Here is a 57,671-nt window from a genome sequence, read left to right on the forward strand (position 1 = left end):
AAAGCATCGATATCTTGATAAAACGGCTCATCGATCGTACGGTCGACAATATCTCCGACACGGCCGCTAAAGCGGTGCAGGACGAGATAATCTTCATATAATTGTTGATATTGGCTTTTGCGGTCCGTGTGGGTGAAAGAGATGACACCGTCGCTATCATATTTGGCGATGTCTGATTGGGCGTCTTCCAAAAGATCACTGATATCTTTTAAGTTGTCGATCATGCCTTTGCCCCATGCGCCAAGGCCGATCAGATCGCCAATGCCTTTCTTGGTCCTTTCCCATTCGGAAGGTATATATTTGACATCCATCCGATTATACCTCCAATTTTGCTATAATCTGTTCCGCAATTTGTTGGTCCACTTCCATCATGGTTAATAAAATGTCCATTACTAACGTTGCTGCACGACTGTAATGATCGTACAAATCCATGATCTTTTCATTCGCTTCATCGTATACAGCCATCGCTTTCATCGCTTTGCCCGCCGTATAGTAATCAAGTCTGCTTAGTTTTTTTATATTGGGAATTGCCGTTTCCTCTAATTCCGAAAGAATTCTGTTCAAATAATTAAAAACAGTCGTGATTTCATCCGGATTGACATCAATGGTGCCGGATCCTCCTCCGCCCATATTCGCGTTAGCCATGCGCTTTTGCCTCCTTATAAGGAAATTCCAATTCGTCAAAGAGCAGTTTCAGAAACCAATATTGGCTTGCATGGTAGTATTTCTTTTGTGGGATATCCACCATAATCAGATTTTGATCTTTCGTAAAAATCATCCACTGCTGATAGAATTTCGGATTGTCAGGCTCCATCGGCCGTTCAGTCATATGAAAGAATTCAAGATTCATAAACATTTTTTCCGGTTCAAAACTTTCTACTTCTCGCCTTTCTTCATGGGTTAGTTCACGCTTTAAAAAAGTTTTTTCAAGCGGCGCCGGTTCTCTTGACATTAACGGAAACTGTTCGCTTAGCAATTTGAGAACAAAAGCTTTGGCCATGATCCTTAATTGGTATAAGTTATTTTCTAGTTCCACCAAAACGATCAGCTTGTCATTTGTTTTCTCGAAGAAAGCAAACATTAAATTATTAATTCGCACATATTTTTCACTTTGAGCATAATGTTCCAGTGCTTGAATGACCAAGGCCCCCGCCTCTGTGATTTTGCCGGCAGAATCTAATATTTGTTTTTCTTTTAAGCGTTCGTGAGCTTCTTTAAAAACTTCTTCTCCCTTTAATTGGTAAATTTGTTTATCCGGGAGGCCGAATATCGTATTGCATCCAAAAGCCGCAGCCAACAAATATAATTCCGATACGTTAAAAGCATCGCGAGCAGCGTTCATAAGTTTCTCACTTCTTTAACTGATGGATCGTTCAAAAAGTCATGGAAATAACTTTCCAAATTATTCAGGGCTTTTGTCTGTTTCGCTGCAGCCTTTTCCATCTCTTGATGATATTTGTGTATAATCTCGAGATAGGTAAGAAATGCGTCTCGTGATTTTCCACTCCACCCCGCCGAGTGAATATAGGAAATTAATTGGCTGCATGTGTTCTTCGTGTTTCTAATCGACTCTTCAAGCGCTTTTGCCGTTTCTTTCGCTTCATTTACTTTGGCACCGTTGATTTTAACGCTTCCCATATAACCGCTCCATCCTTTCTTTCCGTTCTCTTTCCTCTCTTTCCGCTCTCTCCCTCGCTTCTTTAATGGCTAAGTTTTTATAGTAAATGTATCTTTCGTATGCCTTATTTTTGGCGGACACAAGAGAGCTTCTTTTCTGCTTTTCCAGTTGGAAATATTTATTCAGCTTCTGATTGAGTTCTTGCCGCTTAGGTTCAAAGTCGTTTGATGGAATGTCTGAGCTGGATAAATGAGCTGCTGTTCCTACATAGCTTTCGTAGATTCCTTCTGCTTCCGAAACATTTTGATCATAATCCGAAAGTGCATCATGAAGTTTTTCGTAAAGCTTATGGTAATCATCTCTTTTTTTCTCCGTCGCCGTTTTGAACCAATCAAACATGTTCGCTCACTTCCTCCTTTGTACGATATGGCGCGGCGATTTTAATTTTTACCGCTTTTCCATATCGGATATAATAAGCTTCGTAAGGCGGCAGGTTCTTTTCCTTATACGGCCGATTCATCACTTCCAAAATATTTTGGTCGGCAACCCTGCCAATCAACACACCCGTTTTTTGTTTTTTGATCATAGTGGAAATGTCATCATACATTCTTTCAATTCTTCCCGGGATTCCGCCAATAATGAAATAGATTCCAAGTCTTGCTCCCGTTTCCATCAGCTTTGCAAGCGTTGACTGCGACAGCGCCGACATCGTTTCAACGACAAAGGAGGCATCGGTGATTAAAACAACGAGCGGACGGATTTGGTTCTTAAAATCGCGTATGGTCGCTCGCCCGTTTGTTTCCAACTGGATTTGGCGAAATGCGTCTTCCCTTGCCTCGTATAGTTCTTGAATTTTGGCTACTAACAAATCCATCGAAGCTCCATTATCCGCATACAAATTGACATGGTTTTGATACAATTGGAATGCTGCTGCAGCATTATCCAACAAACCGACATCAATATGCTCATTAAGCGAAATGCTGGATAGAAGAGTTAAATACGTTTGTTCCACTGCATCAGCCATTTCTCCTAAAATTAATGTATTTTGGTCTTCAACAACCTGTAGTGCTACAGGCTCTACTTCTTCAAAATCCACCGCAAATGGAATGCCTCCTGACGCCAACATATCTTTTGCCTTCGGATGTTTAATGAATACAGAAAATTCAACCACTTCTGGAACCATTGGAATTGGAGCCGGCGTTTTGCCTTTCCACGCTTCACGCATACCTTTGCTCTCCGTTTGGATTCCCTCAATGATTTGCAGCGTATCTTCGCCTTTTACAGGCAAAGCTGTTTGAAAAGCAGTTGGCTGATCCAATTTGATTAGGCCGCGGCCTGGTATTTCCTCAATCGATAAATCCGTTCTCCCTACAATATTGCGAACTTCTGTAGCATCTATCATAAACAAGGCAATCTGATGTTTAATATTGGCGAGGAGAGGCGCTCTTAACGCGCTTTGCCTTCCTGCGCTGATGGCAAGATGTATACCGACGCTGACGCCTTCCCTTGCAACTTGCGCGACCATATTCTCAAAATCATCCTTATAAGAAGAGTCTAAAACGGAATCATACGTATCGATTATGAGTAGAATCGCCGGAACGTTTTCGCCGATTGCCTTTTCGTACATGCGAATGTTGGCAACTCCGTATTTACTTAATTTCTGCTTGCGCTCCTTCATCTCATTTCGTAAGCGGCGAATAAGCTTAGCCATTTTCACTTCATCATCTGCCATAATGGTGTCGGCGACATGGGGCAAATCTTTCAATGGCAACAAACCGTTAGTTCCTAAATCGATTAAATACATATGAACTCTTTCGGGGTTATACTGTCTGGCAATATCCACTGCCAAAGTCTGCAAAAAGGTTGATTTCCCATAGCCTGGGCTGGAATAAACAGCTAAATGTCCATCCTTCTCCAAATTCAAGGTTAATGGCTTTTGCTCTTGCATTTCCGGCAAATCTAAAAAGCCGATGGTCGCTTCAAGCCCTTGCTTCTCTTGATACCAAGCTTCTGTATATTCTACTTGATGCAGCTCCGTTAAATAGATCTTCTCTTCTAACGGCGGCAGCCACGGTCTTGGCAATTCTTCCACACCGATTTTTTCAGCGTAGGCGTTGATCCAGTCGACGACAGCTTCGAGTTCAGTCGGGACTTTTACTATTTCTTTGCGGTTGGAAAGGCCGCTTAAATCCTGAGAAATCGGCTCATATTGGCCAAGCTCGTTAATCGCGTAAATCGTCGTGTCCAAAAGGTCTTGGTCCTCCTGATCCGGAACATAATTTGCGCCGCTCCATGCGCTTTGAAATAGTTCGTAAATTTCATTGTTGCCGACTTGCAGGTAGGCGCGTCCCGGCAAGGTGATTTCAGCGGCGTCCGGTGTTTTTAAAATTTCCATCGAGTCGCTTGTGTTTTGGACTTTGAGTGCCAGTTTAAATTTCGAGTTGGACCAAATTTGATCGTCGACAACCCCGCTCGGTTTTTGCGTTGCCAATATCAGATGGATGCCGAGCGAACGACCGATGCGGGCGGTCGAGACAAGTTCTTTCATGAAATCCGGCTGCTCCGCTTTCAGTTCGGCAAATTCGTCTGAGATCAGGAATAAATGCGGCATCGGCTCTTTCGCTTCGCTCGTTTTATATAACTTCTGGTATTGGTTGATATGGTTGACGTTATGCTCTCCAAACAAGCGCTGGCGCTTCTTTAGTTCGGCTTTGATCGAGGCAAGCGCGCGCATCGACTGGACACCGTCAAGGTTTGTGATGGTGCCGAGCAGGTGCGGCAGCTTCCGGAACAGATTCGCCATCCCGCCGCCTTTATAGTCGATCAGCAAAAATGCAACTTCATGCGGATGGAAATTAACGGAAAGCGAGAGAATATAAGATTGAATGATTTCAGATTTCCCCGAACCCGTCGTCCCGGCGATCAGCCCGTGCGGTCCGTGCGCTTTTTCATGGAGGTTCAACTGGACAATATCCTCTTTTCCCCGCAGTCCGATCGGTACTGCCAGGCTTTTATATGTTTCGTTTCGTGCCCAGCGTTCTTCAATCCCGAGCTCCTCAACCTTTTCCACGCCGTACATTTCAAGGAAAGTCACGCTTTCCGGAATGGAATTTTTCAAGTTTTGCAGGTGGTTTAAAGGAGCCAAAGCACGGGAAATGTCTTCTTTGTTAAAACCGTCCGGGAAGTGATCTGGAACAAACCGTTTGTTTACCAATTCGCCGTTTTCGATAATGATGTTGCCATAGTGGGCATCGCGTATATCAATCACCGTTTTTACATGCTCAGGCAATGACTGCATGACATCTTCCACAAACACGAGTGAAACACCAAGTTCGATTGGATCTTCATTAAAAAACTCCATGATCGTATGGTCTAAAATCAGCTTTTCATCTGTAATAAAAATGACAAAATGCGGTGAAAAATAGATATTCTCATTTTTGTTCGCTTTCTCATCAATTGTTAATTTTCTTTCTTTTAAAATTTGATAGAGCGAATTGAGAACTTGGTCGCGAGATCGCTCGTGGTATATAAAACCTCTAATATTTAAATCACGCAAACTGGCATGCGGCAGCCAGCGCATCCAAGCCCATTGTTGCTTTTCTTCCTCCGGGAATATCGTCACAAATTGAACATCGTGATAACTGTGAAATAAGGCTGTTTGCATGACGAGCATTTGCAGCTGTTCCAACACAAGACGGCGCTGACCAATATATCCCACTGGCCCATTTAACAAGGACGTTACAATCGGAACATCATGCAATTTTAAAAATTGTGATCGAAGGCTGCGCGCTTCCTCGACCAGTTCATCTTTATCCTGTGTAAATTCTTCCATGCTGAATTCGATGTCAAAGCTGGCATCCACTGTCCCTGTTCCAACGCGATACATTAAAAAGTCATGGTGAAACCTCGTCTTTTCGTAAATCCGCGAGTCCACCCTTAAGGCCATATCACGGATTTGCTCCACACTTGGGTAGTGATAGTTTAAGGCATGGCGCTGTTCTTCACTTGCTTGATACAATTCATGTGTTTTTTGCTTCAAATAATCCCGGTAGCTCTCCTCCCGTTCTTTCATATCCAATCGATATTGCCGCAAGCTTTTCACATAAGAGGTGATGGAAAAAATAACTGTGACAATCGTCATAGACAGCATCACAATTAAATAAATGCCGCTTCGCTGAAAAAAGGAAACGAGTACGAAGGCTGCAATCATGACTAGCGGCGGAACAATGACACGGGCAAGTTGTTCACTCGGTTTGCTTGGCTTGCTGGATGGTTTAGCAATTTTCCGTTTATCTTCCGGAACACGGTAAATAATGCGCGGTGAACGGTGATAATCAGGATAATCCGCGTTATACTTGCTTTGTGCGCTATATAATGGCACCAATTTAGATATATAGGGTTCGGAGGCCAATATCTCCAAACGATCTCTGGTCACTCTGACCATTACACCGGCAAAAAAAAGCTCATCCCCCGCTTCAATCTTCACTTCTTCTCCATCCACAAATGTATAGTTATGATAGACAGTGCCCTGATAGACAGCCATTTGAAAAGAGTCTCCCAATTGATCACGGAACAATACGAAATCAATAGCAGTATTGGGAATCTGCACATCATCATACGTATTTTTGCCAAAGGTAATGTTCAATTTATTGGAAATATCATAGTAGTGCCAATCATTATGCTCCGTAAGGTATATTTCCAGCGGAATATTGTTTATCTGTAATGAAATGGCACCATTTATCAATGATTTATTTTCAACCTTGCATGTTTCACCATCCCAATCCACCCAAATGGTGTCGGATAAACCGCGAAAGGTAATAGTGTCAGACCATTGGCCGCCGATTGATACTCTTTTCGGTTCATGGTCATGTAAATGGCATTTATGCAATTGTTTATCATAACTCACCAGTAATAATCGTTGTGCCATCTCTTTCTCCCTCTCTACATGCAATTAAGAAAGACGCATGCCTTTTTTTCCAGTAAGCGAAATGATTGGGGTACATGAAGCGTAACGTTTAATTCTTTAAAACTAAAAATCAGCTGAACTATTAAAATGATAGCCGCTCATAAATGCAGGCAAGATCCCCTCATTTCGTTTCTTCTGTTTGGTTTTGATCAGGAACCTTTTTCTCCGTTCGATCTGTCTGTGTCCCCTTTGCTTGATCGGTTACTTGTTGTTCTGCAGCTGCCGGCGCGGATCCACCCGTTTCTTCAGTTGGATTGGCTTTCTCCGGATCCGTCACAAACAAAGATTCCAGACCATATTTTTCTCCATACGATTTTAACTTCTCTTCATATTGTTGCACCTGGTTTTGCCGTTCGGTTCCACTTAAGTTTGGATCATTTTTTGCCTTCTCAATTTTTTTAATATAGCCGTACATGATTAACACCGGATCATCGAGATACATCGCTAAATCAAGTGATTTATCCAAATCTCCGCGGCCATTGTAAATCCAATACAATAAGTAGTTAGGATCGCTTTTTAAGCTAATATTATTCATAATGGTGTCTTTTTCTTCATCGCCCAGATTTTCGGATTTAACATATGAATAGGCCAATATATATTTTCCCGAATCTGGCAATTTTTCAGGATTGACACTTTCGAGATCTGAAATGACTTCTGAATAATCCTTGGATAAAAAAGCCCTATGCGCTTCCAAAAGGTGCTGCTGAAACGGCAGCTTAAAAAAGCCGAAGTATACAACAGGAACAGCCAAAATGACTGCAGCTGCGATCATGGCAATGGATAAACGTTTAAATAGCTGAAATCTTTTTTTTGGAACGATTTGCATATTTTTCTCTGTTTCGCGCTTTTCCTTGCGATACTGATTGTGTAAAAATTCAACAAAGTCATCAAAATGATCAATTTCACTGATTTGACGTTCAAACTCGGTATCTTTTGCATTTTTCCATGAACCTGCATATAGTTCATCGAAATTATATTTTTTTGAAAATAGGGCGATACTCAAGCATTTATATTGCAGCAGGAAGGTTTCGTCGTTGATCTCATAGGGGGGTAGCACCTGTCGAATGCCTCTGTAAACCAAAAAAGGTATAAGATTATCGTCAAATATGAGATTATGTGGATGCAGGAAGAACGTAATTCGCGTATCTAAAATTTTTCTGAAACGGGCCAGATTGCACAGCAATCGCAACTTGTCACTTCGCCCCAAGCTTTGAATGGTTTCCCAATGGTTCATATTGGAATCAACTATAAATTGGAAAGTGAGAACCTCTTCCCCGTCCTCCACTTCTACCGGAACAAACTGGTCTGTATTCTCCTTCATCAGAGCCAATTCACGAATATCTTTCACGCGGGTCTGCGATTTTGCCAGTTCTAATTTCCATTGATTGTTTTCAATAAAAAAATGATAAGACACGGAATCCATTTTAATTGTTTTTTCCTTCATGATTTCTGACTCCTTTTCAACGTTACACAGGCTATAATAAAAAGCATGGTTCTTGTTCTATAAAACAAGTAAAATATCTCCATTCGCCACTGGGAACTCGCTAATCTGGTCGTCATCCGCCAGTAAAAGTTCTTTAGTCGGGATTTTTACCGCAAAAAGGGAATAATTAGGGAGTTCGAGCCTTAAAGATTCATTCAAGTTCGACAGCAGCTGTTTTATCGGCTGATGTGCCGGTATCCTCACATCATATCGGCCTTTCCCCCATTTACTAAAATCAACGGTCACATTGATATGCGTTTCAACGGGCATTCCTGATCTCCCCTTTACTCCATTATTTTTCTTATAAGAGCCAAAATTCCGCCGACCAACATAACAGCAAATCCGCTCAGAAATCCAATGGCTATCTGATTTACCCTTTCCTTCTTCTCTGCATGATCCGCAGTGCTTTGGCTAGCGGGAGAAGAATGCTGCGTAAAAAAATGTTGTGAAAATAATGTCTTTTTCGCATCGTAAAAGCTTGTTTTTGCATCGCTCGCCACCGAATCGGCAAAAATTTCTTCTTTTAGATAATTCACTGCATGATCCAGCTCTTTTTGCTTTTTCTGGACCGCAGCCCGAGTTTGTTTTTTAAACAAACCGGGCGCGATTTTTTCCAGTTCAGTTTCACTCTCACTTTGGGATTCTTGTGTTTTTATGTCATCGCTGATACGGTCTACTTGTAAATCAAGCTTCCCACTGTGATCCAAATGTTCATCTGCCAACGAATGTGCAGAAAGCAAAGGCTGGACGCCTATAGCTGCAGCAACTAAAATACTAATTCGGATTAGCTGCTTCATCCCTTGCCTCCTTATTTTGTGTAAACCCATTTATCACAAATAAATGTCCGACAAGACTTAAAAATGCTGTCCCCACTAATATGGTGATGATCAATGGATCGTACTTTGTATCGTCAACAAAACCTAATAGCAGTTTCTCAATATATTGCAGTGGCGACAATTCTTGCAATGTAGATGCTAAAGACTGTTTGTCGAAATTCAGCCCAAGAGTTTCTGTCAACAATACATAAAGGCTTAACATGCCAAGAAGCAAAAACATCCCGATCATTTTAAGCTGTCTTAGCAAATAAGCTCCTGCCAGCACCATGGTGAACATAATCAGGGAGATCAGGCCAATCCATTGAAAATATTTTTCTTGTGGAATATCGATAAAAGAACCTGACAGCAAACCGATGATGATTCCTTCGATAACGCCAATTCCTGCTGTCACCCATGTGATCGGAGTATTTTTCCAAACCAATGTTCTGTTTTCTGAGAAATCATCCTTTATCAATCTTTTTCTTTCAGACGTTGCAATGACGTATGCAGTAAATAAAGCCAAAATAAAACAGATTAACACCAAATAATAAGGGATAAAGGTATCTTTAACTACTTTCACTTCGCTGTTTTTTGTCTGCACCGGATTTGATAGAAAATTCAACAAGTTTTCATTTGGACGGTCGCCTATGCGGCTGTTGGCTAACACTTGTCCAAAGTTATCAGCAAACTCTTGATCCTTCAGCAGCTTATTGGTCAAATCATTTGAAAGCTTTTGAGCCTTTTTCACTAATGTGTCGCCGCTGTTTACAATATTGTCAGCCTGTTTATCAATCGCATCAAAAGTTTTATAGACGCTGTCTGTTGAAATCAATACATTTTCAGATTGATCTGCCAAGGATTGGCTTGTAGCCAGCAATGTTTGAAGTTGATCGTCTAAGGACAGAACAGCGCTTTGTTCTTTATTTTGACCGGCTTGTATCTCACTATTTGCGTTTTGCAGCTTCAAACTGGCTTCCCGCCATGCTTCCAACCGCTGTAATGTATTGGTAATGCCATGATTCAATTCTTCTGCTTGTATCGTCGCTTGTTGGACTAATAAAGCCATTTCGTCAGAATGATTTTGAGTTTTCTGAACTAGCTGCTTATAACCTGCTATCTTATTTTTAAGGTCTTCCGTTTCAGCTCTGACATCCTCAGTTATTTTCCCGGCCATATAGTCGGATATGGCTTCTACAATATCTTGTTTATGGAACAGGTAATAAAGAGAATCCTCTGCAGCCATATCCCCCAAGCTACGTTGTTCCAATCCATTGGCTAAATCGGAAATACTTTTCCCAAAATATAATTCATATAACATCGCTGTTTTTTGATAATCTCTGATACTTTCATTAAGGCTTTTCATGAAAGTATTAGCCGGATCACTTATCAGCTGAGACATTACTTTATGATAGATAACATTGTTAATATCTTCTCTTTCAACAGGAGGTTCATTTGTATTCTCATCATTTGAATCGTCCTGTTTCGATTCGGAATTACTGTTTTCATTCATATTTAGAGCTTCAGGATCAGGCTGTTGCTCTTCTGGCGGCAATGGATCAGATGGATCAGACGGCTCTGGCGCCTCTGTATTTTTATGCTTTTGAATAATCTTCCATTCCCATGCAACAGGCTGAAATAAATCAATTTTCGCATTTTCGTCCTTCAAGCTTATTTTTATGTTGACTGTAATATTTCCTTTTTCAGTGACAGGAAGATCAAATGTAACGTTGTTCTGATCTCCATCCACTTTAAAAACATTTGTTTGCCCATTAGGAAGAGTCAATGTCACTTCATGAATACGAAAAAGTTCAGGAACTGCCGCATTTATATTTTGACTCTCAATATTTCCGCCTAGAATAGCTGCATTGTCTGAAAAAACGGTCCCTGATTCCGTTAAATCCTTTTTCACTTTGTTTATTAAATTTGCTAAAGGAAGCCCCGTACCGTTGGATGGTTGTGGCTGATATTGAAATTCCCGATTAAATTGGTTTGTCACCTTGATAACCGTTTTGATGTCGCTCTTCACCGACTCATCGATGTTTAAATCATCAATTTCTTCCCGTTTTAACGTTTGAAGTTTATCAATTTGGCTTTTAATCGTTTTTTGGACAATTTTATCGGGAGTATCAAATATTTGATTTAACGAAACGTAACTGTTTCCGACACCATCTTTCATTTGTTTTGCCAGTTTTTTCGCAATATTTTCCTCTGTTTCATTTTCTAGCTTTTTCGATAATTCTTGCTCATAGCTGTCTATTGTTTCCAATGTTGATTTTAACGACATCTTCAGCGCTTCAGACTTCAAGAAAATATTTTGGTTCTCCATGGAATTGAAATGGAACTGATTATAAATTGCCTGATTGGTTTCAACCAGTCGGTTAATATTTTGCTGAACGTCTGCAGCGTTTAGACTGCTGTCGAATGCTGTTAGCTGATCTGCAAAACCTTTTGCCAAAGTTTCATGAGCATTTTTCATTTGTTGGAAATCTAAAAAATTTGTTTGATAAGCATTTGTTGCTTTTGCCCCTTCAACAAAGGAGCTCTGGTAATTTTGCAAGATATCCTCCAGACCTTTGAAAGCATCGGTTGATACCTTTGTTTGATCCTTTACTGTCGCAAACTGATTAGTGAAACCAGATAATGGTTGATGAATATCATGATTATATATATTGGTATGATTCCGTTCCTTCCTGACAAGTTCAGCAACATTGTCTTGGGCCTTTTGTAAGTTTCCTATTACACTAGCGAAGTAAACATCAATAATTCGACGATTAAAATCCTCTAAAATTGAACTAGCCGTTTTTTCTGCCCGGGCTTTCATGCTGCTGTTGCCCGATGCATTAATCTTATAGTTTAAAGTGATTTTCTCCGGATTTTTATCATTCATTGATAGTGCTTTTTCTGTAAAATCATTTGGAATGATAATAATCATGTTGTACAAATTGTTTTTAAAGCCGCTTTCAGCAACACCACGGCTGACAATATACCAATCATGTTCATTATCTTTTTCAATACTTTTCACAAATTCATTGCCAAATGCGTATTTTTTGCCATTAAAGGTGCCGCCTTGATCTTCATTTACTAAAGCAACAGTCATTTTTTGCTCATCATCATTTGTACTTTTCGATACTTGGTTTAATGCTAAGTAGGAACTTCCTGAGGAAAGCATGAGCACCAGTCCAAGAAACAAGAAAGAATTGAGCACAAATCTCTTCATTCCATTCACCTCCTTTTATGTGAATGACATACAGATATGTTGGGATGAAAACCAAACATGACAAACATCCTCAAAGGCACTGCCTTCTTGCCAACGCCTCATTTTTCCTTGCACATCCATTCCGAAAATATTTATGTATTATCGAGTAGGAGGGAGCGATTAACTCCCGTCCTCTCACACCACCGTACGTACGGTTCCGTATACGGCGGTTCAATTAAGATAATTGACGCAAGTCTTTATAACTTCCGTGAATAGCTGTTCTCTTTATGCCAGTGGTCACTCCACCCTCCAAGAGATCTCCCACGGGATTCACCGCTTCCTCCCTCAAGTGAGGTACTACGTTTTCTGTGTTCATCATGACTCACTGAATGCCAAGGGCTATTCTCTCTTAATTGTTCGGTCCTTCTTAGTTGTTCTAGACCAACTAATACTATGACCTCTGCTGACTTCTGACTGTTCAGCTATCTATCACTAGATAGGTTACCAAGGTTACTTGGCGTGCCAGCCAGACCTCCCCGGGTAAGAGTGTAATCTTTCCTTCCATCCATCTGCTTCATTTACTCTGTATCACCTTCGGCAGAAAGGGCTTTGTTTTGTCTTGCAAACTCACCCAGTGATACCTAGCCTCATATGAAGTTCGTGTTCCTCAGACCGGAAGTTTGCCGCTCGCTTCCTTCAGATTCCGCGTCACCACGGACACCCTTGCGTTAAGCTAACTGCTACTTCTGCCTTCGCAGCTCGGGACTTTCACCCTATAGATTACACCCATGCCGGGCGCACAAGAAAAAAGCCACACAACATCGTCGCGTGGCTTTTTTGACAACACGGAAGTCGTCCAACCATCTAAGCCTGGTATTAGACATGAAGTCAACGCGGATTGATTATTGAAGCCCAAAATTGCGTGATAGCTGCTCATCATGTTGAGCTACTGCTTCCGCTGTTCTATTCAATTGCGTATTAATATCATGCATAAGCTGGGCAAAGTTTTGCACCTTCGGTTTTAGTTGATTAAATTGATCATCGAATCCTTGGAAAGCACGGCCTTCCCACTCAGCACGAAGTTCATTTTGTAAATTTGTTAAATCTCTTAAAATTTGCTCAATTTGCAAACCAGCTTGCCCATAACGCTGAGCCTTCGCTTTTAGCTCCTCTGGGGTCATTCGAATTTGTCCTGCCAAAATATCCATCTCCTTCAAAATAGTTTTGTGGCATTCGTTTCTTTAAATAATATCGAATGCTTAATAAATATTTTCCTATAAATGTATTTATCAATAGTTGGAAAAACAGTCAAACGCCCGATGAAAGATGTCAAATTTCACACAGTACTTTTTGCCCAAAATTATCTCGAACCTATGATTTTTTCTAAAAACAATTGATGGCATACAATTCCATTTAACCAGTAATTCGGAATTCTAAAATTGGTTATTTGTGGTTTTTATGTTACATTTTATGGTGCATATAACTTATTTTTTGTAAAAAAATCTAGGTAATGGAAATTGTTTATATTGCGCTTTCATAATTGAGGATTTTTTGTTAGGAGGATGCCGATTGTAGTTAAAAATGCTGTCTTTTTTTGAAATTTTGATAACCCTAAGGACCTGTTCTTTGATGCAAACGCGGAAAAGTATGCTTACAACAGTTAATCCCGTATAACATCTAATACCCTTGCCTATATTGGCAAGAAAAAAGGAAGCAATTACCTCTAAATAAGACAATTACTTCCGGGATTTTTCTCCATTTCTACTTTTTTTGGACTAGACCATTGCAAGGCAAGGCTATCAATTTTTTGGATCTTCACTTGGCATTCTCTTTTTAGTTATATTTTTTTCTTACAACAGCAAAACATATACTCCCCATTCCAAGTAAAATAATGCCAATCAGTAGGAAATTAAATTGATTGGTAGCTGTATTGGGCAATTTTTTGCCTTCTAGTTCTTTATTTTCTTCTGCTAACTGTTCAGATTTTGTTGGTTGTCCGATTTTTTCTCCCGGCTGTTCAGGTTCTGCTGGTTGCTCAGGGTCTTCTCCCGGCTGTTCAGGCTCTGCTGGTTGCTCAGGATCTTCTCCCGGCTGTTCAGGCTCTGCTGGTTGCTCAGGATTTTCTCCCGGCTGTTCAGGCTCTGCTGGTTGCTCAGGATTTCCTCCCGGCTGTTCAGGCTCTGCTGGTTGCTCAGGATTTCCTCCCGGCTGTTCAGGCTCTGCTAACAATTCGGCTGTAATAAGCGCAAAATATACAGAGTAAGCAGCAGTTTCCCCATTATTTGAAATCTCTATAGTATACGGTATGGATGGATCAATATCTTTAAAAATATGTGAAGAATCAGCTGCTATTTCCTCACCCGTTTCTTGATTTTGTAAGCTAACTTCGACATTAGCTTTCGGAATGATTTGTAAGCTTAATTGACCATTTTCATCAACAATTAAATGGCTTTTTTCAACAAAATTCGCAAAATCCGCTCCAAAATCTGCTAAACTGAGAACATATGTGCCTGCATCATAGTGTTTCGTTTTTAGAATATTTGTTACTGCTTCTTTCAATGCTTGCGTAGCAGATAAAATTTCCACTCTTGTTGCGGCTAATTTGTTACTAACCTTCTCAGCTTCATTAAGTGACGTTTGAAAAGTATTCACATGCTCCCCATCAGCTTCCAATTTACTTGGATCGATTTTCTTTGCAAGTTCAACGAAATCTTTTAAGTCTTCTTGGATATTGACATTAAAGTTTAAATATACTTCTTTTTCCACACCATCCGTATTATATTTCACATAAGAAATGCCTTTCCAAACATCGTCTCCAGCATCCTTGTGCCTAATGTTTATTTGATAAATATTAGTATCATTTTTCGCTTCTACAAAATACACTTTAGACATAGCACTTGAAAAACCGCCATTTGCAGTATCTGCGGCTTTATAAATTTGTAAAGTTTCTTTTGGTAAATGAACAGGAATATTAGCAACAGTTTGATATGTTCCAAATTGCTTTAATACTGCTGTTGTTTCTTCGCCGAAATCACCTGCATGCTCGGACAGTTCTGCATCATCACCAATAGAGTTTAAAACTCTAAATCTTAAAGGCTCTATCTTAAAGAATTGATCCCTCTTTACAGAATCCATTGCAAATTTTAGACTTTCTATTGCTGCATCAACCTCTGTTTGTGTAGCATTTGGATTATTATAAACGTTTTCAGCGTTGGCAAGCCTTCTTTGAATTTCGGGGACAGCATAGCCATGTTCTCCTTCAGAATAAACATATGGAATCAAAGTCCCTCTAGGATGCACTGTATTAAAGAGGTGTCTTGCCTCCTCAAGCACTTTTTCCAATTCAGATTTATCCGTTTCAACATCAATCGGTAGAGTACTTGTATCTAATTGTAATTGAACATTGTACCAATTATCATATATGCCACCAGGCATACCAGGGACATTTTCCATATGCACATGCATTAAAATATCTAAAGCTTTTGTTACATCCTCCATTTTATAACGAATCACATAATTCCCATTATCTTTTCGTTCTGGCTGAACTTGCTGATACCCATCCATACCAGATATGTTATCACCTGAAATAACAGCCTTTGGCTTACCTGGCAGTCGATAACCAATATAAGGTAAATAATCTTTGTTTACTGCTGTAATTTCATGCTCAAATATTATCGTATCATCTTCTATAATCAATCTTCCTGAATTAGCAACATACAAATAACCATGAGCTGCTGATGTTTCCGCAGTTCCATCTTTTAAATAACGATAATCAACTCCTTCATATGTTCCATTTACTAATCCTGCCCCTTCCGCATGAACATTATGAAATATTGGAAGGATAGGTGATAAAGTCAACAGGAATATTGCAATACCTATCCATAATAACCTACTTTTCCTCTTCAAGCTGATCTCTCCCTAATCACAAAATTTTTCCAATGGAGAGTGAATGGAAAAACCCCGCCACTCTCCAAATATTCTGAAAATATCAAAGCCATTGAATAAATAGAGGAATATATCCACTATGCGGACCAGCGTTTACATATAATTGAACAGCTAAATTTACATCGAAATCATAGACGTCAAAAGTAAATTGAACATTTCCATCCGCATCAACTGTCCGATTGGCGGAAACATAATCACTGCCATCCCATACTAATAAATCACCAATATAACTAGCATCCTTCAATGTAATAGTTGCAGAATTACCATCGATAACGGCATCACCAACAATAAACGAACTCGCGTGACTAGAATAATTCCCATTAGAATCTAAAAACTGATAATTTAATGTTGCGGCAGATACAGATACAGCAATCGCTATGGATAGCAATAATACACTTATGAACATCGCAACAGTTCTTTTATAGCTTAGATTAGTTTGAATCATTCTCTACCACTCTCCTTCATTTCTTGGTATTACATCCATTCTCATAAACCCTGCCATTACTTATTAAATCAATTGCGTTTACTTACTCCTCCCTCCTTTATGTTTTTATATGCCAGGGCATTTAATGGTAACGATAATCATTCTCAATATATGACGTAAAAAAACACCATTGATTATGATTGTGTTTCAATAATGATAATCATTATCAATGGTGCGCGAAAAAAAAATGCCCTGCTTAATGAGCGGCATCTTGATGTAGTAAATAAAATGTTTGCCTATCAAGTATAGTTTTACCATTTACATGTATAATTGTCAACTTTTTTTGTATTGGTATGTCAACACTAAACTAGACAATTTTTTTGAGGTGTTTCTCTTTGTACTCCACCGGGCTTAAATACCCAAGTGTTCCATTACACTTTAAAAACCCTGAGATCCATTGTATGCAAGGATTTCAGGGTTTTTCAATTCTTCTGATGATACATAAAATCATGTATTATTTTGGGAGCGATGTCTTTTTGGATAGATTTTTTCAAAACCTTACTTTTATGCTGTTGTCTTTTGGAAAGTGAAGAAACACTTCCTGCCTTCATCCTTTGATCTTTTCGTATTCTTCCAAAGCGTTTGAATATAGGCTTTCTTTTGAGAAAACAAGATTCGGCTGCCGGCAAAACCCGATAAACTTGACAAAATTTTTGCGGACTGCCTCCTTTAATTTTTCCGCTGGTTTTGTAAATGTATCCGCCGGTCCTTGTTTTCTCTTTTGTAATGTAATTACATAATTGCCGGATTCTTTTTTGATTATGGCATTCCCATCGGCATTATCAAGGAAGCATATTTCAAATTCTTTATCTTCTTCCTCTCTTAAAATTCTTGCCAAATCCAGCCACGTTGTTAACAAACATTCGGTTTCCGTTCTTTCCTCCGTGAAAACAGGCTTTCCATCATAACTTAAAAATATATAGCCTGCCAAGTAATCCAAGTTATTCTCTTCCAATATTTTCTTGGCGGCAATCCCGGCCAGAGGGTCATCAATCGACAAAAATTTAGTCTTTTTTACCGTATAATATTCCTCAAGTTCATGGCTGTAATTATATACGAAAGTTTTTATCATAACGTCATTTTCAATCATACCTGTTCACCTCATTTTCTCGGAAATGCTGTAGATACATAGCCATTAGAATTTATTCTTACTTCATATGTTACTCCCCTTATTTTTTTGTAACATTTACTCCTCGTTTTTTCTTAAGTGCAGAACTTATTTTTGATTTATTAGAATTTATAACATTTGCTACTATATTTTTAATATCATTAACTGTAAAATCCGGATCAAAAAAGTCTTTATTCTTTTTTCCAGTCCAATATCTTGGATGGTGATTCTTCAGGATATGCTCCATCTTGGCTTTTGTAAAAATTACTTTTTTTCCACCACCAACGTTATAATAAACATTCCTAAATGTTTTCACTGCGTTTTTTGCTGCACTGCTTGACTTTTTCAGGAAAGTCTTTTTTCCAATTTTATAAAACGGTTTTACTACCTATTTTTTTAATACTATATCTTAAAACAGCACCTCCGAGTAAGTAAACAAAATACTGCACAGCAGAAGCCTGTAATTTAGTAGTGTTATATTCGTATTGTTCACCTGTCTTTAGATCGGTGAATATTGCAATAAAAGAATCCCCTTCAGACTCAAGAACACTCACATTGAATTTATTTTCTTGAAAAACCCCATCTTCTTCCGCTTCACTTGAAATTTATATTTTTTCAAACTGTACTTGAGCAAATTTACTAACATAAATTTACAAATAAACATAAAAAGAGACATGAACCGATTCCTTGGTTAGAATAGATGTGCTATCAAACTACCCAAACAAGGAGGTTCATGTCTCTCGTATGGATACGATTAGCACATTATCAAGAAATTTACAATACATGATCTTCTCTCGGATTAAAACTTTATTATTCCAAGTCTGTGATGAACCATCTCGTCCACCTCATAGATGGAATGCTCACAAAAGGATGTTCTGGTACTCTGACGGATCTCCATCAGTGAGTTACCATCCGAAACACCGAACGACGTTTGAGTCATTTCCGATACCCACCTCGTGACCATGGGAGGCGAAACGTATCGAATGTATCGCTACGAAGGGGCATTGAACGACATTCCAAGTGCGGTGGTATTGTTTTGTTGGAAAACCGATCAACCGATGACGAGCGAGCATTTGCGTTGTTTTTTAAGTACAGACACAAAAACTGAGCGATTAGGCTATTCTTGGATACTATGCGAAACGCTGGTCGATCGAAAGCTACTTTCGGCAAACGAAAGAAACATTAGGTTTCGATCGATATCGAATCCGACATGAGCGAGCCATTAAACGATTTTGGGCCATCGTACAATTTACGTATATCTATTGCATGACAGAACATTCAAGTGATTTTTCAACCGGTCTTGCGAGTGTGAGATCGAGAAAAATTCACAATCTCATTGAGTTTATTTATTACGAAGCCAAATGAGGAATGCTACTAGATTCCATTAAAAAAACCAGTTACGAGTGGCATAAGTGGATCTTTGTTTGCTTTTTGAAGATAATAATAAGTGTATCAGAGCAACTCCCTACTGGACGAGATTTTTGCATTCGTCCCTTTTTTCATATTCGAAGAAAGAAGTTTAAACTGAGAAACAGTCGCCAAAAACAAAAGAAACATTAGAACTATCAAAAACGAGGGCGAAAACTTTGTCAATTCGTGAAGGAAATAAGCAAACAAATTAAGAAATCGCCCGAAAAGACGACAACACTTCCATATATAGAAGGCGACAAACTGGAAATCGGAATCACTTCATATGGTGATTTTATGGGTGAATTGCCGCATTACCACACGCAAGCTTATGAATATCAATACATTATCAGCGGAAAAACGGAATATTTAGATGTGGAAACAGGAGAACTGTACACCTTTCAAAAAGGCGATTTCTATGTAACTCCCCCAGGCATTAAATATGCTCAACGGTCACAACCCGGCACAGCTATTTTTTTATTAAAGCGCCCCCGGGGATGATAAAGTGAATGTAGAACCGACGGTTGAAATCGGGAATTGGCTTAATCAAAAAACAAAATAAAGCAAAAACCGGATACTTATTGTCAGCCGATCCTTCAGACCCGACCGGTAGAGCCGTTTTTCCGCTTTTCTCCCGAATACTGCCGGTACCGATGAAGCAAATTTCATTTACACAAGTCAATACCGAATGCATGTATTCGGTATTGACGATAAACAATCGATTGTTTGAGAAAAGATAGGGAAAATCTGTTCAATATAAAACGATGTTCATAATTCTTCCCAGGCGTAGAAAATTGAGTGGGCGAACTGCAAATGCCAATCTTAAAAAATAACGATACATCGTTAACGGAATTTTACTCTTCCAACTATATTTAATATTCTCTCTTCTCTATACGGATAATCCAGTTATAGAGAAGTTGATAGTATTTATGGAGATTGCCAAAAATTTCAACAGCTAGCTCTTCATTGTATGTATGAACTGTCAAATTCCGATCATCTACCATTTTTAATGCAATGATCGTTTCCTCATCAGATAAAATTCCAATTTCCCTGCTTGAACGAATTACTCCTTTAGGTGAACCGACATCAATTCCTTCTTTATCATATAAAAATTGTTTTACTGCTTTCCAACAAGCTTCAAAACTAAACTCAAATCGCTGAATAGCTGCATCCCGTTCAACTTCCGTTGGATTCTCTAGGAGCAAAACCTCTTGGAAAGCACGAAGAGCTTTTAAAGCAAGTTGAATACGTTCCTTTAACCGTTCCATAAAATTCCTTCCTTTTTCACTTTTTCTTTCATAGCCTGATCGGCTTTAGATAAATCGACAAGATCTACTCTGTACGGTAATGGCGATTCCTCTATTCGTTCACGAAGTTCCACCCACTTAGAAATCGGAATAGCTGAATCTGCAGAAAGAGCGATGTCAATATCGGATGTCCTCTTTTCCTCTTTACGAGCCCACGAACCAAACAGATAGACTTTTACTGATTGATCATGCAATGTTTCAACAATTATTTTTTTCAAAAACGACAGTATCTGCTCCCGATCAGCCGAATTTAAATCCATTTTTTATCAAACCCTTTTTTGAATTTGAAAATGATTATACCATAAAATGTATCATAAAAATGATTTCCATAAGATAAAGCGAAGTATTAATTTTCATCTTTCGTTGCCGCTACTTCAATATATGAAGTATTATTTTCCTTTTTACCGTATATAATCTGTTCAATTATTCCTCTCCACTCTGGATTAATATCTTCCCATTTCTTCCCCCAGTTGGAATTTATAAAATGGTAAGCTTTATATGGTTTATCGGAACTTGAAGATTTGGTGTTATGTCAAGAAAACGGACACGTTAAACAGAGAGAAATAGCTGAATTTATGCAGCTACTTTTCTCTGGTTAGCGTAATATGCAGCTTCAAATTCACATGGCGATACATAGCCAAGGGCTGAATGACTTCTTTTGCGGTTGTAGAAGCATTCGATGTACTCAAAAATGGCTTGTTTCGCTTCTTTTCGCGTGCGGAATCGATTCAGATAAATACACTCTTTCTTGATGAGGCTATGAAACGACTCCATACAAGCGTTGTCGTAACAGTTCCCACGTCTCGACATGCTCACTTGAAAATGATGTTCCTGTAAAAGTTGCTGATAGTCATTCGAAGCATACTGGCTTCCACGATCCGAATGATGAATCACTCGTCCCGTTGGTTTTTCGCTGTTTAGAGCCCGTTGTAACGCTTTGATGACTAACTCTTTCGTCATTCGTGTATCGATATACCATCCTACAATCTTACGAGTATATAAATCCATGATACTCGCTAAATACAACCAGCCTTCGTCGGTAGGAATGTACGTAATATCTGCCATCCATACTTCATTTGGAACCGTTGCTTGGAAGTTTTGTTTCAATAGATTAGAATATACGTTGTAAGGATGGTTACTGTTCGTGTGGCTTTGAATTTACGGACAGTAATGCATCTCAAGCCTTCTTCGCTCATGATGCGAGCGACCGTCTTTTGAGACACACGAATCCCTTGTTTGCGTAGTTCTTGCGTAATTTTTGGGCTTCCGTAAATCTTACGGGACTTTAGATACTCATTTCGAATTTGTGGAGTGAGTTGTTCTTTTCGTTTGTTCTGTTTACTTTTCGCACGCTTGAGCCAGTCGTAATACCCACTTCTTGAAACACCGAAAACTTGGCACATCTTCACAACAAGAAATTCATTTCGGTGTTGAAAAATGAAGGCGTAAATTACTTCTGGTTTCTGGTGAAGATGCCTAACGCTTTTTTTAGGATCGCTAATTCCTCCTCCAACTCTTGATTGCGGCGGCGTAATTCGATGATTTCTTGATTTTGTGGCTTGATATGGCCTGAACCCACAAAACTCTTTCCGTTGCTTTCTTTATATTCTTTGACCCAACGATGAAGAGTGTTGTAAGCCAAACCTAGTTCTTTTACCACTTGGGCGATGGACTTGTCCCCCTCCAAGCATAACTCAGCAGCTTGAATCTTGTATTCTTGATCAAATGTTCTCTTTTTCATGATTGGACACCTCTAACCTATTGTAATTAAGTTTATTATAATCTCCCTGTTCTCCGTGTCCAATTTTTAGACTAACATCAATTATTACTATAATAATCTGTGTCTACTTTTTCTGTCCAATTGGATTACTTCTTTATCTCGTTATATCAAGGACTGTCTGCATATTTCTTCGATCGAAAATTTAGTAAATTTATAATATTTACAACAATTTAATCATTTGCTATATTTCTATATGATTATAATTTGTAGAATTACTGTTTAAACGAAAAAAAGAAAAATCTTCTAATTAAGCAACTGGGTGGTATTTGCGATTCTGAGGATTTATAACGCCCAAATATTAGCCTTTCTCAAATTATAAGACTTTGTGCAGATACGATATCAGCCCTTTAATAGGGGGGAGAAATCTATAAAGAAAATATTTCTTCTGAATGCAAGTATTTTATTGGTATTCGGTACTTATACACTTTACGTATCCAATAAAACAAATTGGGCATTACAAGTAATTGACTTTCAAAACATTGAAGGAACAGCTAGTAAACGCCCTATAAAAATAGCTCTTATTGATAGTGGTATTCAAGCTGAAAAAGCTAATGTGACAGTTGCGGAAACTTTTAATGGAAACGGTTCAAATGATTCTTACGGTCATGGTACTGCTATTGCAAGTATTATTGGCGCCAAAAAAAGTTTATTGAATCCTGTAGAAGGTGTATTTAAGAATGTTGTTTTTTATGATGCTAATGTTTTAGATGAAAATGGAAATGCTTCAATTTCAGATATTGTTGCTGCAATTGATTGGGCAATAAAGCATGAAGTGGATATTATCAATATGAGTTTTGGCATTCAAAAGGATGATCCAGCATTACACGAGGCAATCAAGAAAGGCTATGAACAGAACATTATTTTTGTTGCAGCTGCTGGAAATAACCTTGGATTTGAAGCGGACTATCCAGCTCGCTATCATGAGGTATTATCTATTAGCTCGATTGACAAAAACTTAAAACGAGATCCAACGGCTGCAAAAAATAAAGTTGACTATGTTACTCCTGGTATAAACGTACAAGCTGTAAAAATTAATAAAATGAGAGATAAAAGTCTTGATGGAACATCATATGCAACAGCTTATGCAACGGGAATTATTGCACAACTCTTAAGCGAGCAAAAAATAGATCGAACTTCTTATTTCAAGCATTTAAAAGACTACGCAAAACCTTTGGGCAAACAATCAGAATACGGAAATGGATTATTAACATTAAAAAAAGGGGATTAGAATGAAAAAACTATTGATTATCTCATTATGTTTTACTTTAAGTTTTTTAAGTATTGGACCAACTGCAAGTAATGTATATGCTGCTACCTCTGAAAATGAAGTTCCTGTATCTGTAGAAAGTAACATTCAAGAAGTTTTTAACTATGCAGCAGACGAAACAGAAGAAATTGTCCAAGAACTTGAAGAAGAGTTTAATACTGCTGAGGATACTGAACTAGAAGTTTCTAACTTAAATGTTCAGAATGATAGGATTATTATAGAAAGTAAAGTTTCAACATATAACTATGATGTGGATACTACTTTAGAAATACAACCTGAAGAGAATACTGCCCAGTATAACATTACATATGAAGAAAATGGGGATTTAATTGAAAAAGAGTATGATTTAAATATTAATGTTATAGATGATGAAAATTTTATTATAGAGTTTATTGATAAAGAAACTGGTGAAATCACAATTTATGATTCTTCAGTTGTATCTGCCTCAGCGGTTCCTTATGTTGCATATATTATAGGTTCTCAAGTTGTTCGTTTAGCAATTAAAGGTCTTGCGAAAAAATCTATTAAAGTTGCCAGTAACATGGGAAAAATTCTAAAGCACAATAGTCGAGGCGTTCTATTTGAAGGTAATGCTAGCAAAGGATGGAAACATATAAAGAATGGACATATTTTGGGCAAAGGTGCTAAAAAGGGCGATACATTATTCCCCAAAAACTTATCTGAATCTCAAATTAAAAATATTATTATGGAATCTTTACAAAAAGGTACTTATAAAGGTCAAGCAGCTAATGGTTATAAATCTTATGAATATAACCTAAATAAGTATGGTATAAATAAAATGAAAGTCATTGTTGATAAAGATGGTATGATTGTCACTGCGTACCCGTTGTCCGGAAAAAGTGTGATAAAAGTTAAATAATAAGGAGCAATCCTGTTAGAAGGATTTTCGGGGTCTTGAAAAAATAAAAGCCCTCTAGTATGATGCATGAGTGTCAACGCTCATTGACCCATCATCATACAGAGGACTCTATCATATGAATTTTAGTACAAACCATAAAATTAATCAAGTTCTTGAAAACACGTTAGTAATTGGCAGCGATATTGCCAAGCAGAAGCGTATCCTCAAACTGTAAATCAATAAAGTAATGTAAAATACTAAAATATATATCAGTAAAAATATTTTTTTAATAAGGTATAAACGGGTTAAACCGTTGATATCTCAACATTTAAAGAGGGAGTTATTATAATGAAAATATCTTTTTTTGTTGAATTATATGATGAAATGATTGGACAACCTTTTAATATAGATGACTATTTAGCCTGTCGTTTATCTATTTTTGTGCAGCAAAATGGGGAAAAAAAAGAACTTTGTAATTCCACTTTCCATGACGCCTTGCTTTTAGGTATGGGGAAAATTCTTTTGGAATTAAAAGAAAACCATACATCTTTTTCTAATGGATTTGAAACCTATGAAAATGCAATGGAATATACTTTAAACAAAACTGGTAAATTGCTTATTATTAAAGCCTACAGTGAATACGACAATACAACAGAAATCGCCTTTCAAGGTGAGTTTGAAGATTTTCTTACAGCTTTCTTTAAAGAATATGAACGCTACTTTAAAGGACTTCTTCAGAAGGATCCAAATGCCATTCAACACGATTCTGTTGAAATGATGGAGCAACAATTAAAAGCCTATAAAGAACTAAAAAACAAATATTAACTTACAATATTTAAAGGGAGTATGATTTAAAAAAGTTTTTGGGAGTATGAAATATTTTGTGTAAATGAATAGAATGATAAAAAAGGAAGACCTTTTCTTGATAGAATTGAGTTATCGCAAAAAATTCACAGAAAAGAGATCTCCCTATGAATCAGTTTACAACAGAGCTTGTCGATGCACTAGTCAAAAAAACAAGATATCACCGAGGTTTTCCGTACGCATTTAGAAACGGCAGTGAATACGTTACTTGCGACAGAACTAACATTCTTTTTAGACTTCGAAAAGTACGATCGTATCGGCTTTAACTCAGGTAATTCGCGCAATGGTTCTTATTCTCGTAAGTTACACACCGATTTTGGTGACCTAAATATCCGACACGTGATCTAATGGCGAGTTTAAACAACAACCGTGGCTCCATATAAGTGCTCAAACGATACGCTTGGAGCAACCGTCATTCTTTTGTTTCAAAAAGACATCACAATGACTGAAATTTTATATTTGCCTCATTTTGGGAAATCCTTAATAACACCATTTTTTAATCGAATAAATAATAATTTTGTTTATCTTGCTCATGATGATGGTTGGTTTTGTAAATTATATTGTAATGACATTCTATAGTAATAAAAGGTCCATGGACATGTTTCCCAAACAGGCAAATTAGGCAGACATCAATTCTATCAACTCGAGCCATGTTGAATGTGTGTCGCAGATAGTTTTGAGGAAAAATTAAGCAGAAAGAGCCGAAAATCTGTAAAAGATTTTCGGTGTTCCATCTGCTTTTATTTCAATTCTTCTAACAAATCGGTGTAGCATTTCCTCTGTTAAATCATTGAACAAAAGGTATTTGTCTAACTCGGCTTTTAGCTTAGCAATTTCCTCATGGATATTTTTACTTTCCAATGAGTGTTGTAATTCAGTCTTTTGAGCAGACAGTCTTTTCAATTCTCTATTGATTTCTTCAATAGCCCGTTGATAATCAGCTTTAGTAATGATTTCATTTGCTAACAGGTTGAGAAATTTACTTTTTCTTTCAACTAGCCGTTTCATTTCCCTTTCAATGCTAGCTAGCTTTTTGTTCGTCGTTTTCTCGGCTCTCACCGTTTGTTGTTCTAGTTTCTTTATTAAACCTTCTTTACTGATTTCCCTTGCGTATTTTTTTAGATCAGAAAGGATAATTGATTTAAGGCCACTTTCTTTAATAGCATGGTGACTACATTTTTTGCTTCCATGCCTACCGTATCCCCCACATATATATCCCTTTCAATTTTTTCTGTACCACATGCCTGTTCCACAGTCTGCACAAAAAGCAATATTAGTAAATAAATGCTTTTTAGGAGCAGTTATGTCCTCTTTCTAATTTTCATTTGTGCTTGTACAGCTTCAAAATCTTCTCTAAGATAATGGCAGGGTGGGAGTTTGATACAATTACTTGATTTTCAGCAGACACTTTCTTTCTCCCTTTTATTGAACGGATAGAAGTAGATAATAACCAAAATGTTAAAATTTACCACAAGCTTACGCCGATTTAGTGTGTAAAAGTTTAAACACGCTCAATCATTTTTTAACACTAGCCGTGAAACACACTCCACATGCGCCGTGTGCGGGAACATGTCGACGGGCTGGATGTATTCGACTTTGTACAAGCTGGAAAGAAATTGAATGTCTTTTGCCAGGGTGGACGGATTGCATGAGACGTAAACGAATCGTTTTGGCTTCACTTTTTTGATTGTTTTGAGAAACGCTCGGTCGCAGCCGGTGCGGGGAGGGTCGACGACGACAACATCTGGGCGCCAGCCTTCTTTTGCCCATTTTGGCATCCATGTTTCTGCTTTGCCTGTGACATATGTTGCATTTTTGATCCCGTGTTTTTCAGCGTTTTTTTTCGCGTCACGGATGGATTCTTCAATGACATCCATTCCTCTGATTTCTGCTGCATCCTTTGCCAGCCACAAGCCGATCGTGCCGACGCCGCAATAGGCATCTACGATTTTTTCGCTTCCTGTTAAACCTGCTGCTTTTTTGACTTCGTCATAAAGTTTGACCGTTTGCACCGGGTTAAGCTGGAAAAAAGCGCGGGCGGATAGTTCAAAGGAAAGGTCGCCCAATGTTTCTTGGATGACTTCTTCACCTTTTAACAAAACCGTTTTGTCGCCGAAAATCAGCGATGTTTTGCTTCCATTTATATTTTGCATGACTGATTTTACTTCCGGCGCGCGCTTCATGATCTCCGCTGCAATCAGTTCTTTTCGCGGCAATTCTTCCGCTTTTGTAATGAGGACGACTTGCACATGGTTCGTCTGAACGCCGGCGCGTACAACGATTGTGCGAACGATGCCCGTCCGTTTTCGCTCATGGTAAATCGGAATGTGAAAATCCTCCAGTACTTGTTTTACCGTTTGGGTAATTTTATCTGTCAGCGGGTGCTGGACCATGCAAGAGTGAATTGGAACAAGCTTGTGTGAATTCGCACCATACAGGCCTGCTATCACTTGCTGTTTTTCATTTCCGAGCTGAAATTGACTTTTATTGCGGTAATGCCAAGGGTCGTCCATACCGATTGTCGGACGGATGTCGAGGGTGTCAACCTCTAGGTTCGTATGCCGCTCAAGCGCTTGAATGACAATGTCCCGTTTGGCAGCAAGCTGCTGTTCATATTGCAAATGCTGCAATTGGCAGCCTCCGCATCGGTCATAATAGATGCAGGGCGGTTTCACACGATGAGGGGATTTTTTCCGTATTTTTTTAATAACGGCTTCTGCATAATTTGGTTGAATATTCTCTGCTTGAACGACCACTTCTTCCCCGGGCAAAGCTCCCGGGACAAAGACGACTTGTTTCTTAAAATACCCGACACCTTCTCCGTTAATGCCAAGCCGCTTAATGGTCAGCGGAAATTGCTGTCCCTTTTGAATCGTCACAGATGCCGGTCTATTTTTTATCTTCATTTCGCTTCTCCCCGTCTCTTTTCGATGCTTCGCCATAAATAAAAAGCTGCATAGCTTAAATAAGGAGCCCACTCGCGGCTGTAGTTTTCCATTTCTTCTTTTGTCGGTTTCTTTTCCAGTTGAAAATAATGCTTGATAGCATTTTGCAAGCCGATATCAGCAGCAGGAAACAGATTCGGCCTGCCTAGCCCAAATAAAAGAAAATTTTGCACCGTCCACGGGCCGATGCCGCGCACTTGAACCAATTTTTTCATAATGTCATCATCGCTCCATTCATGGAAGGCCTGAAGCGGCAGTGCTCCTTCTGCAATCAGTCTGGAGGTATCAATAACATATTCCGCTTTTCTCATGCTGAATTTCAGCGCCCGCAAATCCTCATAATTCAATTTGGCTACTGTTTCCGGTTTTGGATAAAACCATACATTATCTACTTTAAACCCAAAAGTTTGCACAAAAGCGGTCGTCAACTGATAGGCAAATGATAAATTTAATTGCTGATGAATAATGCATTTCATTAAACAAGCATACGGATGAAAATCTAGCACGAGCGGCGTCCCTTCATGCTCTTGAAAAAGCGGAGCAAGGTTGGTTTGCAGGAAATGATCTTGAATGGTTTTAAGCGAATTCTTCCATTGAAATATGCGTGTCAGCTCATGGATGGCTCGTTCTTTTTGTTCATCCTGTTCCCCTGATATTTCAAATACTGGGTTTTCCTTCGATCCGATTGCTTTTACAGCGGCAACAAAAGGTTCTTCTTTTTCACTATAAAGAGGAACAAGGACGGTTCGCTTGTGCACGTCCACCTTGTTCAACGGATCAAGTGAAAGGCGCTCTAACACGCGGTCGAAGTCATACGGCGGCGCCGCTTTTATCGTCACATTCCACATGTTTTTACCGACCTTTATCGTATTTTTTCGGAGCTATTATATCACATAATCCGCTTCTATTAATAAAGAAATGGACTTTCAAACATTTTCTCCATCACTAGATCGTCTAAGCTTTTAAAAGTATAGCCTTGCTGTTTTAAAGTTTTAATCGCTTCATCAAGCGCATCAGCGTTGTCTTTTGATACGGTGTGCAGCAAAATGATCGCGCCCGGATGAATTTGATTGATAATGTTGTCGTATGCATATCGCCAGCCTTTTTGTTCATTCACCTTCCAGTCGACAAATGCAAGCGACCAAAAAATATTGCGATAACCGTATTTTTCGGACAATGCAAGTGTGCGTTCGCTAAAAATGCCCCTTGGCGGTCTCACATATACTGTTCCTTCTTGGCCTGTAAGCTCCTTTACTTTGTCGCTGACGGCATCAAGCTCCTTCTTTATTTTATCAGCACTTATTGTCGTCATATCAGGGTGACTCCATGAATGATTGCCGACAATATGCCCTTCTTTCACCATTCTCTTTACAAGATCAGGGGCTGTTTTTAAATAATGGCCTGTTACAAAAAACGTCGCATGTACATCGTGCTTTTTCAGTACGTCCAAAATTTTCGATGTATAGCCGTTTTCATAGCCATTATCAAACGTTAAATAAATCTCTTTTTTGCTGGGATCTCCTAAATAAAACGCTCCATATTTATTTAAAAGTTCATTCCATTCTTTCCCGGCATCAGGAGGCTGATGATTATTGTTTTTTTGAAAACCCCAATGAATCGGGTGATTGCTGACAGCAGCAGAGGCGCAGCTAAAAAAAGAAAAAAATAACAAGACAGAGCAATATAAAATCCGGAAATAATTCAAGCTGTGAATCTCCTTTCCATTATTTTTACTATTAGTCTTTATCCGTTTTTAGGAATTATGCTCCATCTTGATTTCAAAAAAATACCATAGCCAATCATCTGGCTATGGCATTGAGTTTAATATTTAGCTAAATACCGGCTCTTTAAATTGAGAAAGCTTTTCTAATGACGATTTTTCAATGTCTTCATGCAGGCTGTTGCCGTGTGAATCCATTGTGACAACGGCCGTGAAGTCTTTTACGCGCAAATGCCACATAGCTTCTGGAATTCCAAACTCCAGCAAGTCAACACCTTCAACCGCTTCGATGCAATCCGCATAATATTGAGCAGCACCGCCAATCGCATTCAAGTATACTCCGCCATGCTCTTTTAAAGCTTGCAGCGTTTTTTGCCCCATGCCGCCTTTGCCCATTACCGCACGGATGCCAAATTTTTTCATAATATCCCCTTGATAAGGCTCTTCGCGAATGGAAGTGGTCGGCCCGGCCGCTTTCACTTCCCAATTGCCGTTTTCATCTTTTAACATGACAGGTCCGCAGTGGTAAATAATTTGACCGTTTAAATCAACCGGCGCATCATGATCCATTAAATATTTATGGATGGCATCCCTTCCTGTGTAAATGATTCCGTTGATGCGAACAACGTCGCCGACTTTCAGCTCGCGGATTTGTTCTTCTGTAATTGGCGCTTGCAGCGTGATGACACGTCTTTCAGAGTCCGTTGATGCTAAATGTTCTTCTTGTGCAGCATTTTCTTGAAAATCAACATCTTCTCCATCTTGATAAAGCCATTTTATGATTTCACCCGTATTTGGATCGATATGCACACCTAAACGGCGGAATGCCCAGCAGTTGTATGCGACAGAAACAAAAAAGCTCGCAGGGATTCTGTGCATTGCGCCGACTTTGCAGCCTAATAAAGTGGTTTCCCCGCCAAATCCCATCGTTCCGATGCCAAGCTTGTTCGCATTTTCCATAATATATTCTTCCAATTGCCGCAATTCTTCGTTCGGATTTACGTCATCGACTTCGCGGAATAATTGTTCTTTCGCTAAATCGTACCCCGATGAACGGTCTCCACCGATTCCAACTCCAATGAATCCTGCGCTGCATCCTTGGCCTTGTGCTTGATATACCGCATGCAAAATACATTTGCGGATTCCATCCAAATCTCTGCCGGCTCTTCCCAATCCTTCTAGTTCGCACGGCAGGCTGTATTGAATATTTTTGTTTTCGCAGCCGCCGCCTTTTAATATTAAGCGAACATCGATATAATCTTTTTCCCATTGTTCAAATTTTACGACTGGAAGCCCTTCGCCCAAGTTATCGCCGGAATTTTCTCCAGTGAGCGAATCGACCGAGTTCGGGCGAAGCTTCCCGTCCTTCGTCGCTTGAGCGATCGCTTTTTTTATTGTTTCCTTTATTTGAATTTGATTGATACCGACTGGCACTTTAATTTTAAATGTCGGCAATCCGGTATCTTGGCAGATCGGCGATACATTTTCATCTGCCATTTTAATATTTTCGGTTATCGTGGCAAGCGACATCGCAGCTCTTGTACCAGCATTTTCACGCTGCTTCGCCTTCAAAATAGCGCGGCGGACATCCTTCGGCAATTTTGTAGACGTTTCCACAATTAATTGATACATACTCTCATATAATTTTTCCATCCCGCTTATCCCCCTTACATTCAGTCAAAAAACTCCCACTTAACACAATTTTTATTATACTTCTTTTAATTTTGATTGGAAAGGCATTCACGTGCTGATCATTTTTTTAGGGGGATAAGGAGAGTGTTTCAACATTCATTGCAGCAGTTAAAAAAGATTCAGCTTGCGAATTCTATCAACCGCTTCTAAAAGCCTGCTCTCATCAACTAATAAACCAACGCGTATGTATCCTTCTCCATATTGCCCGAAGCCGTTTCCTGGCGCAACGGCGACATCTGCTTTTTCAAGCAAATAATCGGCAAACTCTTCGCTAGTAAATCCTTTCGGAACAGGGAGCCAGGCAAAAAATGATCCTTTCGGAGCTTGAGCGTTCCAGCCAATTTGCCGAATAGCATTGATAAACGTATTTCGCCGTTTTTCATAAAGGGAGACAAGCTCCTCTACACACGACTGATCGCCTGTTAATGCGGCAGCTGCTGCTAATTGTATTGCTGGAAAAAGGCTGCAATATAAGTGATCTTGAATAAGATTAATACTTTCAATGATATTCTGGTTCCCTACAGCAAATCCAACGCGCCAGCCGGCCATATTGTAGGTTTTCGACAATGTGTACATTTCAATGCCGATGTCCTTAGCTCCTTCCGCTTCAAGAAGGCTGGTCGGTTTTTTGCCGTCAAAGCCGATCGCACCGTACGCAAAATCATGGACAACGGAAATTCGATGCTTCTTTGCAAACGTAACCGTTTCCTCAAAAAACTTAAGATCGGCCGTTGCTCCTGTCGGATTGTTCGGGTAGTTTAAATACATCAATTTTGCCGCTTCTTTATCCTCCAACGAAATGGCGTTGTAATCAGGTAAAAACCGATTTTCTGCCAACAGCGGGAACGTTTTAAATTGAGCCCCGGCTAAAACAACGCCTGATAAATAGTCTGGATAACCCGGGTCGGGCAATAGCATTAGATCTCCTTCATTTAATAGGCACATCGGCAATTCAACAAGTCCAGTTTTCGTACCGAATAAAATCGCCACTTCTTTTTCCGGATCTATATCGACTCCGTATTGTTTCTTATAATATTCACTAGCCGCATGTTTTAGCTCGATCAGACCTGAAAATGGTGAATATTTATGTGTTTTCGGGTCTTCTGCTGCGGTTTGCAGCGCTTTGACGATATGCGGGGGAGTCGGCTGGTCAGGATTTCCTTGTCCTAAATTAATAATATCTCTTCCTTCTGCTACAGCGTTATTCACTTTTTTCACAAGGGCAGAGAAAAATTGTGTTGGAAGCTTTTTTAAACGTTCTGAAATCTCCACTCTAATCCACCTTTTTTTATAAAAATAGTTGAAATTATCATAAAAATTCTATAGTCTTTATATAAAAATGTCTAGGGGCTGAAAATCATGAAAGTTGCTTGTATACAAATGAATATCATTTTAGGCGAACCGGACCAAAACTATGAAATCGCTCAAAAAAATATAATAGAAGCAGCAAGCCATCAAGCGGATACAATTGTTTTGCCTGAAATGTGGAATACAGGATACGCCCTTGATCAGCTTGATGAGCTTGCAGACAAAAATGGAGAAAAAACAATTGAGCTGCTGACATCCCTTGCTAAAACATATCATGTCAATATTGTCGGCGGTTCAGTTGCAACGAAAAAAAACGGACAATTTTTTAATACCATGTACGTTGTCGACCGATTCGGAAATATCACCGCTGAATACGACAAAGCCCATCTGTTTAAATTGATGGATGAGCATAAATTTATGAGTGCCGGTCAAAAAGTAAATATATTTGAGCTGGACGGCATCACTTGCGGTGGTGTTATTTGTTATGATTTGCGTTTTCCGGAATGGATTCGCACCCATGCATTAAAAGGTGCAAACATTATGTTCATTCCTGCCGAATGGCCGAAAAAGCGAATTGACCATTGGCAATTGCTTCTCCAAGCACGGGCAATTGAAAATCAAATGTTTGTTGTAGCAGTAAACCGGGTCGGAGCGGATCAAAATAATGAATTTAATGGACACTCAATGGTCATTGCCCCTTGGGGCGAGCTTCTTGTTCATGATCAAACAGATGCAGGAATTTTTTACGCCCAACTGGATCTTCAAGAAATTGACCGTGTAAGAAAAACCATTCCTATTTTTCAAGACAGACGTCCGGAATTATATTTCGAATAAAATTTTACACCCCTTAAAAGAATGTGAAAGCATTCCCTTTTAAGGGGTTTTTGTATGAAAAGGCAATTAAACGCTTTTCATGTGTTTTAAACTTTTTGTAAAGGGTGGATAGGCAATCCCTTTTTCTGTAATAATTGCCGTAATGAGTTCATGATCGGTCACGTCGAATGCCGGATTATATGTTTGCACATTTTCCGGCGCCATCGGTTTTTCATACCATTTTGTCGTGATCTCCTCTGCTTTTCTCACTTCGATCGGTATATGTTCCCCTGTCGGACAATCTAAATCGATTGTTGAAAGCGGAGCACAAACATAAAACGGGATTCCATAATATTTTGCTAAGATTGCCACTCCGGAAGTTCCAATTTTATTGGCAGTATCTCCGTTTGCGGCAACTCGATCACACCCGACTAAAACCGCTTGTACTTTTCCCTCCTTCATCACAATGGATGCCATGTTGTCACAAATTAACGTTACATCCACACCAGCTTCCTGCAATTCCCATGCAGTTAGACGTGCACCTTGAAGAAGCGGTCTTGTTTCATCTGCAAAAACTTTGAAATGGTAGCCTCTTTCTTGGCCTAAGTAGATGGGAGCTAACGCAGTCCCATACCTCGCCGTCGCAATTGTTCCTGCATTGCAATGGGTCAGAAGACCCCAGCCGGGTTTTAATAATGACAGGGCATGCTCCCCGATCGAATAACAGACTTGCTCATCCTCATTACGGATATGTTCTGCTTCTTCCTTCAGTGCGTTTTTAATTTCCTCGATGCTTTTGTCTTTTTCTACTTTGAGTCTATCCTCCATGCGATCTAAAGCCCAAAATAAATTCACTGCAGTCGGCCGCGATGAAGCCAAATACTGTTTGATTTTTTGAAAATCATCCAAAAGCTGTTCATAAGTCGACGCTTTTGATTGCTTCGTGCCTAAATAAACACCGAATGCAGCAGCAATTCCGATCGCAGGTGCTCCTCTAACCTTCAGATGGTAAATGGCCTCCCATATTTCTTCTGGAGTAGAAAGATGCAGAAATACTTTCTCATTCGGCAATAGCGTTTGGTCGAGTATGATCACCGTATTGTTTTCATCATCCAGTTGTACGGATTGAATGGCTTTTACTGCTGTCATAAAACTTTTCCCCTTCAATAAATTTGCGGACACTTTGTAATAAAACATTCACAAAGTCGTCGCCTGTACGAATGTTTGCACGTTCAAGAATAAAGGTTTTACCAGCTGTTAAACAAATTTTTTCAGCCAAAGCTCGGGATTCTTTATTTTCAATTGACGTGATGTCTTTTACATGGGCGATCCCAATAATTCTTCTGCATAATTCAAGTCCGGCAGCGGCTGAGGCATCCTCAAGGATGGAATTTAAATACCATTCTTTAAAACTAGGTGCACTTGCAGTTCTTTCTTTTATATTCTCATCCCAAGCATGTAAAAATTTTTTTGTAAACAGCTCTATTACGTCTGAGATTGTTTGTTGAATATATTGCAAGTAGTCTTCCTTTGTTTCTTGATCTTCAATTGTAAAGCTTGCATTTACATAGGCGAAAATAAGGTTTGCAATCACATTCCCAATATCGAACCCAGCAGGTCCATAAAAAGCAAACTCAGGATCGATTATTTTTGTTGAATCTTCCTTTATAAAAATGGAACCGGTATGAAGGTCGCCGTGGAGGAGGGACTGTGCTTTTGTCATAAAATCAAACTTCAGTTTAGCTGTTTCCAATGCAAGCTTTGAATCATTCCAAATTTCTTCACGGATGAATTCTCTCGTTTCTGGAAATACATCATTTTGCTCACAATCGTAAAAAGGTTCTGTATACACGAGATCTTCTGTTATTTCACATAATTCTGGGTTTGTAAATTTTTGCACCAATGCTTTCTTCTCTTTATGATCGATAACGGCATCTGAAGTAAGCAATAAGGTGTTGACAAGAAACGTTGTAATATGGTCGGCAAACAAAGGAAATTTTTTATGTTTTAAAAGAGCTGTCCTCATAATTTCATGGTCAGATAGATCATCCATCACACAACAATTCATAATCGGATCATACGAATAAACCTTAGGTACAAATCCAGGCGCTAATTCCCCTTGCAGCTTCAATGCTTCGCTTTCAATCCGATTGCGATCTGGCGAAACTTTAAAGGCGTCTGAAATACGCGCAACCGGACCAGCTTGTTTAATAATGACAGACTGGCCGCTATTTTGATCAACGACACGAAATACATAATTTAAGTTGCCATCGCCAATCTCTCGACATTCCAATTCTGCGTTTTGTTCAAAAATATCGAGTTTTTTCTGTACATATTCGATGACATCTTGCTCAGTCATCGTAAAATATGTTGTAAAATCCTTCAAAAAAAAATTCCCTCCTCTATCTTTGTTTGTCATAAAGTGAAAAAAGAGTCTTTCATAATATCCATTCACAATATGGGGACGACATTATTACAAGACCACTTCGTCACCTGCTTGTAAAAGCTGATTTCGGCAAATGCTCCAAATGGATTCGGATTTCTAGATCCAAAGCAGCCGCCGCATCCATTAAATAGAGGGGGCTGTCTAATAAGTCGATTTTCCGGCTTATAGACGCCCCTTTAATGTTTTAGAAACGTTGATATATCAATGCTTATGATGTTTCGTTTTCAGTGGATTTTGTCTTTCTAAGACAGCCCCTTCCTAAAAATATAAATCTGCATCATTTATTCTTGATTTTCCCCATCCCGCCATAATACTTGATAAATTATCTGTGTTTACTTGGTTTTCAAGTGAAACTATATCCTCTTGTAACATAAGACAAGCCTATTTTTGTGGTGCTCTTTTAGCTGCAAGCTTCTTCGCAAAAATGTGTAAACCTATTAAAACCGGGTCAGCAGCCGCTGTGGTATTTTCATAGTTTCTTTGCATTCAGGAACATTGTTCACTGAGCTGGATGAATTGTGTATCCGAAGAGCAGCCAGTTATATGAAAAAGATGATGTTAAGCTTGCAGCTGTGAATGTTTAAAGCCGCTTTTTCATAAATTTTTTGTAAACTTAATTTACTTCTTCTTTTTCGTAAACTGGCACCCAGCCTTCTTCTGTCACAAAGATGCGGATCGCAACAACTTTTCGGTCATCAGCTAATGTGAAATAGTGGCGTCTGCCCTCTGGAACAGAAATAAGGTCTCCCGGATTAAGATGCACTTCAAAAAATTTTCCGTCCTGTCCTTGAATAACAAAAATTCCATGGCCGCTTACAATAAAGCGCACTTCATCATCTGTATGATGATGTTCACGCTGAAAATTTTTCAGCAGCTCTTCAAGGTTTGGCGTATGATCTGCTAAAGAAATGACATCCCAAGCTTTGTAGCCGCGTCTTGCTGAAATATCTTTAATTTCATTTTCAAAAGATTGTAAAATCGTTTGTTTTTCCTCATCATTTAAAAGATATTTCTCTTTTAAATGCTCTGGTAATTTGGCAATATCCCATTGCTCGTAAATAACACCTTGTTGATTTAAAAATGAAATCACTTCCTCTTGATTGCTGATAACTTCGTTTGTTCCTTGAATTTTAATCGTTGTCATGTAAAATACCTCCTTAAAATGTTTAATTATTTAAAGCTCCTGTACTCGCAAGGAGACCGGCTTTTGCTTGAATAAGAGCAAGCTGATACTGAAATAAAAATTCACAAGCTTCTAAAATTTTCTTTGCTTCAAAGCCATCTTTTCCCCATACAGTAATTCCGTGGTTGCGAATAAGAACTGCCCCTTTATCCTCCTTCACGAAATCGCCCAAAGTGCTTGCTAATGTAGGAATATGGGCATAATTATAAATAATCGGAATCTGTAATTCTGCATCTTCCTCCCAGCGGTCAAACGCTTTTATCAGTTCTTGTCCTTGAAATACAATTTTCCCAGCGTCACCATAAAGTTCAGAGATGACATTATTTGCAACCGTATGTACATGCAGGCTGCAGCCGGCTTTGCTTCTTTTATATATTTCGCAATGCAATAGCGTTTCTGCCGAAGGCTTCAGCTGTGTTGCGCCTACAGGATTTCCTTCTCCATCAACAAGCAAAAAATCTTCCTTCGTTTTTTTTCGTTTATCTTTGCCGCTTGCGGTCACAAGAAACTGAAGCGGGGAATCTTGAACTTTTATGGCTAAATTGCCGCTTGTCCCCATAAACCAATCCCTCGCAGCAAGCTCCTCTTTAATCTCCGCAAGCTCATGAACACGAGTTAAAACGACACTCATTTTGCGCCACCTTTTTCTTCTATGAAATTTGTTTTGTTTATTGTCTTCTCTAAAATGTCAATACAGTCGTAAAATGTTTCGAAAGATTGATAAGGAATAGAAAATTCTTGACATTTTTTTGATAAATAATCACGTGCAATAACTGTATCTGCAATCTTCGCGGCTTCTAAATCTGTGACGGAATCCCCGATGATGATGGAATGAGTGTCAGCATTTGCAATTTGCCGAATAATTGTCGGTTTGCAGCACCCACAATTTTGGTTGGGACATTTTTCATCACACGTATAAGGCCAATGAATGGTGATCGTTTCTCCGCTAAAATCCGCTTTATTGCAAAACAGTGCGGTAATAGAATCAAAAGGCTGCAACAGCGGTTTAATAAAAAAATCGATTCCGCCGCTGACAATGTATAAAGGAATGTTCATGTTTTTCGCATAATGAACAAAGTCGCGAAATCCTTCCCTTATTTCTGCAGTTTCTAAAATATAGTGAATGATGTCACCCTTTAAAGAAGATGGAAGAAGTGCAAACATCTTGCCGACTCCTTCCTGAATACTAATCGACTGGGAAAGGACGCCATCCTTCAATTGCTCCCACTCTTTTGGAGCGAAACGCTTCATGATGCTAACGATGTTATCTTTTTTTGTCACCGTTCCATCAAAATCACAAAATATTACTGGCTTCAATTGGACGGTGCCTCCTTCCATCCCCAGAGCCGAATTGCTTCTTGTAATTCTATGTCTTCAGCTGCTTCATTAAGGGGAACACCCCGGGAAACAGCGTCAACTGCCTGACGGAAAGCTTTTCCTCCACCCTGAGCACCTTGCGGGTGACCGTGAACACCGCCTCCTGCATTAATGACACAATCTTTTCCAAAATCATGAATTAAAATGGGAACAAGACCCGGGTGAATGCCAGCAGATGGAACAGGAAAAACTGGTTTTAAAACTGATTCCTTCACCAATTCTTCTTTCACTTTTAAAACTTTGTCACGCTCCAATGCAACGCTGCCATATGGTGAAGGGAACAACGAAAAATCTGCTCCAGCAATTCTTATCAATTTTCCAAGCAATAAGGAATGAGAGAGCCCATATTTTTCGGATGAAGTAAACGATCCGCTAAACGCCGGATGAGCCATAATTGGGAGGGCGATTTCATCATCTTCCCTTAATGCTTGCAGCACATCGAGTCCATATGTAAAAACATTAAATAGCAAAATATCGGCACCTAATTCTTTTGCTTTTCTTGCCTTATCTTTCAATTCAAATGTTTTTCCCGTCAAATTGACCGCATACAAAGTTCGGTGTCCCTTTTCTTGATACACGTTATCAAGAACTTTTTTGCCTTCCTTTATTCTTGTTTCAAATGATGTGAGCGAATTTTCAAAAAGTATTTCATCATCCTTTACTAAGTCGACGCCCCCGAGAGCCTGCTCCCGCAATTGGGCAAGAAGGTAATCCATATCACGTCCAATTACACCTTTAAAGATGCTCATCACTAACGGTCTGTCGTAAACGCCAAGTTTTTCTCGTAACCCCTGAATTCCAAATCGAGGACCTGGAAAATACCGAAAGATCTCATCGTCAAACTGCAAATCTAGTAATTTTATTTCTCCATCTAGTGATAATTTTCCAAAAGTTGTCGTTAAGATGGCAGGAATGTCTTTAGAAAAGTTTTCTCCCGGAAAGCGAATGTGAAGCTGTGCAATCGTTTTGCCGGAGGATGGATCCTCGCCTGTTTCTTTTATCTCAACCACTTGTCCTTTATGCTTTTTTAACTGCTCTTGCACTAAAAGAGGAAGGTCAGTCCACGAACCTACCGTTAATCCAAGAGCAATGTCTTCTGCTTTTTTTTCTAAATCTTCTCGTTTCGCAATGATTTGGTATACTGCTGTTACGTGACCCATTTTTTCAATCCTCTTCATTCAGATTTTTTTATATAAATAAAACCTCTTCAATAAGAAGAGGTTTTTTGTCAAAACAACTTCTTATCTTTCAACATCTCTGTTGGGAGAATTAGCACCGTGCTCATCATATGAGTCGGTTGCCGGGCTTCATTGGGCTCATCCCTCCACCTGCTCTTGATAAGAGTTTTATTATTAACTTTATAATTCTTATTCGTTTACTTGGATTATACCACTATCCTTCCCCTCTGTCAACACTTTTTTACATCATATTCGATTCAAATTCGCTTACATTTTTCTGATGGCATGCTACAATTATTTAATGGTGCAGTTTACAATTTGAGGTATTTACCGGAACTTGAGGTTGAGCCAAAACAGGAAAGCCTAAAAAAAGAGGACGAAAAAAGAAGGTACAACATCTTTTTAACGTCTTCCGATCGCATCATGCTAGATTACTAGACTTAGAAAAACTGGTTGAATTACGCAATTATAACGTTACTGGTTATCGTGAGACAATTTGTTTCTTGTACCGTTATTGGTTATGTTGCTTTTTGAATGATCCAGAAGAAGCCTTAAAACAAACGCTAACGTTTAATTTACAGTTTAATGAGCCTTTAAGAAGATCCACCAGAAGCGCTGAAAAGGCCTATTATGCACGGAATAACGAAGAAGCAAACCGAATAGCCAGAGAAAAAGGGTATCCTGGCGCTGGATATAATATCAGCAATAAAAAATTAATTGAATGGTTAGATATAACAGAGGACGAACAACGCCATTTAAGCACGATTATAGATGCGAATGAAAAGCGGAGAAGGAAACAAAAACGCCGGGAAATGGGCGTAAAAAGCCGTGAGGAGTATTTAAAAGAACAGCGCAATAAAACGGATAAGAACTTAGAAAAACTTAGACAAGCAATTGAGTTGAATCCTGATTTCTCGAATTACAAATTAGCTAAATTGCTAGGAATAAGTGAATCGTATGTAAGGAAAGGATGTTATATGTTATTTACTGGAACGGATGATTTAATTAAAAACGAGGATCGATCAATTAAAGAACATGATGTTTTATATTTTAGAATTAAACCTTTATCTTCACAAAAAATGGAAGGGTTAGTGGTGTACTTTCAACCCCATTGATGAAATTAAACCGTTTCTCAACTGAACAATTAATAGAAGTTTCATATAAAGTTAGGGAAATCCACGGTATGGTACACAAATGGATACCAGAGACAGTTATTGATGATACATTTATTAAGCAATATGTTGAATCATTTACTGTTGCCTTTGAACAGGAAATCACTGTACTTCCAAGGACATTTTTACGTGAATTTATATTCGTATTAGACGCTGCAAAAGAGGGGAACGATGTCCATTCTCTTTTAAATTATTAGTCCTAGTACTGTAGAAAGAATTAAACTGGATTTAAGTCAGTATTTTGGACACCAATAAGTGAAATTTAATTTTGATCTCATTGACATCGCTTGTCGCTTGACATGGAGCCTCTGCGGGCGTGGTGTTATGCGAAGGGTGAAAGGGGCAATGAATTCTTTCGCATGGCAAATAAGCCTACCACACCCCCACTCCATGTAAAGCGGATGCTTGTAAAATTGTGAAGAGCACTACGCTGCCCTTTGATACTGTCTACTGTTTCTTGTGGCGTCATATAGCCCAGGCAGCTATGAATCCGTTTCCGATTGTACCAGCCTTCTATAAATTCGAATAAGGCTCTTCTGGCAGCTTGAAAGTTCAAATAGTTGATTCTATAGATCTCTTCCTTTTTCAGAATTGCATGGAAAGACTCAATGCAGGCGTTATCGTATGGGCAACCTTTTTTTACTGAAGGAGTGTTTGAACTGCTTCTTTTCCATGTATTCTACAAATTTCTCGCTTGTATACTGGGATCCCAAATCAGAATGCAAGATCAATCCCGGACCTGGACGTTGTGCCTGATAAGCGTTTTCTACTGCCTTTAAAGCCAGTTCAGTCGTCATGTGACGGTCAAAAGCGTAACCAACAATCTTTCTGGAATGTAAATCCATTACGGAAGCCAAGTAGCACCAACCGTCTCTCAAAGTATGAATGTACGTAATATCCGTAACCCATTTCTCGTTGATGGTTGTCATTGAGAAGTCCTGGTTCAGCAGGTTATCGTGTTCTTCCATCTTGCCCTTATTGGAATGGGGGCGATACTTTTTTCTGATAATGGAATAAATGCCTGCAGCCTTCATCAAATGCTGAACCCGTTTCAGGCTGACTTTGAGCCATTCTTTTTCAAGCATATGGTGGATCTTCGGTTCTCCGTATCTCTGCTTGCTTTCCGTATGGATTTTTCGTATTCTGTCTGTCAGCTCCCGGTTTTCCGTTTTGTTTTTGATTCTGTTTTTTGTTTGGATTGATAGTAGGTACTTCTCGGCACGCCAAGGACCGTACACATGGTTTTAAGGTCATAATGGTGTCTGGCTCTTATCTCGTCAATCATGGATATAACAGTGGTTTGAATCTACTTCTTTGCGAATATGACCATAGCTTTTTTAAAGATTTCATTTTCCTCTTTCAGCCGATGCAATTCTTTTTGCAGGTTCAGAAATTCTTCCGGGGTAAAAGAGCCCCCGTCATCCACCTTAACCGGTTTTTGTTTTCTGATCCATTTGTAGAATGTCGTTTCAGACAGGCCATATTCGATCAAGATCTGTTTTACTAGTGTTCCAGTTTGATAAAGCTCAACCACCATTTCCTTAAATTCAGCATGATAACGTTTACGTTTTTCGCTTGTGTTACCCATATCAGGACACATCCCTTCGTTAATATTATATTTCACTAAAGGGTGTCCATGAAACTATACTAGCATCACTTACATTACACAAAATTCTTGACAGTACCCCTTCTCCAGAAAAGTAGGCTTTGGATAAATCTTTATTTACGGATCCAATTGAAAAAACATTTGAAAGTCCTGCGGGATATTCAACACCAAATCCATATGTATTACCTGCAGCAGATATAACTAGGATATTGTGCTTATTTGCTTTAGTTATAACTTCTTCTAATTCTGTATTTGAATTTTGAAAACCGGAACTTATATTTATTATGTCTACCTCTTCTCTAATAGCCCACTCAATCCCCTTTATCAAATGCTCTAACTGTCCATTTCCATCTTGCCCAAGAAATTGAACATCATATAACTGCACTTTAGGATTTACTCCTATCGTATTTCCAGCAACAATACCAGCAACTGGAGTCCCGTGATTATATTCATCAAAAGTTTTACTGGAATCATTAATTGCATTATAACTTTTAGCTACTTTATCATCTAATTCTTCGTTTCTATTTATACCACTATCGACAATAGCTATTTTTATAATCCGTTTTTTCTCAGTACTTTTATTTCCAATGATTTCTTCAACAGTATATACATAATTATTTTTTTCCACGAAGAATATTGATAAAAAAACAAGTGGCATTAAAAGTAGGAAAATGAATAAAATAACATAACTCTTTTTAAAACATAGTGCATCCCTCCAAATTATTAACAATATTAACATATATTAACATGTGTTTACGTGTAAATAATACTATATAACTGTAGATGAGCAATTTTCATAACAATAATTACCATACCAAAAGAGACAAACAGGGTATCCCTTATGCCACATGGAGCTGTTTTTTGACAACATCAATGGGAATATCTTGCTTCGCTGCATGGTAAATGAACTCGACGAGACTATGCCCTTTCTTCGTTCGGAGAAGATCAAGCCCAGTAGAGAAATCCCGGTTGGACTCGACCATACTGTACACATAAGCGAGTTGCACCAAGATCCAATACCGTTTCACCGCCCGACGTTGACGAACGCGGTACCCATCGAGCTTCAGCTGGTCTTTCGCTTGTCGAAAAAAGCATTCGATCGACCAACGCTGGGCATAGTAGCGCAAGATCTCTTCATCGCTTAGCTCCCGGTCGGTGCTCAAGACGCAGTGAAGATGTTCAGGTGTCATCGGCTGATCGGCTTTCCAAGCCAACAACACAACGGCATCATCGAGACCTTTCAGCGCTCCCTCGTAGCGATACACGCGATAACGCTCTTCTCCCACCGTGACGAGATGGGTGTCGTTCGGTTCGATATAGCGGGCAAACTGTTTGGCTTGGATGGCGATGCCTTTTGGATAAAGAACCCGATTCGTCTTGAGCATCGCAATGACGTGGAATCCTTTTTTCAGGCAGGCTTCCACGAGTGTTTTCGATGGGTACCAAGAATCCATCAGCACATAAACAGAACCGTGCACATCCAAAGAAGAAAGCATCTCGATGGCCCATTGACCCTTGCTTTTCCCATCCGCCTTGTCGTAGAGGCGGAACGCAAAGGGAAAAGCCTGGGTCATCGTATGAACCATGAGCCAAACAAGAGAATGTCCCCAGATCGACTTTTTCTCTGTGTGAGAATAGTGCCAATCACACCCTTGAATGGCGTGCGTTGCCCGTGACGAAGGCTTGATTTTTTGGCAAATCGTATCATCGATCGAAACAAAAAGGGGTTGATTTTTCTGTTTGGCGATCCGTTCGACACGATGAAGCATCCATTGCTGGAGTTTGCGAAGCAGCGTCTCTTCATCCCAAGGGCTTTTCGTGAAAAAATGGCTGAGTGTCGTTCGATGATTGGGGTGAAAGCTCCAATGATGAAGATCGGTCAACGTTCCAGAAAAGCCTTTCGTGATCATCGCATCCACGATATGAACGAGATGCTTCATGACAGGTTTTGAAAAATAAAGTGCCAACCCCAACATCGTGAAAAACTTGTGGATTCCTTGATGATGTGCTAATCTATTCATGAGACATGAACCTCCTTGTGTGAATGGTTTGTTGGCACATCTATTCTAACCAAGGAATCGGGTTCATGTCTCCTTTTTTGTTTCGATGTAAATTTATGTTAGTGATTTTGCTCATCTACAGTATATAAATTAAACTCGATTAATAGTTCAAAAGTACTGAATGTTTTATTTACATTAAATTTTTTAGTTATATATTCAATTTTCGCAGTGAAAAATTTATGAATTTCAAAGACCATCGAGGATCGTTCTAGAAATTCTGCTTTCCAACGACTGACCATGACTGGGCTTAATTCATATTTGGCGGCTATTTCATTGATGGTTTGCTCTTCACGCAACACCTTAAGAACCACCTTAGCTTTAAATTCTGCGGTATATCAGTTTCTTTTTTTCATGGTATCATTATAACTTATTTATTACGCTCATGTGTCTCACCTTATGGGAGCATTATAAGTACTCTTAATAGACAAATTGAAAAGACTCAAATATATCTTTATTATTTGGTCTAAGAGGAGGTGTCCAATAAGTTAGAGCGTTTTACTTTTTAACAAAAATAAGGAAATTTATGTGAAAATTAAACATTTGATAGGAGGAACCTATTTTTATGATTAATTTTTGGAATAAAGTTACTAAATACAAAGAAGCACGTTATGCTGCAGGAATGAATTTTGATCTTGAAGAGATAGAACCCTTTTTAAACCATTTATCAAACTCAATTTTAGATTCAGGCTTGACTCAAGAAGAAATCAACATGATTCTATCTGAAATAGATAAAATGAATGAAGACAATGAGATCAAAGAGTTTGGAACTTTCGATGTTATCTATAAAGGAAAGCCATCAAAAATAAGGGTTCAAGCTGAAATCCACATTGAAGATGGGGATAAAGAGTTAGTGCTATATATGTATAGTACTAAAAAATTGGTAGACGTTATAGAAAAGGAAATGCTAAAGGTGGAAGAGCAAAGGGAATTTTAAAGGTGGAAACAATTAAATTTGTTAATTAAAATCTGGATTTAATTTTAGGCTGTCGAGTTTTTCTTGACAGCCCTCCTTTTATCTAGAGTTTTAGTTTAAACATGATTTAGAAAAATTTGAATCGGCTACACTTAACTGGACAATAAAATTAAGGTCAAGTAGACTAAACACCAAATTTGGGTATACTGCTTATTACCTGAATCCGTGACAAAACATCTTTACAATGGTCGCAAACCGTTGATACGATAAGGGAAAACGACGTTGACGATTCTTCATCAAGTAGGTGATGTGATGAAAGATTTCCCGATTCGGTTTGTATTGACAGATGAAGCGATTACCCCAAGTGCTGGGCTTGCTCTCGTTGGCTACTTACTCCATCGAACGAAACTGGATAAACGGGTAAACGCACTTCGGCTTCCAACGGTTCGTCGAGAAGTGCACATTTCCCATAGCGATGTCATTCGCTCGATGATTGGCTTGCTTGCCACAGGAAAAACGGATTTCGATCATATCGAAGCGTATCGTCAGGACGATATCTTTTCGGCATCGATGGGGATTCAGCACGTGCCTTCCTCTCCAACCTTGCGACAACGACTCGATCAGCTCGCTTGTCTTCCGATGACCGAAACGATTCTTTGGGAGGAGTCCATACGTCTGTTGATTCAACGACATGCCACTTTGTCCCCTTGTTGGACCAAAGGAAAGACGACATGGCTTCCCCTTGATATAGATGGTTCCCCATTTGACAACTCCGATACGAAAAAAGAAGGAGTCAGTCGAACGTATAAAGGATTTGACGGTTTTACACCGTTGTTTGCGTATGCAGGGAAGGAAGGGTATCTCGTTCATGCCGAGTTGCGTCCAGGGAAACAACATGTGCAAGACAACATGCCCTCGTTTTTAGTCACCGCTATCCGTCGAGCTCGTCAACTGACTTCATCTCGTCTGCTTGTTCGCATGGATGCAGGAAACGATGCAGAAGCGAATGTGCACGTATGCCTAAAGGAAGACGTGGACTTTGTCATCAAGCGAAACTTACGCCGAGAATCGAAAGCGCTTTGGTTCCAGATCGCTTCGCAAAAGGGCAAACGTGTCGATGATGGACAAAGCGAAGGAGTACAAACCTATGAGCTATGCCTTCCACAGAAGGCAGCGATCGATGGGAACACGTATACGTACGTTCAAGTCACCCAAGTGACGGAACGGACGATGGAACGCAATGGACAGCTGATGCTCGTTCCTGATTATGAAGTGGAAAGCTATTGGGTGCGGCTCAAAGGATACGAGCATGTTCGAATGAGCGATGTGCTCGCGTTGTATCATGACCATGCGACATGCGAACAGTTTCATAGCGAACTGAAGAGCGACTTAGATTTAGAGCGGCTTCCATCTGGGAAGATGAAAACGAATGCGCTCGTGTTGGTCATGGGAGCCTTCGTTTACAATCTTCTTCGTCTGATTGGACAAGATCTATTAAGCGATCCGAGACATCCGTTGCACCACAAAGTGAAACGCCGCCGCATCAAGACGATTATTCAGACGGTGATCACGATGGCAGGGCGACTCGTCCGTCGATCACGACAGATCTGGATGAAACTGACGCGAAGGAGTGGCTATAGCGAGCCCCTACTGAACGTCTATCAGAAATGGAGAGAGGTAAGATAACGAACGAATGTTCGATCACTGATGTCCAACGTCACTCCCTGGGCTTTTTTGTCTATTTTTTTGGTTCGTATACCTAAAACAGAGATTTGTTCCATTTTCGGAAATAGAGATGACATAGGTCATAAGCATAAAAGGGGTTTATGGATTATCAATCCATCAAAATTACAACAAAATCAAAGTCGATTTCAATTCATCACGGATTCAGGTATTAAATATAAAGGATCCGTTCTAGAAACTTTACGTGGAGTGGCGGGTATGCTAGCCTTGTCGGCGAGACAGATGAACACATCATCTGACTTCCTGGCTGGGAAAGCATGCCCGCAGAGGCTCAATGTCAAGTTTCGTCGCAAACCCACTGTTTTGGTGGTCTACTTCAAACTACCACAGTTAAGGAGAGTTTAAAAATGAGAAACAGATGAACATTCACTGTAGAATTCAAGGCTCAAATGGTCAAGCTTTATGAAAATGGGAAACTAAGAAAAGATATTATTCATGAATATGATTTAACGCCTTCAGCCTCGATATCAGCAATGTACGATGTCCTAAAACTTCCAAGAAGCACCTATTACGACAAAGCAAAAGAGCAAGATCATTCAGAAGATGAACTGGCAGCAACCATACTGGAGATCTTCCAGAAAAGCCGACATAACGATGGTACACGGAAGATTAAACACGAATTAAAGAAGCTTGGCATCACCTCAAGGCGAAGAATTGGTAGAATCATGAAAAAAGCGGGCTTGTATCAAACTATACAGTTGCCCAGTTTAAGCCCCATGTGGATAAATGCAATGAATCAAAAGTGGAAAACGTGTTGAAAAGGGAATTTGACCCACAAGAGGAATTAACAGTTGTAGTTAGCGACTTAACATACGTGAGAGTGAAAAAATGGCATTACATCTGTTTATTTGTCGATCTTTATAATCGAGAAATTATTGGCCATAGTGCAGGTTCCAACAAAGATACCTAACTCGTCTATGAAGCATTGTCGACTGTGAAAGCTGATTTGCAGCAAATTCAATTATTCCACACAAACAGAGGCAACGAATTCAAAAACAAGACCATTGATGAAGCTCTAGATACTTTTCAGATTAATCGATCGTTAAGCATGAAAGGCTGCCCCTATGACAACGCAGTAGCTGAAGCAACCTGTAAAATCATGAAGACCGGGTAAATATTTCGAAAGTGTAGAACAACTCAAAATGGAATTAGATGATTATGTTCATTGGTTTAATCATATTAGAATCCATGGAACGCTAGGGTATTTGAGCCGAATGGAGTATAAAGAGAAACACCTCAAAAAAAGTGTCTAGTTTAGTGTTGACATACCAAAAAAGTTTAAATGAGGTCGAATAGGACCTAATAGTTGGCACGATTCATTTTGATAAGTGTCTCTGGATTAAGCCGTTTAATTTACATGTTGAAAAGTTAAATCAGTTCTATATATTATGTGGGGGAGTGTTTATGAAAATTATATATTCTATTCTTAGCGATCTGATTTACCTAATAGTACAATATAGAGGATTCATAGAATCGTGTTTATCTTTAGCAATTAAGAATCTGAGAATTCAAAAGATTTTTACTTAGATTCAAATTTGGATAGAGACACAAAAGAAGAATTAGGTACTCCTGATATCGTGAATACTATTTTAATGTTAGACTAAAAAGTAGACACAGATTATTATAGTAATAATAGACTGAAAAATGAGGTGTCTACATGACAAAAAAACAAAGGCGGTACGAGGAAGACTTTAAGCGTCAAACTGTTCGTTATATTTTGGAGGAAGCGAAATCCGTTGCACAAGTGGCTCGTGAGCTCAAAATTAACGAAAATACTCTTCACGGCTGGATGAAAAAATATAAGCAAGAACCTGAAATAACAGAAACCCAAACGTTTCAATCCGAAGACCACGAAGTTCGTGAACTGAAGAAACGTATTCGGGATCTGGAGGAGGAAAACTCCATCTTAAAAAAGGCGATGCACTTCTTCGCGAAAGACCATCGGTAAAATATTCATTTATCCATGAGCATCGCTTCGATTACCGATTGGAGAAGATGTGCGAAGTATTGAAAGTTTCTCGAAGCGGTTATTATAAATGGCGTGATCGTCCCAAAAGTGCTAGACAAGAGCGTCGAGAAGAATTGACGTAGGAAGTGCGTCGTGTGTATATCGAATCTCGCCAACTGTATGGGAGTCCAAAGGTTGCCAAAAAGCTTAATCATGAAGGCATTAAGGTTTCACAGAAGACGGTTTCCCGCATAATGAACAAAGAGGGAATGAAGTCTCGTACCGTGAAAAAACATAAGGCTACCACTAACTCAAAACATAACCATCCGGTCCACGAAAATGTCTTAAACCAACATTTTACTGTTACGAAACCAAATGAAGTATGGGTAGCTGATATCACATACATTCCAACGGATGAAGGTTGGCTTTATCTAGCTAGTATGATGGATTTGTATTCAAGGAAAATAGTCGGCTGGCATATAGACTGTTCCATGAAAAAGGAGCTAGTGTTAAGTGCTTTAAAGCAAGCCTATCAGCGTCAACAACCACAGGGTTCTATCCTCCATCATTCTGATCGAGGGAGTCAATATGCTTCAAATGACTATCAAGCTAAGCTAATGGAATACGGAATGAAATGTAGCATGAGCCGCAAAGGAAATTGTTATGACAACGCTTGTATTGAATCATTTCATAGGATAATAAAAAAAGAACTAATCTATCAGACTCGTTATAAAACAAAAAAGAGCATATTTGAGCATATAGAAATATTTTACAACAATAAACGTATTCACTCCGCAACAGAGTATTTTTCGCCATCCGAATACGAACGTATGTACAATAAAAAGGGAGCTTAATGAACATATTAATAGAATAGTTAGACCCGAAAATTTACCTTTTAAAAATAATTAGGACAACGTCGTAATTATTTTTAAAAGGCCACCAAGCGATAGCGCTGTAGCTGCTAAAAAAATTTTAAATTTTTGTGTCTACTTTATTGACCTAATATCATTTTTTTTAAAATAGAAAGGGCTAAAATTTTTGTTGCTGATATAAGTATTATAAATCCAAGCTCGAAAGACAGAAAGACCCCGAATCCAATTGTGTTACTTGCGTTAGGTTATGCATCTAAAGTGTTAGGATGGGAAAGAATTATATGTATATTTAATTCAGACTATGGGACTTATGAAGATTTGCCCTTTGATTTAAAATTTAGAAGACATATAGTATATAGTCTTAATGGAAAATCTGAAGTAAGGAAGTATTTGGCTAAAATATTAACGAAAACAATTCAAGAATTATATGTAAAAGGAATGTTAGATGATGAATTAAACGACTTCTTAAAAGTTCAGGTAGACACACAAATATTATCGCTCCTCAATAGTATTTATAAGATACTGTATGGATATATTGGTCAAAAAACATTCAGTAATTATGAAACAATATTAAATCTTGAATTAGATGATATTAAAGAATTGCTAAATAGAAAGTTTTTAGGGTTTCAAGTGTTTAAACATTATAGAACAGTATAGAGAGAACTACGTAATATCGCAAGACATTTTCTATCGTCAGCTTATTATAAAAAGGAGCATTCCTGTTAGAAGGTTTTTCGGGGACTTGAATAAAAAAAGCCCTCTTGGTATGATTCGGGGTGTCAATCGGATGAATTGACACCTAATTTGGATACCAAGGAGGACTATACATGAATTCTATCTCAATCAAGTCACCGATCAAACGCGAGTCAGTCAAGACTTTGTGGGAATTTTTTTAGTTCGCTGAAAATAGATGTAAGTCATAGGTTAGCGAACCATTTTTTTGAATTTTATCCGTAAGCGCTTTCGGATTCTCATCCCTTGCCATGATAGACCGATATGTATACCTTTTTTTACCATTCCTTGAGTTCAGGCAGGTCATGATAGATCGGAGACCCGGAAGATTGCTGCAAATATGGCACGTTATTCCACGTGATCTCCGGCCAAAGACGGCGGACGCGTTGTTTCGCCTTGTTCACGATCGTCTGTTTGGTGGATGTCGTCGACGCCGTTTCCTCCGCCGGCTGCGACGATTCTTCTCCGAAACGACGTCCGAAAAGACGAATCCCATCCATACCGGGCAATCATTGCCTTGAAAAACGCCCCGAGTCCCTTGTCTGTCCAACTGCGGCGGTATTTCACCCGATACGCCAACTGGCTTCTCACGCTTTCAGCCCTTCCCATCGGATACATGCCCGTTGTGTCCACTCCTTGCTCCTTCAGCCATTCCCGGTAATCTCGGATACATCCCGGCATCGATTCGATCCGGTGGATCAAGGCAGCCAGCTGTTGTTCTTTCGCTTCGTCCCCCAGCGTGCCGAGGGCTCTGTTCAGTTCCACAAGCAACCCCTCTTCATCCTGCTTCGCCGGCTTTTGCCGAATCGCCTGTCACCGTGGATGGCCCGAGAGGCATTAGCGCAACTCACGCGCCACGTGGAATCGATCAAATTGGAAGCAGTCCCGTCCCTTGAAATACTCCCGGCACGCGGTAATCCATGGAGCGCCGTCCCCGTTGATGACAAGAAGATCCCGATACGGATCATAGGCATATTCGTTCATCAAAAATTCCTCGAAGCCTTCCCACACCTCCCTCTTGCCCTCATGGACGTAATGGCGCTGATTCACGAATTCGATCCGTAAGCCGTTGCGCTTCCACCCTTCGTGAACGATCAGGATTTGTCTTCCTTGGCCCGTTTTCTCTTCCCTTGGCGAGAGACAAACAGTCCATCGGCCTCCCACAAACAGCATCCGTCCATATTGCTGGTCAACCGGGCAGTGCAGCGGAGCTTCGGCTTCGAGCACCAACTGGCGGATCGCCTCATGGCTTATCACCGGATACCCGACCATCTGGGCAAGCGTACAAGCCGCTTTGCGATAAGAAGAGCACTCCACAACCAATCCCACCGCCGTTTCTTCTAGACAAGGACTGATTGACTGCGATCCATCAAACGCTAGAAGGGAGTCAAGCAAAAACGTGTAACGGTTTTGTTCTCGGTCTAAATAGTAGTTTCGCTCAAAGGTGACTTCGCCAAACAGGGTTTGAATCGTGGAGCGTCGTTTGTCTTTCAAGTGGTACCGGCGCTTGTCCCGGGTTTCCGCCAATTGTCGGTCGATGTCCTCCAACAGAGCCGTAAACAGCTCAGCGAAGGCGTTTTGCAGGGCTCGAAACAAATCAAGTTCGATCTCTTTCCATGTCAACGAATTTGTGGTAAGATGTTGTTGAATATTCATGGGACTCTCTCCTCCTGTTTGATAGTGTGGTCAATCATCTTATCAGGGAGAGAGTCCTTTTTTCATGTTCCTGCTTGGGATCCTACCGCGCTTTCGCTTGGTGACCCCGATGAGGGGATTGCGAACCTACGTTCCCATCCCCCCTCATCGGGAATTCTAAGAATTTCTCCCACAAACATTTTACGCACACCAGAAAATATTTATGGAAAATGCAAAAAGGCTAGATAACGCTAGATACCATGCATGGTTTCATCATCATAACTCTGATTGATGGATTACTGTTGCAAAGAAAAAAGAAGGTAAATTCATCCAATATCATTACAAACCACAGGAATTGGCTGAAAAACTAACAGAATGGCTCGAAGAGGATGTTTATTTTAGCTAGAATACTTTTGCCGACAAATTACGAATATAAGGCAATTAAAGTCGTTATATGTTGATTTAGATTTTTATTTGTTTAATTATAATTCGAACTGGATAATCGGCAAATTAGAATACGATTATTTTGGCCAATCGATTCCAGAGCCGAATATAATCATTTTTAGCGGTCAAGAAATGGTTTTAATTTGGCTTAAAGAGCCTGTTCCTTACAAAGCTTCACCGTTATGGCAAGCGGTACAAAATCACTTCTTAGAACAATTAAAAGAGCTAGGGGGCGACTCTAGGGCGGTTGATGCTTCAAGGGTATTCCGCATTGCTGGAAGCATTAATTCAAAAAACGGTGTAGAGGTAACAGGGCAATATCGTCATAAGGAACGTTATGTCTTGAGAACGTTAATTAAAGGAGAAATGATTTTTATGGAAACTTATACAACCCTCAAAAAGATTACTCCTTCCTATGACCCTTGGGAAGCTTATTTAGATATGAAGGAATACGGTGAATTAACATTATCAAATATAGAATTTACCACCACCACAATCTGTAATATGCGATGTGAGCATTGCGCTGTAGGATACACTTTATCTCCGAAAGATCCGGAAGGGCTGCCGCTCGATTTACTTTTAAAAAGGCTAGACGAAGTGCCGACATTGCGATCCCTTTCGATTACCGGCGGGGAGCCGATGCTTTCGATAAAATCTGTGGAAAATTATGTCGTTCCCATTTTAAAATACGCACATGAACGCGGGATACGAACCCAAATCAATTCCAATTTAACATTGGACTTGAAACGCTATGAAAAAATTATCCCGTATTTAGATGTTTTGCATATTTCCCATAACTGGGGAACAGTCGATGATTTTGTTGAAGCCGGATTTGCAATGATGAAAAAGAAGCCTCCATATAAAGAACGCGCAAAATATTTTGAACGAATCATTGAAAACTCTAGAGCTCTGGCTGAAGCGGGAGTAATTGTTTCAGCGGAGACGATGCTGAATAAACGGACGGTTCCTCATCTTGAAAAAATCCATAGACAAATTGTAGACGAAATGAAATGTCAACGCCATGAGGTGCATCCAATGTATCCAAGTGATTTCGCTAGCAATCTTGAAACGCTCAGCTTGGATGAGATACGCGAAGCAATTCATAAGCTTTTGGATATCCGCGACGAATCAGTGTGGATGCTGTTTGGAACACTCCCGTTTTACGCTTGCAGCGACAATGAGGAAGATTTAGCATTGCTGAAGCGATTGAGAGAAAGCAAAAACGTGACTGTTCGAAATGACCCTGACGGCAGATCCCGTCTCAATGTCAATATTTTTACAGGGGACATTATTGTGACAGATTTCGGCGATGTACCGCCGCTTGGAAACATCAAAAAAGATACTCTTTTATCAGCCTATGAAAAATGGATGCAATCCCCGATTGCCCAACAGCTGAATTGCCATTGTCCAAACGTAGCGTGTCTTGGACCGAATCTTTTAGTGAAAAATAGTTATTACCGAGACTTAGATTTTACAAAAAGAAAAGCGCGCATATAAATAAAAGGGCTTGGGCTTCTTTCGGCAATATATTTGCCTTTCGCCCGCCCTTTTCTATTATCTAGGCTGATTGGTAATAAGAAAGTGGAAGGATGCCCGATCCTGCACAGGAATCCATGCTCCAATGCCTTGTTGCGTAACATTTTTGACAACAATTTGCTTCTTGCTTCCCTTTAACATTAAATACACTTCTCCGTAAGTGACTTTTCCTTTTTCGTTGACAGCGGGAACGTATGCGTATAAATACCCCATTTTTTTCGGCGGGATATTATATACTTGATTTTTTTTCGTCCCGAAGCCGACAATTGTTTCAAATGCTAGCGGCATTTTCGATTTCTTTGCCGCCTTCATCAGCATCATTTTTTTGACATCTTTATGATCAGAAATTCTAGCGGTTAATCCTCCTTTTACCCGTTTTTGCGCCTCCTGTTTATAGCTAATTTGAACGGGCGACTTACCGCCTCGATTGTCAAAAAAGTTTGTATTGATTTTTTGATACTCCCAATTGACTGTTGTTTCCTCAGATTCATAATTCAATGCCCACCGTCCCAAATAAATGGCGGCTCTATATCCTATGGCGGTTGGAGAAGGTGTAATGGAAGACTCATTTAACATTTTAATTAAAACAGGATTTTCAATCGGGACGTTGGATGTTTTGATTAACTCTTTTGTTAATTCACTTGGCTGTAAATAAGGAAGATTTTGACTCGGATTTGGATACGTATTTTCTTTTGAAATATCCATCACCGATTTGGGGATAGTTGGTGCTTCAGCGAAGCTTAAGCTTGAACAAACCGATGCAAGCATGACTGAAATAAATAACGTCATTAGCTGTTTCATGTGGTTATCTCCTTTCAAGTAGCCTTTGCTTGTAGTTTTTTCAAGCTATTTGTATTTTATCCGCAAAATATCTTTCTATAATAGATAGAAGCCTATCCCCATGATGACATAAGCAGCAAGCAAAGTAGCCCCTTCAAACCAGTTCGTATCGCCGTCATTGGAAATTACAATCATGAGCAGTACTCCTGTCGCCATGGCAATCAACTCAGGAAGTGTAAAGACGAGCGGCATTTTTTCTGAAAACAGAAGCGAAATTAATACAAGCAAAGGCGCAACAAACATGGCGATCTGCAAGGTTGATCCGATGGCGATTTCAACCGCCACATCCATTTTATTTTTGTAAGCCATAATAATCGCAGACGCATGCTCCGCTGCATTTCCAACAATGGCAACGACAATTACCCCAATAAATAATTCACTCCAGCCAAGTTCATGTGCGACCGTTTCAAACGTATGTACAAGATTTTCCGAAACATATGCAACCGCAATTGTTGCCAAAAACAAAATGATGGTTGCGATTTTGCCAGACCATTCCGGGCTTTCGTGTTCTTCGATCTGCTCCTCTTTTTTCTGATAAACTCCCCGATGGGTTACCAATTTAAAAAACAACGCGGCTAAATAGAGCCCGATCATAATGATGGAAATGCCAATGCTTAACGTCAATGTGTCCGTATCATTCATTGTTTGTGCAAACACTTCTGGAATGACAAAGGCAACAATGACCGCAAACATTAACAATCCAGAATTATGTCTTGCGTCGTATTCATTAAACTTCTGCCGCTTGTACTTTAATCCACCAACAAAAAACGATAAACCTGCAACAAGCAGCAAGTTGCCGATTACAGAACCTGTGAGAGATGCTAAAACAACTGAAATTAAACCTGCTTTTAACGCAAAGATTGAAATAATGAGCTCAACAGCGTTCCCAAAAGTCGCATTCAACAGTCCGCCAATTCGTGGACCTGCCACAATCGCCAAGCTTTCTGTCGCTCTTCCCATAAAACTGGCAAGTCCGATAATCGTTAAACAATAAATTGCAAATAGAAGCAGTGCATTCCAATGCATCAAACTGCCAATAACGGACAACGGCAATCCAACAACAACCAAGATCGATAATATACGATTGAACATAAAGCTCACCACCCATATTTAGCAATAATTTTCCCGAAAACTTTGCTTACTTATTTTAACAAAAGTTGTTTAAAATAAACACTTCCTTCTAAAAAAGGCCGTTTACAATTATGGAAAAAATTTGTCCGTAAAAATTATTTTTATTCTGACATAAGCAATATATTTTGACAAATCGAGCATTTTGCAAAGAGTCAGTCAAGACTTTGTGGGAACTTTTTTGATTCGCTGAAAACAGATGTAAGTCATAGGTTAGCGAACCATTTTTTTGAATTTCATCTGTAAGCGCTTTGGGACTATCATCCCTTGCCATGACAGACCGATATGTATACCTTTTTTTACCATCCCTTGAATTCAGACAGGGCATGATAGATCGGCGTCCCGGACGATTGCTGTAAATATGGAAAAATTAGAAAAGGCCATTCAAAAGATTACAAATGAGATGAGACGTTGCAAAGAAGCGGGTTTTGTAGATGGTATTCCATTTTGGGAACAAGCGTTAAGTAAGCTACTGAAAGAGAAAAAATAAAGGTCACTTATCCATTAAGGCATTGTAATTAGTTTCTTTCTTTTAAGGATTTTCGAGTTTGTTGGTATTTAGTCTACCAGTAATAAAGTTCTAGAATACTTTATTTAATGGTATTTTTATACCAAAAAATGAAATATGTGGAACTATATTGATAAAATTAACGTCTATAAGTGTGATAGAAATTAATATACTAAGGAGGTAATTTAATATGCGTAAAAAAATTTTACTTGGGGCTTTAAGTTTATCTTTGTTAGGAAGTACATTACCATCATACTCAGCGTTTGCGGCAGAAAAACAAGATACATTAAACGTCTATTCTCAAGGATATAATGTATCGTTATCAGAAAATCTTATTCAAACAGCTGATCAATATGTTGTTGTCGAAGAAAATAAATTTGTATTGAAAGATGAGAAAAAGTTAAAGGAGATTCTTTCTGAAAGAGATTTTGAGATTGTTAACAATTTAGTATCTCAAGCTAATAATAATTTAGAGACCATCAGTGGAGCTAATACAGCGGTAGTAGGAAATAGTGTTGTTGTAATGCCTAAAGACGTTTCAGCTAAAACTATTAGTTACGCTAAAGCTTCTGAAGGAAAAAGAGCAATTAAATTTCATTGGTGGGGAATCGAACTGTGGTTGACTAAGACTGATGTTCGAGCCATAGTAAAAGGTGGAATTTCTGGTGGTGCAGCATATCTAGGTAGTATATTTGGAATAGCTGGCGCAGTTGCAGGAGCTGTTGTAGGAGCCATAATATCTGAGTATATAACAGGTGTCCCGATTTATGTTA

48 protein-coding genes, 9 pseudogenes and 1 riboswitch (1 of these 58 running past the window's edge) are annotated in these 57,671 nt (G+C 39.3%); of the genes and pseudogenes, 19 read left to right on the forward strand and 38 right to left on the reverse strand.

Translation table 11 applies throughout. The annotated features are described in order from the left end of the window. From NST97_RS09895 to NST97_RS19250, 16 genes and pseudogenes are all read right to left on the reverse strand, one after another. Positions 1–311 (reverse strand): annotated as a pseudogene (locus tag NST97_RS09895) (glycohydrolase toxin TNT-related protein); the annotation flags it as partial. 4 nt (positions 312–315) lie between these two features. Further along, positions 316–645 (reverse strand): hypothetical protein, encoded by a 330-nt coding sequence (locus NST97_RS09900; protein ID WP_341343179.1) that lies wholly within the window; start codon positions 643–645, stop codon positions 316–318. Beyond that, positions 638–1,342: a DUF5081 family protein gene (locus NST97_RS09905; RefSeq protein ID WP_341343180.1), complete on the reverse strand. Its 705-nt coding sequence runs from the start codon at positions 1,340–1,342 to the stop codon at positions 638–640. Before NST97_RS09905 ends, NST97_RS09900 begins: the two co-directional genes overlap by 8 nt. Continuing rightward, positions 1,339–1,638: a WXG100 family type VII secretion target gene (locus NST97_RS09910; protein ID WP_066249517.1), complete on the reverse strand. Its 300-nt coding sequence runs from the start codon at positions 1,636–1,638 to the stop codon at positions 1,339–1,341. The genes NST97_RS09905 and NST97_RS09910 overlap by 4 nt, the downstream gene beginning before the upstream one ends. After that, complete coding sequence (locus NST97_RS09915; RefSeq protein WP_066249513.1) at positions 1,625–2,017, reverse strand: hypothetical protein; 393 nt, start codon at positions 2,015–2,017, stop codon at positions 1,625–1,627. The genes NST97_RS09910 and NST97_RS09915 overlap by 14 nt, the downstream gene beginning before the upstream one ends. After that, a complete protein-coding gene (gene essC / locus NST97_RS09920; protein WP_341343181.1) occupies positions 2,010–6,545 on the reverse strand; it encodes a type VII secretion protein EssC in 4,536 nt (1,511 codons plus the stop codon). The genes NST97_RS09915 and essC overlap by 8 nt, the downstream gene beginning before the upstream one ends. 160 nt (positions 6,546–6,705) lie before the next feature. Continuing rightward, positions 6,706–8,028: a type VII secretion protein EssB gene (gene essB / locus NST97_RS09925; RefSeq protein ID WP_341343182.1), complete on the reverse strand. Its 1,323-nt coding sequence runs from the start codon at positions 8,026–8,028 to the stop codon at positions 6,706–6,708. Positions 8,029–8,085: 57 nt separating this feature from the next. Then, complete coding sequence (locus tag NST97_RS09930; RefSeq protein ID WP_066249503.1) at positions 8,086–8,337, reverse strand: EsaB/YukD family protein; 252 nt, start codon at positions 8,335–8,337, stop codon at positions 8,086–8,088. A 14-nt stretch (positions 8,338–8,351) separates the two neighbouring features. Beyond that, complete coding sequence (essA, locus tag NST97_RS09935) at positions 8,352–8,864, reverse strand: type VII secretion protein EssA (protein WP_341343183.1); 513 nt, start codon at positions 8,862–8,864, stop codon at positions 8,352–8,354. After that, the gene (gene esaA, locus NST97_RS09940; protein ID WP_341343184.1) at positions 8,842–12,099 is read right to left on the reverse strand and encodes a type VII secretion protein EsaA; all 3,258 of its coding nucleotides are present in this window, start codon (positions 12,097–12,099) and stop codon (positions 8,842–8,844) included. Before esaA ends, essA begins: the two co-directional genes overlap by 23 nt. 881 nt (positions 12,100–12,980) lie before the next feature. Continuing rightward, positions 12,981–13,277, reverse strand: a complete 297-nt coding sequence (locus NST97_RS09945) for a WXG100 family type VII secretion target (protein WP_066249497.1) — start codon at positions 13,275–13,277, stop codon at positions 12,981–12,983. A gap of 634 nt (positions 13,278–13,911) precedes the next feature. Beyond that, positions 13,912–15,984 carry an NEAT domain-containing protein gene (locus tag NST97_RS09950; RefSeq protein ID WP_341343185.1) on the reverse strand — a complete coding sequence of 691 codons (2,073 nt, stop codon included), beginning with the start codon at positions 15,982–15,984 and terminating at the stop codon, positions 13,912–13,914. 82 nt (positions 15,985–16,066) lie between these two features. Next, a complete protein-coding gene (locus tag NST97_RS09955) occupies positions 16,067–16,468 on the reverse strand; it encodes a hypothetical protein (RefSeq protein WP_066247764.1) in 402 nt (133 codons plus the stop codon). Between the two features lie 586 nt (positions 16,469–17,054). Beyond that, on the reverse strand, positions 17,055–17,597 hold the full coding sequence (locus tag NST97_RS09960; protein WP_339197421.1) for a hypothetical protein: 543 nt from the start codon (positions 17,595–17,597) through the stop codon (positions 17,055–17,057). A gap of 79 nt (positions 17,598–17,676) precedes the next feature. Beyond that, positions 17,677–17,931 carry a hypothetical protein gene (locus NST97_RS09965; protein WP_094244488.1) on the reverse strand — a complete coding sequence of 85 codons (255 nt, stop codon included), beginning with the start codon at positions 17,929–17,931 and terminating at the stop codon, positions 17,677–17,679. Between the two features lie 52 nt (positions 17,932–17,983). Then, positions 17,984–18,220 (reverse strand): SAR2788 family putative toxin, encoded by a 237-nt coding sequence (locus NST97_RS19250; protein ID WP_445684613.1) that lies wholly within the window; start codon positions 18,218–18,220, stop codon positions 17,984–17,986. A 339-nt stretch (positions 18,221–18,559) separates the two neighbouring features. On the opposite strand from NST97_RS19250, the pseudogene NST97_RS19255 reads away from it, so the two are divergent. Together NST97_RS19255 and NST97_RS09975 are read left to right on the forward strand one after the other, a co-directional pair. After that, positions 18,560–18,980: pseudogene (locus tag NST97_RS19255) on the forward strand (transposase); the annotation flags it as partial. A gap of 231 nt (positions 18,981–19,211) precedes the next feature. Continuing rightward, entirely contained in the window at positions 19,212–19,523 is a 312-nt protein-coding gene (locus tag NST97_RS09975) for a cupin domain-containing protein (protein ID WP_341343186.1), read from the forward strand. 371 nt (positions 19,524–19,894) lie between these two features. Here NST97_RS09975 and NST97_RS09980 read toward each other — a convergent pair whose 3' ends face one another. From NST97_RS09980 to NST97_RS09990, 3 genes and pseudogenes are all read right to left on the reverse strand, one after another. Beyond that, on the reverse strand, positions 19,895–20,290 hold the full coding sequence (locus tag NST97_RS09980; protein ID WP_063389150.1) for an HI0074 family nucleotidyltransferase substrate-binding subunit: 396 nt from the start codon (positions 20,288–20,290) through the stop codon (positions 19,895–19,897). After that, positions 20,278–20,589 (reverse strand): nucleotidyltransferase family protein, encoded by a 312-nt coding sequence (locus NST97_RS09985; RefSeq protein ID WP_130158900.1) that lies wholly within the window; start codon positions 20,587–20,589, stop codon positions 20,278–20,280. The genes NST97_RS09980 and NST97_RS09985 overlap by 13 nt, the downstream gene beginning before the upstream one ends. A 313-nt stretch (positions 20,590–20,902) precedes the next feature. Beyond that, a pseudogene (locus tag NST97_RS09990) lies at positions 20,903–22,070 on the reverse strand (IS3 family transposase). Between the two features lie 442 nt (positions 22,071–22,512). Between NST97_RS09990 and NST97_RS09995 the strand changes: the two are divergent. The 4 genes and pseudogenes from NST97_RS09995 to NST97_RS10010 all read left to right on the forward strand — a co-directional run. Beyond that, positions 22,513–23,337 (forward strand): S8 family serine peptidase, encoded by an 825-nt coding sequence (locus NST97_RS09995; RefSeq protein ID WP_157727859.1) that lies wholly within the window; start codon positions 22,513–22,515, stop codon positions 23,335–23,337. 1 nt (position 23,338) lies between these two features. Then, complete coding sequence (locus tag NST97_RS10000) at positions 23,339–24,256, forward strand: SAR2788 family putative toxin (protein ID WP_094244484.1); 918 nt, start codon at positions 23,339–23,341, stop codon at positions 24,254–24,256. 327 nt (positions 24,257–24,583) lie between these two features. Continuing rightward, positions 24,584–25,060, forward strand: a complete 477-nt coding sequence (locus NST97_RS10005) for a hypothetical protein (RefSeq protein WP_066247761.1) — start codon at positions 24,584–24,586, stop codon at positions 25,058–25,060. Between the two features lie 146 nt (positions 25,061–25,206). Beyond that, a pseudogene (locus tag NST97_RS10010) lies at positions 25,207–25,552 on the forward strand (transposase); the annotation flags it as partial. 234 nt (positions 25,553–25,786) lie between these two features. Here NST97_RS10010 and NST97_RS10015 read toward each other — a convergent pair. The 6 genes from NST97_RS10015 to NST97_RS10040 form a co-directional block, all read right to left on the reverse strand. After that, complete coding sequence (locus NST97_RS10015; protein WP_341343187.1) at positions 25,787–26,107, reverse strand: hypothetical protein; 321 nt, start codon at positions 26,105–26,107, stop codon at positions 25,787–25,789. A gap of 503 nt (positions 26,108–26,610) precedes the next feature. Then, positions 26,611–28,005: a 23S rRNA (uracil(1939)-C(5))-methyltransferase RlmD gene (gene rlmD, locus NST97_RS10020; RefSeq protein WP_341343188.1), complete on the reverse strand. Its 1,395-nt coding sequence runs from the start codon at positions 28,003–28,005 to the stop codon at positions 26,611–26,613. Next, on the reverse strand, positions 28,002–28,892 hold the full coding sequence (locus tag NST97_RS10025) for a DNA-3-methyladenine glycosylase family protein (protein ID WP_327847645.1): 891 nt from the start codon (positions 28,890–28,892) through the stop codon (positions 28,002–28,004). Before NST97_RS10025 ends, rlmD begins: the two co-directional genes overlap by 4 nt. 59 nt (positions 28,893–28,951) lie before the next feature. Continuing rightward, positions 28,952–29,749, reverse strand: a complete 798-nt coding sequence (gene pdaA / locus NST97_RS10030; protein WP_327856984.1) for a delta-lactam-biosynthetic de-N-acetylase — start codon at positions 29,747–29,749, stop codon at positions 28,952–28,954. Positions 29,750–29,872: 123 nt separating this feature from the next. Next, on the reverse strand, positions 29,873–31,417 hold the full coding sequence (locus NST97_RS10035) for a fumarate hydratase (protein WP_311066501.1): 1,545 nt from the start codon (positions 31,415–31,417) through the stop codon (positions 29,873–29,875). A 147-nt stretch (positions 31,418–31,564) separates the two neighbouring features. Beyond that, on the reverse strand, positions 31,565–32,728 hold the full coding sequence (locus NST97_RS10040; protein ID WP_327847647.1) for a pyridoxal phosphate-dependent aminotransferase: 1,164 nt from the start codon (positions 32,726–32,728) through the stop codon (positions 31,565–31,567). 87 nt (positions 32,729–32,815) lie between these two features. Between NST97_RS10040 and NST97_RS10045 the strand changes: the two genes are divergently transcribed. Then, positions 32,816–33,598 (forward strand): carbon-nitrogen family hydrolase, encoded by a 783-nt coding sequence (locus NST97_RS10045; RefSeq protein ID WP_311066503.1) that lies wholly within the window; start codon positions 32,816–32,818, stop codon positions 33,596–33,598. 66 nt (positions 33,599–33,664) lie between these two features. On the opposite strand, the gene mtnA is transcribed toward NST97_RS10045, so the two are convergent. The 6 genes from mtnA to NST97_RS10075 form a co-directional block, all read right to left on the reverse strand. Further along, positions 33,665–34,726, reverse strand: coding sequence for an S-methyl-5-thioribose-1-phosphate isomerase (gene mtnA / locus NST97_RS10050; protein WP_063386758.1), 1,062 nt, complete (start codon positions 34,724–34,726; stop codon positions 33,665–33,667). Beyond that, positions 34,686–35,963 (reverse strand): S-methyl-5-thioribose kinase, encoded by a 1,278-nt coding sequence (gene mtnK / locus NST97_RS10055; protein WP_144598482.1) that lies wholly within the window; start codon positions 35,961–35,963, stop codon positions 34,686–34,688. Before mtnK ends, mtnA begins: the two co-directional genes overlap by 41 nt. A gap of 673 nt (positions 35,964–36,636) precedes the next feature. Beyond that, positions 36,637–37,167 carry a 1,2-dihydroxy-3-keto-5-methylthiopentene dioxygenase gene (locus NST97_RS10060; protein ID WP_063386759.1) on the reverse strand — a complete coding sequence of 177 codons (531 nt, stop codon included), beginning with the start codon at positions 37,165–37,167 and terminating at the stop codon, positions 36,637–36,639. Between the two features lie 22 nt (positions 37,168–37,189). Then, positions 37,190–37,837: a methylthioribulose 1-phosphate dehydratase gene (locus NST97_RS10065; RefSeq protein WP_063386760.1), complete on the reverse strand. Its 648-nt coding sequence runs from the start codon at positions 37,835–37,837 to the stop codon at positions 37,190–37,192. Then, entirely contained in the window at positions 37,834–38,523 is a 690-nt protein-coding gene (locus tag NST97_RS10070) for a 2-hydroxy-3-keto-5-methylthiopentenyl-1-phosphate phosphatase (protein WP_186439276.1), read from the reverse strand. The genes NST97_RS10065 and NST97_RS10070 overlap by 4 nt, the downstream gene beginning before the upstream one ends. Then, positions 38,520–39,743, reverse strand: a complete 1,224-nt coding sequence (locus NST97_RS10075) for a 2,3-diketo-5-methylthiopentyl-1-phosphate enolase (RefSeq protein ID WP_339197488.1) — start codon at positions 39,741–39,743, stop codon at positions 38,520–38,522. Before NST97_RS10075 ends, NST97_RS10070 begins: the two co-directional genes overlap by 4 nt. 78 nt (positions 39,744–39,821) lie before the next feature. Then, a riboswitch (SAM riboswitch) is annotated at positions 39,822–39,927 on the reverse strand. 364 nt (positions 39,928–40,291) lie between these two features. On the opposite strand from NST97_RS10075, the gene NST97_RS10080 reads away from it, so the two are divergent. Further along, complete coding sequence (locus NST97_RS10080; RefSeq protein ID WP_341343189.1) at positions 40,292–40,876, forward strand: hypothetical protein; 585 nt, start codon at positions 40,292–40,294, stop codon at positions 40,874–40,876. Beyond that, positions 40,876–41,130, forward strand: a complete 255-nt coding sequence (locus NST97_RS10085; RefSeq protein ID WP_242009363.1) for a BREX system ATP-binding domain-containing protein — start codon at positions 40,876–40,878, stop codon at positions 41,128–41,130. Before NST97_RS10080 ends, NST97_RS10085 begins: the two co-directional genes overlap by 1 nt. A gap of 248 nt (positions 41,131–41,378) precedes the next feature. On the opposite strand, the pseudogene NST97_RS10090 reads toward NST97_RS10085, so the two are convergent. The 4 genes and pseudogenes from NST97_RS10090 to NST97_RS10105 all read right to left on the reverse strand — a co-directional run. Beyond that, positions 41,379–42,521: pseudogene (locus tag NST97_RS10090) on the reverse strand (IS3 family transposase); the annotation flags it as partial. 25 nt (positions 42,522–42,546) lie between these two features. After that, the gene (locus tag NST97_RS10095) at positions 42,547–43,278 is read right to left on the reverse strand and encodes a S8 family serine peptidase (RefSeq protein ID WP_341343190.1); all 732 of its coding nucleotides are present in this window, start codon (positions 43,276–43,278) and stop codon (positions 42,547–42,549) included. A 100-nt stretch (positions 43,279–43,378) separates the two neighbouring features. Then, positions 43,379–44,560 carry an IS701 family transposase gene (locus NST97_RS10100; protein ID WP_340734209.1) on the reverse strand — a complete coding sequence of 394 codons (1,182 nt, stop codon included), beginning with the start codon at positions 44,558–44,560 and terminating at the stop codon, positions 43,379–43,381. 98 nt (positions 44,561–44,658) lie between these two features. Next, positions 44,659–44,922: pseudogene (locus NST97_RS10105) on the reverse strand (helix-turn-helix domain-containing protein); the annotation flags it as partial. A gap of 239 nt (positions 44,923–45,161) precedes the next feature. Between NST97_RS10105 and NST97_RS10110 the strand changes: the two are divergent. From NST97_RS10110 to NST97_RS10130, 7 genes and pseudogenes are all read left to right on the forward strand, one after another. Continuing rightward, entirely contained in the window at positions 45,162–45,533 is a 372-nt protein-coding gene (locus tag NST97_RS10110) for a hypothetical protein (RefSeq protein WP_094244471.1), read from the forward strand. A gap of 291 nt (positions 45,534–45,824) precedes the next feature. Then, positions 45,825–47,198 carry an IS1380-like element ISGsp2 family transposase gene (locus NST97_RS10115; protein ID WP_339195758.1) on the forward strand — a complete coding sequence of 458 codons (1,374 nt, stop codon included), beginning with the start codon at positions 45,825–45,827 and terminating at the stop codon, positions 47,196–47,198. A gap of 446 nt (positions 47,199–47,644) precedes the next feature. Continuing rightward, a complete protein-coding gene (locus NST97_RS19260) occupies positions 47,645–48,013 on the forward strand; it encodes an IS3 family transposase (protein ID WP_412674435.1) in 369 nt (122 codons plus the stop codon). Continuing rightward, positions 48,007–48,165 carry a hypothetical protein gene (locus NST97_RS19265; RefSeq protein WP_445684594.1) on the forward strand — a complete coding sequence of 53 codons (159 nt, stop codon included), beginning with the start codon at positions 48,007–48,009 and terminating at the stop codon, positions 48,163–48,165. The genes NST97_RS19260 and NST97_RS19265 overlap by 7 nt, the downstream gene beginning before the upstream one ends. Positions 48,166–48,379: 214 nt before the next feature. After that, positions 48,380–48,508 (forward strand): annotated as a pseudogene (locus NST97_RS19270) (IS3 family transposase); the annotation flags it as partial. Positions 48,509–48,912: 404 nt separating this feature from the next. Then, a pseudogene (locus NST97_RS10125) lies at positions 48,913–50,057 on the forward strand (IS3 family transposase). Between the two features lie 276 nt (positions 50,058–50,333). After that, on the forward strand, positions 50,334–50,732 hold the full coding sequence (locus NST97_RS10130; RefSeq protein WP_144598508.1) for a hypothetical protein: 399 nt from the start codon (positions 50,334–50,336) through the stop codon (positions 50,730–50,732). A gap of 423 nt (positions 50,733–51,155) precedes the next feature. Here the strand turns inward: NST97_RS10130 and NST97_RS10135 are convergent. After that, positions 51,156–52,463: pseudogene (locus tag NST97_RS10135) on the reverse strand (ISLre2 family transposase). 798 nt (positions 52,464–53,261) lie between these two features. Here NST97_RS10135 and yfkAB point away from each other — a divergent pair. Continuing rightward, the gene (gene yfkAB / locus NST97_RS10140; RefSeq protein WP_063386763.1) at positions 53,262–54,383 is read left to right on the forward strand and encodes a radical SAM/CxCxxxxC motif protein YfkAB; all 1,122 of its coding nucleotides are present in this window, start codon (positions 53,262–53,264) and stop codon (positions 54,381–54,383) included. 57 nt (positions 54,384–54,440) lie between these two features. Here the strand turns inward: yfkAB and NST97_RS10145 are convergent, their stop codons facing one another. Together NST97_RS10145 and cax are read right to left on the reverse strand one after the other, a co-directional pair. Then, complete coding sequence (locus NST97_RS10145) at positions 54,441–55,223, reverse strand: YfkD famly protein (protein ID WP_341343191.1); 783 nt, start codon at positions 55,221–55,223, stop codon at positions 54,441–54,443. 75 nt (positions 55,224–55,298) lie between these two features. After that, entirely contained in the window at positions 55,299–56,354 is a 1,056-nt protein-coding gene (cax, locus tag NST97_RS10150; protein WP_130156871.1) for a calcium/proton exchanger, read from the reverse strand. A 397-nt stretch (positions 56,355–56,751) separates the two neighbouring features. On the opposite strand from cax, the gene NST97_RS10155 reads away from it, so the two are divergent. Continuing rightward, a complete protein-coding gene (locus NST97_RS10155; protein WP_339210386.1) occupies positions 56,752–56,880 on the forward strand; it encodes a hypothetical protein in 129 nt (42 codons plus the stop codon). A gap of 208 nt (positions 56,881–57,088) precedes the next feature. Beyond that, positions 57,089–57,671 carry the 5' portion of a hypothetical protein gene (locus tag NST97_RS10160; protein ID WP_340882080.1) on the forward strand. 47 nt of this gene lie beyond the right edge of the window, so only the first 583 of its 630 coding nucleotides appear in the window; the start codon lies at positions 57,089–57,091; its stop codon lies beyond the right edge, outside the window.

Origin of the sequence: Aeribacillus sp. FSL K6-1305, from assembly GCF_038050115.1 — a bacterium.
Lineage (GTDB): Bacteria > Bacillota > Bacilli > Bacillales > Aeribacillaceae > Aeribacillus > Aeribacillus composti.

Excerpts from the sequence above, each read along its gene's own strand:
- NST97_RS09900 (WP_341343179.1), bottom strand. The coding sequence starts at position 645 with ATGGCTAACGCGAATATGGGCGGAGGAGGATCCGGCACCATTGATGTC.
- NST97_RS09905 (WP_341343180.1), bottom strand. The coding sequence starts at position 1,342 with ATGAACGCTGCTCGCGATGCTTTTAACGTATCGGAATTATATTTGTTG.
- NST97_RS09910 (WP_066249517.1), bottom strand. The coding sequence starts at position 1,638 with ATGGGAAGCGTTAAAATCAACGGTGCCAAAGTAAATGAAGCGAAAGAA.
- NST97_RS09915 (WP_066249513.1), bottom strand. The coding sequence starts at position 2,017 with ATGTTTGATTGGTTCAAAACGGCGACGGAGAAAAAAAGAGATGATTAC.
- essC (WP_341343181.1), bottom strand. The coding sequence starts at position 6,545 with ATGGCACAACGATTATTACTGGTGAGTTATGATAAACAATTGCATAAA.
- essB (WP_341343182.1), bottom strand. The coding sequence starts at position 8,028 with ATGAAGGAAAAAACAATTAAAATGGATTCCGTGTCTTATCATTTTTTT.
- NST97_RS09930 (WP_066249503.1), bottom strand. The coding sequence starts at position 8,337 with ATGCCCGTTGAAACGCATATCAATGTGACCGTTGATTTTAGTAAATGG.
- essA (WP_341343183.1), bottom strand. The coding sequence starts at position 8,864 with ATGAAGCAGCTAATCCGAATTAGTATTTTAGTTGCTGCAGCTATAGGC.
- esaA (WP_341343184.1), bottom strand. The coding sequence starts at position 12,099 with ATGAAGAGATTTGTGCTCAATTCTTTCTTGTTTCTTGGACTGGTGCTC.
- NST97_RS09955 (WP_066247764.1), bottom strand. The coding sequence starts at position 16,468 with ATGATTCAAACTAATCTAAGCTATAAAAGAACTGTTGCGATGTTCATA.
- NST97_RS09960 (WP_339197421.1), bottom strand. The coding sequence starts at position 17,597 with ATGATTGAAAATGACGTTATGATAAAAACTTTCGTATATAATTACAGC.
- NST97_RS09980 (WP_063389150.1), bottom strand. The coding sequence starts at position 20,290 with ATGGAACGGTTAAAGGAACGTATTCAACTTGCTTTAAAAGCTCTTCGT.
- NST97_RS09985 (WP_130158900.1), bottom strand. The coding sequence starts at position 20,589 with ATGGATTTAAATTCGGCTGATCGGGAGCAGATACTGTCGTTTTTGAAA.
- NST97_RS10000 (WP_094244484.1), top strand. The coding sequence starts at position 23,339 with ATGAAAAAACTATTGATTATCTCATTATGTTTTACTTTAAGTTTTTTA.
- NST97_RS10005 (WP_066247761.1), top strand. The coding sequence starts at position 24,584 with ATGAAAATATCTTTTTTTGTTGAATTATATGATGAAATGATTGGACAA.
- NST97_RS10015 (WP_341343187.1), bottom strand. The coding sequence starts at position 26,107 with ATGAAACGGCTAGTTGAAAGAAAAAGTAAATTTCTCAACCTGTTAGCA.
- rlmD (WP_341343188.1), bottom strand. The coding sequence starts at position 28,005 with ATGAAGATAAAAAATAGACCGGCATCTGTGACGATTCAAAAGGGACAG.
- NST97_RS10025 (WP_327847645.1), bottom strand. The coding sequence starts at position 28,892 with ATGTGGAATGTGACGATAAAAGCGGCGCCGCCGTATGACTTCGACCGC.
- NST97_RS10035 (WP_311066501.1), bottom strand. The coding sequence starts at position 31,417 with ATGGAAAAATTATATGAGAGTATGTATCAATTAATTGTGGAAACGTCT.
- NST97_RS10045 (WP_311066503.1), top strand. The coding sequence starts at position 32,816 with ATGAAAGTTGCTTGTATACAAATGAATATCATTTTAGGCGAACCGGAC.
- mtnA (WP_063386758.1), bottom strand. The coding sequence starts at position 34,726 with ATGACAGCAGTAAAAGCCATTCAATCCGTACAACTGGATGATGAAAAC.
- NST97_RS10060 (WP_063386759.1), bottom strand. The coding sequence starts at position 37,167 with ATGACAACGATTAAAATTCAAGGAACAAACGAAGTTATCAGCAATCAA.
- NST97_RS10065 (WP_063386760.1), bottom strand. The coding sequence starts at position 37,837 with ATGAGTGTCGTTTTAACTCGTGTTCATGAGCTTGCGGAGATTAAAGAG.
- NST97_RS10075 (WP_339197488.1), bottom strand. The coding sequence starts at position 39,743 with ATGGGTCACGTAACAGCAGTATACCAAATCATTGCGAAACGAGAAGAT.
- NST97_RS10085 (WP_242009363.1), top strand. The coding sequence starts at position 40,876 with ATGAAATTAAACCGTTTCTCAACTGAACAATTAATAGAAGTTTCATAT.
- NST97_RS10095 (WP_341343190.1), bottom strand. The coding sequence starts at position 43,278 with ATGTTAATATTGTTAATAATTTGGAGGGATGCACTATGTTTTAAAAAG.
- NST97_RS10100 (WP_340734209.1), bottom strand. The coding sequence starts at position 44,560 with ATGAATAGATTAGCACATCATCAAGGAATCCACAAGTTTTTCACGATG.
- NST97_RS10110 (WP_094244471.1), top strand. The coding sequence starts at position 45,162 with ATGATTAATTTTTGGAATAAAGTTACTAAATACAAAGAAGCACGTTAT.
- NST97_RS10115 (WP_339195758.1), top strand. The coding sequence starts at position 45,825 with ATGAAAGATTTCCCGATTCGGTTTGTATTGACAGATGAAGCGATTACC.
- NST97_RS19260 (WP_412674435.1), top strand. The coding sequence starts at position 47,645 with ATGGTCAAGCTTTATGAAAATGGGAAACTAAGAAAAGATATTATTCAT.
- yfkAB (WP_063386763.1), top strand. The coding sequence starts at position 53,262 with ATGGAAACTTATACAACCCTCAAAAAGATTACTCCTTCCTATGACCCT.
- NST97_RS10145 (WP_341343191.1), bottom strand. The coding sequence starts at position 55,223 with ATGAAACAGCTAATGACGTTATTTATTTCAGTCATGCTTGCATCGGTT.
- cax (WP_130156871.1), bottom strand. The coding sequence starts at position 56,354 with ATGTTCAATCGTATATTATCGATCTTGGTTGTTGTTGGATTGCCGTTG.
- NST97_RS10155 (WP_339210386.1), top strand. The coding sequence starts at position 56,752 with ATGGAAAAATTAGAAAAGGCCATTCAAAAGATTACAAATGAGATGAGA.